We start from the raw sequence: 56338 nt of genomic DNA, 5'->3' as shown, positions 1-56338 counted from the left end.
GTAGGCCCCGCCCTCCCGAAGGAGAGCGGGGCCAATGGCTGAGGAGGCGTGGTTTCACAGTGGCCTTACGTCACTGTGACACGAGCGCTGATTCGAGGGAACCACTTCAACAGGGCGATCACCAGCGCTTGCGGTCGAAGACTGCGGCAGTCTGCGGTGTCTGCCCATCGGGGTCAGGCTGCGGGGCGCCGTCGCGGCGGCATACCAGCGCGTCGAGGGCCGAGGCCGGTGCCTGGAGGCTGTACCCCTCGGGGCAATTCGGGCCACGTTGTCCCTGGGGGCACGCTCCCCCCGGCGCGCCGGGGGCCCATCCCTGCCGTCTTTGCTGACGAGCCTTGAGGACCGGGTTCCGGTGCGGGTACCTCGGTCCCTGCGCACCACGGCCAAGTCCTGGTTCGTCCATCGGTTCCGCGTCTTGGCGCACACTCATCCACTGGGCGGTACGGATGCGCAGGCCGGGCCGGTCCGGAACGGCGAAGCCGCGGGCCGCCGGCAGCGGCCGGACCTCGCGGATCGCGCCGGAGACGGTGGAGCGGTCCCCCCCCGTACAGCTGGGCCAGGGCGCGTGCGGCAGGCCCAGGCGCAGGTGGACCAGGGTGACCAGGAGCCGGTCGGTGAACACCAGGCGCTGCTTGGGTACCGCTCCGGCGGCCCGTCGCCGCTTTCCGCCGCGCCGTTCACAGCGCAGACTCCCGGGCGGTTTCCCAGCACGGAGCGAGTTCTTCGAGCAACCCGCCGGGGGTGCGCGGGAGATGCCGGACAAGGCAGGATGGGAACAGGCCGCTCCGGCCCAGGCAAGCGTCACAACTCGCCCAACCTGTGTGGCCCCTCTCACGTCAAGGGCCGACCGCGACCGCCGCTATCGCCCCCCAGGTCGTAAGATCAATCCGGGGCTGCCGTGACATCCCAAACGTGAGCCACCTCGCAACCCTCATCAACAGGGACGTGATTCGCACCAACGCCCGCCCCTTCCAGCCGCCCTCATGCCCCGCATGCTGAGCCTCTTCTGCCTGCCCACCGATCGGTGACACACCTCTGCTTCTGTGCAGTTCAAGGAGGTCGTCGCCGGAACGCGGACCCTCAAGCTGAAGACGCTCACTCACCCGGAACGGGCTCCAGAACACCTCGCCGAAGAAACCGTCACCGAACACCTCAGCCGATCCATAGCGACAACTCGCCCCCGTCCACGTCACTTTGCAGGCGCCGGAACGAGAACCCCGCTCATGCCGCGTCACCTCCCAGCTGCGGCTCTCACCCCCGGCCACGACTGGGGGAACGCCTCGACGGCGAGTTCGGGTTCGACACACCCGGACGCCCCCGATAAGACGACGTCACGGAATCCCCGCCGCTCCGGGAAGCCGCCCCTGACGGCAGATGCTCCGCAGCGGCTCCAGGAGCGAATGCGGGCAGATGCGCCGCAGCCGCTCCAGGAGCGAATTCACGGGAAAACGAGGCCTTTACGTGGGCAGCCTCGAGCCGATCCTGCAAAACAGCATTCAAATCGCCGTTCCACTCCAGCACCTGGCTGGCAAGGTCCTCCGCATTCGAACACACCGCCTTCACGATGCCAAGATTCTCGTAATACGCCTCTTGATTAAGATAGGGGCGTCCGCTCCTGCGCTCAGCGCGGTAGCGCTCAGCGCCCACCCGCCATGCGTGTTGTGCTTCCGTACGCTCACGGGCCTCGTGTTCCATCCGGGCGTTATCCGCCACCAACGAGCCACCGCGATTTCTGGCCGCCATGGCCGCCCTCCATAGATGATGCAGGTGTTGATCATCCCCCCGAAGCGTAGGCGGCGTCTCCTGCATCAGCTTGTCCCAGGGACAGTCCTCTTCCAGCGCCATCCGCTGCACGGCAGAAAGCTCCTCAAGCCTCGTCGGGAAGCCGCTGACATGATCCGTCTCCGGCACAAGTTCCATCTCCTCAGGCAGGACGACACCTTCTGTCCACAAAAACGCGTCGCCTGCCCGAACGGTTCACAAGCGCCTTCACCGGCGCCGCCGCCCGCATCGCCGCCTCCGCGATCGCGAGGGCCTCGCCCGGCTTGTGCTTCAGCTCCAGGCGTTCACGTCCGGCGGAACGGTAGCGCTCCTCGCTCCGCTCGGAGTCCGCCTCCGGTACCGTCCCCGCAGCAAGCCCCGCCTGTTCGTGCACGTGGGCCACGACCACCACGGATATCTCCCCGAGCTTGGGTACACGGCCCAGCTGTGCCACGGACTTCAACATCACCAACGGCGCCAAGACCCAGCCCGGGCGGTCATGCGTACGCTCCCGTGCCCACGCCACCTCCTCCGCCGACGGCGTGAAGAACTCCCGCACTCCCGTTCCGAGATCACCCTCCTGAACCTCGGATACGCCGTCCGCTCCAGCGACGCCACACCAACTGCCCCACGCCCGACCGCCTGACAGCGGCCACCATGGACAGCGACGATCCCGGTAGCGGGGCCAGGGCCAGAGCACGGAGCGTACGGGCACTCACCGTACGCGACCGTCACGCTCTGCAAAGTGGCGGCGTATCTCCTCCGCCCATCCACTGGAGGCGACAGCAAGACGATCGGAGTGAGTACTCACTCTCCCTTGGCGGAGTGAGGACTCACTCCGTAGGTTGGCGGCATGGTGAAGACGCAACCCGCCCGGCGCCGGGCGCCGGGGATGAATCCTGAGCAGCGGCGCGAGATGATCGTCAAGGCGGCTATTCCGCTGATCGGCGAGTACGGGGCCGCTGTGACCACCAGCAAGATCGCGCAGGCCGCGGGGATTGGTGAGGCCACGATTTTCCGGGTCTTCGCGGACAAGGAAGAGCTGCTGGATGCCTGTATGGCCGAGGCCATACGGCCGGATCACGCAGTCCGCGAGCTGTCCTCCATCGCCCTCGATCAGCCGCTGGCCGACCGGTTGTGCGAGGCGGCCGAGGCTCTGCAGGCTCACCTGGCCCGCATGGGTGCGGTTGCCGGATCACTGCACGCTTCAGGGCACCGTCGCCGCGACGGGGCAACCGGCGAATCGGCCAGGGGCATGGGTCGCGAGGAGTCGATGGCCAGCATCCGCGGTGCGGTGGCCGAACTGCTGGAGCCCGACAAGGAAGCCCTTCGACTGCCTGCCGAGCAGATCGCGGCAGTTTTCCTGGGGCTGCTCTTCGCACAGCCACGTGTGGACGACGAACCGACAATTGCCGTACGGGAATTGGTGGACGTCTTTCTGAATGGTGCGCTCGCCACTTCGGCGGAGCCGTCATGACGGCTCCGGTTCAATTGCCGGCACACTCCGGTTCCAGGGCTCGCCGTATTCGCCGGAGCGGAATCGTTGGTGCCGCGGTATTCGCCGCCCTGGTCGTCTGGTTGATCGCCGGCCCCGTGCTGGGCCAGGAACTGCGCATCACCGAGGAAGGGGGTTCCGGCGAACGCGTCCTGGAAATCGGGCTGTTTCCGGTGATCGTGGTGTCCCTCTTCGCCGCGTTGGCCGGGTGGGCTCTGCTGGCAGTGCTGGAGCGATTCACCCGGCGGGCGCTTCCGGTCTGGATTGTTGCCACTTTTGCGGTTCTTGCCGTCTCGTTCCTCCCCTTGACCGGGTCGGGAATGACCGGGGGGACCCGTACATCGCTGGCTGTGATGCACCTCGCAGTGGCCGCCGTTCTCATTCCGGGCCTGACCGGTTCCGGAAGGCGGGCCAAGCCGTGAAGCGTCACTCGTCGAACGCTCCCAGCCGGTGTGCGATGGCCGCCGCCTCTCCTCGGCCTGAAGCTCCCAGCTTGGCCAGGATGTTGGAGACATGCACGCTCGCCGTCTTCGGTGAGATGAACAGCTCCTCCGCGATCTGCCGGTTGCTCCGCCCGGCGGCGACCAGGCGCAGTACGTCCCGCTCCCGGGCGGTCAGGCCCAGCGCCGCCGCCGGGGGGGTGGCGGGGCCGGCTCCGCGTCGGACTGCTCCAGCGGGATCCGGGCGCGGCCGGCCAGCGTGGTGATCTCCGTTTCGAGCGGTGTCGCGCCCAGCTCGCGCGCCACCGCCTCGGCCTGCCGCAGCAGCTCACCGGCCGCTTCGCGGGACCCCGTGCCGCCCTGGGTGATCAGGGTCTCCGCGAGCCGCAGCCGGGCGACGGCAAGCAGCACCGGGGCCTCCAGTTGCTCGGTGGCGGCGACGGCCTCCGTCCAGCGGGCTGTGGCGTCCCGGCCCTCGGCGGTGAGCAGTTCGGCCTCGGTCATCAGGGCCTGCGCGGCCCACAGCGGTACGAACGTCGGCTGGTCCCGCATCGCCTGACGGATCCGTTCCACCGCCGCCTCGCGTCCCGGTTCGGCCACCGCGACTCTGCGGGCCCGCGCCTCCGCCGCCGCGGCCTCGTACAGCAGCGGCCAGCCGTAGCGCTGGTGGCCGGGGGCGATGGCCTCGCCGACTTCCGTCTCCAGCAGGGAGCGGACGTCGAGGATCCGGCCGTCGGCGGCCGCCAGCGCGATGGCGAGCCGAGCCCCGGTCAAGGTGTGCTGCGGCTCCGGGTAGGGGCCGGTGGTGGAGCTGCCGGTCTCCTCCAGCCATCGCCGGGCTTCGTCGTACGCACCGCGGGCCAGAGCCAGTTCGGCCCGCTGCTCGGCGATCTGCCCCCGGATGCGGACGCTCACCCCGCGACGGGCTTCGGCCCGTTCGAGCACTTGCTGGGCGTCGGCCCAGCGGCCGAGCTGGATGAGGGACTCGGCGAGGTTGGCGTCGATGAACGAGGCGGTGTCCGGCAGTCCGTGCCGCTCGGCCAGTCCGCTGCCCTTCTCGGCGGTCTCGACGGCCTCGGCGTAGCGGCCGATGCCGTGCAGCGCGGTGGACAGGTTGCCGTAGCCACGTAGCAGTACGTTGGCGTTGCCCGGCTCCAGGTCCCGGGCGCACACCGCGCGGGCCTGCTCCAGCCCGGCCTCGACGTCGCCCGAGTCGATCGTGAGCCAGGCGAGGGTGTGCTGCGCGATGAGGCCGCTGATCTCGGCGCCCGTCATCCGGCAGAGCTCCACCGCCTGTTTCGCGGTCTCGATCGCCGTCGGCCCCGGCTGGTGCACGGCGTACCAGTAGGCCGCGTGTGTCAGCACATCGGCGTGTACGACGGACGGCGGCAGGCCCTTCACCAGTTTCTGGGCGTGGGCGATCTCGTCCCAGCCGTCGGAGCGGGAGAGGTCCCGCATCAGCTGGTAGCGCTCGGTCCAGAACCAGGCCGCTCGCAGGGGGTCTCCGCCTCCCGAGCGGGGTCCAGGGCCCGGGTCGCCCTCCAGCTGGCGCAGCGCCCGCTTGCAGAGGGCGAGCGCCCGCTCCCGCTCTCCCGTGAGGCGCGCGGCGACGGTGAGCGCGGCGAGCAGGTCCACGAAGTCCCCGTGCGTATCCGTGGAGATGGCCGGGCACAGGCCGTCGTCGACGGCTTGCCGCATCGTCCGGCGGCGCAGCTCCTCGGGGGTGTCGTCCCACAGCTCCAGCGCCCGCTCCAGCAGCAGATACTGCTCGGCGAACGCGTGCCGGCCGCGGGCCGCACCCGCCGCGGCGAGCACGGCGGGCAGTGCCCGGGCGGGGTCGCGGGCTTCGAACCAGTAGCCGGCCAGCCGCCCGGCCCGCTCCTCGGACCGTACGAGCGTGGGGTCGGCCTCCAGCGCCTCGGCGTAGCGGCGACTGAGCCGGGAGCGCTCGCCGGGCAGCAGGTCGCCGACCACGGCCTCGCGCATCAGCGCGTGCCGGAAGCGGAAGGACTCGCCCTCCTCGGAGGGCAGCAGGACGGCGGCGCCGACAGCGGTACGCAGGGTCTCGATCAGCTGGTCCTCGGCGAGCCCGGTGACGGTGGCCAGCAGCCGGAACTCCACCTCCGAGCCGCCCCCGGCGGCGATCCGCACCACGCGCTGCACCTCGTCCGGCAGTGCCTCGACCCGGACCAGCAGGAGGTCGCGCAGCGAGTCGCTGATGCCGCCAGGGGAGCCCTCGCGGATGCTGCATTCCAGCTCCTCGACGAAGAACGCGTTGCCCTCGGAGTGTTCGAAGACCCGGTCCAGCACCTGCTCGGGCGGGGCCTCGCCGCGGATGGCGGCGAGCTGGCGGCGGACCTCGGCGCGGTCGAAGCGGGGCAGTTCGAGGCGGGTGACGGTGTGCAGCCGCTCGTACTCGGCGAGGGCCGGGCGGAGGGGGTGGCGGCGGTGCAGGTCGTCCGTGCGGTAGGTGGCGACGATGAGCAGGCGGCCGTGGGTGAGGGCGCGCAGCAGATAGCTGAGCAGCTCGCGGGTGGAGCGGTCGGCCCAGTGCAGGTCCTCCAGGGCCAGGACGAGGGTCCGGTCAGCGGCGAGGCGTTCGAGGAGGCGGACGGTGAGCTCGAAGAGCCGGGTGCGACCGTCGGTTTCGGGGCGGCCCCGGTCCATCTCGCCGAGCTCGGGCAGCAACCGGGCGAGCTCGCCCTCCTGGCCCTCGACGGCGGTGTGCAGCTCCGCGCCGAGCTGGCGGCGCAGTGAGCGCAGGGCGGTCGAGACGGGGTGGTACGGCAGAGCATCGGCGCCGGATTCGACGCAGCCGCCGAGGGCGACGACGGCCCCGTCCGCGGCGGCCCTGCCGAGGAACTCCTGAAGCAGCCGGGTCTTGCCGACTCCGGCCTCGCCGCCCATGAACAGGGCGCGAGGCCCTCCGGCGTCCGCCCGGGACAGGGCCTCGCCCAGGGCGGTCAGTTCGGCGCTGCGACCTACGAAGACGGGGCTTATGTGACTGCTGTGCACGGGGCTGAGCATCGCACGTCGTAAGAGGTGGGGGACAGCGGAATCGGCGCCGCCGGTGACCGCCGCAACCGGGTCCCCGGACCGGCGACGCCCTTGCTCCGGCACGCCGTCACGCCGCGCGGAGGTAGTGCTTACGGCGGTCGGCGGCAGCACGGGCCGCCGCCTTCGCGGCCTGCTCGGCCTCGCGGACGAGGCGGCGCTGCGCTGCGCGGGCGAGGAAGTCGGCCTGCCGGGCGGCCTGGAGCTCGCGGTGCATCATGACGTTCTCCCTGGTCGAGCTGGTTTCTGGCTGTGTTCCAGCTTCGTTTCCCAGGTGGGGTCGCCACATCGGGAGGCTTCCGCATCTTGCCGCGCGGGGGGTGCCTTAGGGGTGAGGGCGGCGGATGCCTAGGTCGGTCTCGGTGCGGCGGTCGGGTAAGCCGGCGGCGAAGTGGGGGCGGCGGGCGGCGTCGGCCGGCTGGGAGGTGCTGTCTGCTGGCCGTATGCGGTCGAAGGGGGCTGTCCGTGCGTGTCCGGCGGCGGACAGACACGGAGAAAGCGGGTATAAGCCATAAGCTCGTCTTCAGGCGAGCGAGAGTGTGACGACATGAGAGCTGCCCTTGCGCGGGGTGGATGGCGGCTGGCCGGGCAGATGCTGCTGTTGCAGATCGGGGTTCTGGTGCTCGTGGTCGGCATCGGGGCCGTGGTGAGCATCGGGTTCTCACTGCGGGCGGCCAACGCCGAGAGCCGCGACAAGATGCTCGCGATCAGCCGGACGCTCGCCCGGTCGCCCGGCGTGATCGGCGCCGTCCAGTCCTCTGATCCCACCCGGGCGCTGCTGCCCGTGGCGAGGGCCGTACAGCGGGACACCGGGACCAGTTTCGTGGTGTTCATGAGTCCTGCCGGGATCCGCTATACGCATCCGAACCCGGCCCAGATCGGACGGCACTTCGTCGGCACCATCGGGCCGGCCCAGCGCGGCAGGGCGTTCACCGAGACCTTCCGCGGCACGCTGGGCGAGTCCGTGCGGGCCGTGGCGCCGATCAAGGACGGCGGCCGGGTGGTGGGTCTGGTCGCGGTGGGCGTGCTGCTCCAGAAGATCAGTACGGAGGCGGAACGTCAGATTCCATTCCTGGTGGGGCTGGCGGTGCTGGCGCTGGCCATCGGCACCGTCGGCTCGGCCCTGCTGGCGCGCCGGGTGCGCCGCCAGACGCTGGGCCTGGACCCGGCCGAGATCGCCCGTCAGTACCAGCACCACGACGCGGTCCTGCACGCCGTTCGCGAAGGTGTCCTGCTCGTGGACGACGACCGGCGGCTGACGCTGGCCAACGACGAGGCCCGGCGGCTGCTGGAACTGCCGCCGGACGCCGAGGGCCGGGGTGTGGACCAGCTGGGCCTGCCCCAGCGGAGCGCCGCGCTGCTGACCTCGGGGCGCGAGGCCACCGACGAGATGATCACGGTCGGCGACCGGTTGCTGGCCGTCAACCAGCGGCGCACGGACGCGTACGGCGTACGGGGCGGCACCGTGACGACCCTGCGCGACTCGACCGAGCTCCAGGCGCTGACGGGCAAGGCCGAGTCCGCCCGTAAACGGCTGAAGCTGCTCTACGACGCCGCCGCGGACATCGCCACCACCCTGGACGTGACCCGGACGGCGGAGGAACTGGTGCGCGTGGTGGTGCCGCGGCTCGCCGACTTCGCCAGCGTCGATCTGGCGGAGCCGGTGCTGCGGGGGGAGGAGCCGGGCCTGGTGCACGGGCTGGTGCCGGTGCGCCGGGCCGCGATCCACGGCATCCGCGACGATCACCCGCTGTTCCGGGCCGGGACCGAACTCTCCCTGCCCCCGACCACGCCGCAGGCCGCGGTGCTCGGCGGGGCGCCCGGCGTGCTCATGGCGGATCTGCGTACCACCTCGCAGTCCTGGATGGCGGTGGACGAGGAGCAGGCGCAGCGCGTCATCGACTACGGGATCCACTCGCTGATCCTCGTCCCGCTGCGGGCCCGCGGGGTGTTGATGGGGATGGTCAACTTCTGGCGGGCCGGCGACTCCGAACCGTTCGGCGATGAGGACCTCTTCCTCGCCCAGGAAGTCGTCGCGCGGGCGGCCCTGGGTGTGGACAACGCCCGCCGCTACACGCGTGAGCACGCCACGGCGGTGACGCTCCAGGAGAATCTGCTCCCCGGAGTGCATGCCACCCACAACGCCGTGGAGGTGGCGCACCGTTATCTGCCGGCCCAGGCCCTGGTCGGCGGGGACTGGTTCGATGTGCTCCCGCTGACGGGTTTCCGGGTCGCGCTGGTGGTGGGCGACGTCGTGGGCCACGGCCTCCAGGCGACAGCCACCATGGGCCGCCTGCGCGCGGCCATCCACACCCTCTCCGATCTGGACCTGCCGCCTGATGAACTCCTCGCCCGGGTCGACGAGTTGGTCAGCCGTATCGACCAGGAGGAGGCGGCACCCGAGCGGACCCCCGTCACCGGGGCCACCTGTCTGTACGCGGTCTACGATCCGGTCGGCGGACACTGCACGCTGGCCCGCGCCGGGCATCTGCCGCCCGCGCTGGTCACCCCGGACGGGACCGTGGAGTTCATGGACCTGCCGCCCGGCCCGCCGCTCGGAGTGGGGGGTCTGCGGTTCCAGGCGGCCGAGCGGCAGCTTCCCGAGGGCAGCCGGCTGGTCCTGTACACCAACGGTCTCGTCGAGGACCGGCGGCGGGACATCGACGCCGGGATCGAACTTCTGCGCGGGGCCCTCGCCGGCAGTGGTCCGACACCGGAGCAGACCTGCACCGAGGTCCTCAGATCGGTGCTGCCCACGCGCCCGACCGACGACGTCGCGCTGCTGGTGGCCCGCACCCGGATGTTCCGTTCCGACCAGGTCGCGCAGTGGGACGTCGAGCCCGATCCGACGGCGGTGGGACAGATGCGCACCGCGGCCGCCGAGCAGCTCGCGGAGTGGGGGCTGGAGGAGACCGCGTTCACCACCGAACTGCTGCTCAGCGAACTGGTCACGAACGCCGTCCGCTACGGCACGCCGCCCATCCGGGTCAGGATGATCCGCGACCACAGCCTGTTCTGCGAGGTCTACGACGCCAGTAGCACCTCCCCCCATCTGCGGTACGCGGCCGAGACGGACGAGGGCGGGCGTGGCATCTTCCTCGTCGCCCAGCTGGCCGAGCGGTGGGGGACGCGCTACACGCCCACCGGCAAGGTCATCTGGGCGGAGCAGGTCCTCTCCTGAGCCCCCCGCCGGGCCCTGATGACGCCCGGCTCGCCGCTCGGGCCGAACAGGTAGCGTGACGGCGTGCGATGGTTGCGATGCGGCGTCTTCGCCGACGACGAGGGCCTGGAGTTCGTCCGGGACGTCATCCGCCGCGAGGTGGCCGCCCGGAGTGCCACGCTGGTGGGCCCGCTGGAGGTGCGTGGCGAACTCGGCGGCGGCGTCTCGGCGGAGGAGATGTACGGCGATCTGCGGGAGCAGTGGGAGATCGAGCATCCGGGGCAGGACCCCGGGGCGCGGCGGCCGGTGGAGGTCGCGGTGCGGGTGCGGTGTTCGCTGCGGGTCTGGCGGGCGCTGCGCAAGGGCGTCCTCCGCGGCCTGTGCCCGGAAGGCGACGCACCACATGTCTGCCGGGTGCCCTGGGCGGCGCGATAGGAGGGCCGGCGGATCGTGCGTACCCCGCAATGGGGGCTGCGCTTGCCAGCCCTGCGCCCTGGGGTACCCCCTGCTCGAAGAGCTTGGGGGAGCAGACCTCCCAAGCACAGAGGGGGACGCGCCCCGTAAGGGGCGTTCTGCTCAGTGGTCCGGCAGTGCCGACCCGCTCAGCCAGGCGGGGAGGGGCCGGTAGACCGTCAGCGCGGTGTCGGGTTTGTCGATGAGGAGAGCCGGTGCGGAGGGCGCCGTCTCCCCGTCGTACGAGCACACAGTGCCCTCGGGTATCCCGGCCAGATGCAGTCGGCGGCCCCGGGCGGCGGCGTGCACCGGTGAGCGGTGCAGTACGCCGGCGAGGGCTGAGGCCACCAGGCGGGTGCGGGCCCAGCGGCCGGCCCGGACGAGATGGATGTCCAGCATGCCGTCGGAGAGGTTGAAGCGCCGCGCGCCACCGGGACCGCCACCGACCGTGTGGTACGAGCAGTTGCCGACGAACAGCAGCCACAGCGACTGCAGCCGCCCGTTCACCCGCACCTCGAACGGGCGGGAGTGGCGCAGTACGTGCACCGCGGCGACCAGCCCGGCCGCCCACGGTCCGATCCGGTCGCGCCAGCGGTCCCGTACCTCGACCAGATCGCCGTACGCGCCCAGGCTGAACGTGTTGACGAAATAGCCCTGTTCGGGGGAAGCGGCAACTGTCGGCTGCTGGGTGCGTCCCTGCCCGCTGGGTGGGCCGAAGCGCGCCACGTCCACGGCGATGGCGTGCCCGGAGGCGAGCGCCTCGGTCAGCTCGGCGGAGCGGCTGATGCCCAGGTCGAGGGCGAGATGGTTGTGGGTGCCGCCGGGCAGCACCGCGAGCGGCACCCCGTGGACCAGTGCGGCACGCGCGGCCGCGCCGACCGTGCCGTCGCCGCCGAAGACGCCCAGCGCACCACCCTCTTCGGCCGCGCGCCGCGCCTCCTGGCCGAGCAGCTCGGCCAGCGATCCCGCGTCCGGGTCCCAGTGCACGATCCGGGCGGCGGGCAGCGCCTCGCCGATCTCGCGGGCGGCCGAGGCCGACCCCGAACCCGGGTTGACCACCACCGACAGACCGCGCCCGGCGGGCAGCTCCGGGGCCTGCACCAGCGGTTGCGCGGGCGGTATCTGGCGCCGTGCGTCCAGTACGGCGCGGACGCCGAAGGCGGCGGCGGTGCCGAGCGCGGAGCCCACCAGGACATCGCTCGGGTAGTGGACGCCGGTGTAGACGCGGGAGAACGCGACCGACGCGGCCACCGGCAGCACCGCCGCGCCCCAACCGCGCGATTCGAGTGCCATCGCGGTGGCGAAGGCGGCAGCCGAGGCCGAGTGCCCGGAGGGGAAGGAGGTGCTGGTCGGCAGCCGCTTGAGCCGCCGGATCACCGGTACGTCGTCCAGCACCGGGCGGGTGCGGCCGAAGGCGCCCTTGCCGACGGTGTTGACCACCGCCGAGGTCACCGCGACCGAGGCCAGCCCGCGCAGCGCGCCCCGCCGGGCCCGGGCCCCGCCCGCTCCGGAGAGCACGATGGCGGCAGCGGTGCCCATCCACAGCTTGCTGTGGTCAGCGGTACGGCTCAGCCGCGGCAGCACGCCCTCGCCACGCGGCCAGTGGCGCAGGGCGACGGTGCGGAAGAGGGCACGGTCCCAGGTGCTGAGGGTCCGGACGACGGCTGCGCGTACGCCCTCGGCACCGGCGCTCACGCTCCCGCTCGCTCCCCGGTGTGTCTGCATCGGTGGTGCCCCCTCGCTTCCGTCGCGTCCGTCGTACGTCACGGGCGGAGTGCCCAATGCCGGACGGGACACACCGGACTCAGCGCGAGAGGCGGCGGGAGCGGCGCGTATCGACCAGTACGTACAGCAGGACGACCAGCGGCGGGACGGCCGCGCCGAGGGCCAGGCCCGCGAGTACGTCGGTGGGCCAGTGCACGCCGAGATAGACCCGGCTGGCCCCGGCCAGCACACACAGCACCGCCGTACCCGTCCACAGCAGGATCCGCGCCGCCCGGGAGGCCGTCCTCACGGCGAACACATAGGCCAGGGCGAGCAGTACGGCGGTGGCGATCACCGTGTGCCGGGAGGGGTAGCAGAAGCCGTCCTCCTGCACCTCCCACAGCTTCGCGGGCGGCCGGCTGCGGTCCGCCAGGTGCTTGGCGACCGTCGCCACCGCGACGGCCAGCACGGCGGTGGCGCCGACCAGCACCAACGGCCGCCAGGACCGGTCCCGCCAGGCGGGCCACAGCGCCACCAGCACCCCTCCGACGAGCAGCGGGGTCTGCGAGACATCAGTGAGGTACCTCATCGGCCCGTTCAGCACATCCTGCCGGTGCCCCACCACTTTGGTCAGCACCGTCCAGTCGAGGAGGCCCGTACCCCTTCCGAGCACCAGGTACGTGGTGGCCGCGAACAGCAGCAGACCGGCCAGCAGTCCGGCCCCCGGCGGCAGCAGCCGGGCCCGCCGGGAGGGCTCGTCGTACCGGGGGAGCCGCCGGGCCGTGCTCCCCGCGGGAACCGGCACCTTGACCGGGGCCAGGTGCTTGAGCAGCCCGCGGGGGTCGACGGTGTCGGGGGTCTCGCCGATCGCGGTGGCTTCGGACGACTTCGTGGAAAACTGCCCGCTCATCGGGGGCTCCTCCTTGTGGGCCGCTGAGGGCACGTAGCCCTCAGTAGAACGACAGGTGGCCACAGGTGCGAGCGGGGCGCCGCCGGGCGGGTGGTCCCTCAGGGTTTGACGGCGTGCAGTACGCGCATACCGCGCGGGCCGGTCTCGTGGTGGCGGACCCGCAGACCGACCTCGGCGCACTGCTCGTCCAGCCACCCGGCCGTCAGTCGGAGCTTGGGATAGGCGCTGGTCTCCAGCCGCCAGCCGGCACCGTCGCGGGTGTGCAGCAGATCGTGGACGAGCACGGTGTCCTCGTCCACGTACTCCAGGAAGCAGGTGAGGATCCGGTCCTCCGTGCCGCGTACGGAGAAAAAGCGGTCCGTGCCCCGCGCCACCTTCTCCTGCTCGCGGTAGGTGGCCACGAAGCTGCCGCCCCGGGTGAGCATGCCGGAGACCTCGACCAGCAGTGCCAGTACGTCCGAGCGGTGGGGCAGATGCGGGAGGGTGTCGCCCAGGCACAGGACGACCTCGGCGGATCCGGACGCGACGGTGCGGGGGTAGGCGCGGATGTCGTCGCGTACCGGCCGTATCGCCTCCGCCGCCGGGGTGTTCGCGGCGTGCCGGAGGAGTTCGTCGAGCAGCTCCTGGCTGGTGTCGACAGCCGCCACCTCGGTGAAGCCGAGCCGCGCCAGCGCGAGCGCGCCGGGACCGGGACCGCTGCCGAGGTCGATCGCGAAGGACCCCGCGCCCGGCTCCTCCCGCGGCAGGCCGAGTCCACGCAACAGGTCGAGCTGCGCGGTGACCGCGGCCTCCAGATCCCCGCCGAGCATCCAGGTGTAGTGCGCGGCGAGGAGGGACGCGTAGTGCGCCTCGTACGGGGCTTCGCCGTCGGTCCTGCCGGGCGTGGGGGCTGCGCCGTCGGTCCTGCCGGGCGTGGCTGCGGCTGTCATGGGCGGTCCTCTCCTGCTGCGGAATTTGCGGACTCGGGGGCGGTGGCTGCGGACTCGGGTGCTGCGGACTCGGCTGCGGTGGGTGCTGCGGACTCGGCGGTGGCTGGTGCGGGACTGGCTGCGGATTCCGCTGTCGCTGAGTGCCGCGCAGGGCGGGCACCCGCCACCGCGGACTGCCCGGTGCGGACCCACGCGGCGAGGTCGGCGAGGTAGACGTTGCCCAGTGATGCCTCCAGCGCGCGGCCGAGGGCGGCCCGGTAGGTCGGGGTGGTGTCGGCGTACCACTGGCGTCCCAGCGGGGTGATCCGCGCGGCGACGGCTCGTCCGTCACCGCGCGCGGCGGCGCGCTCCGCCAGCCCGCGCCCCTCCAGCCGGGCGACGAGCCGCGTCACGCTGCTGTCCTTCAGCCCGATCCGGTCGGCCAACTCCCCCATACGCAGGGCTGTCGCCTGCTCGCCGACACCTCCGCCCTCGCTGCCGGCTTCGGCGTCGGCGCGGCTGAGCGCGCACAGCGCCCGGTACTCGGACAGCGGGAGACCGTGGCCGCGCGAGAGGGTCTCGTCCAGCTCGCGCTCGACCCGCCCCAGCAGCCGTACGGCCATGCACCAGCGGTCGTCCTCGGCGTCGTCCGCCGGACGGGGCGGCTCCTGCGGGGCTTCCGCTCCCTCTCGTTCCTCTGGCGATGGCTCTGGTTCTTCTGCTTCCTCTGGCTTGATCGGCACACGAGGAGCATAGGTCGAACAATCTGCTTGTACAAGCAAGTAAATTCGACCGCGCCTCGGCCCTCATCCGGTCGTGGGGAACGCCGCCCTCAGCAGAAAGCCGCCGTCCCCGTCCTGCTCCGCACAGCATGTGCCGCCGAGCAGCAGCGCCCGCTCGCGCAGACCGAGCAGCCCGTGACCGCTCTCCGGGTACGCCTGCGGCTCGGGCGGGGCGGCGGCCGGGCCGTTGCGCACCTCAACGGCCAGCCGCTCGTCGGCCGTCCCCGCTTCACGCATCCGTACCGTGACGCGGACGTGGGCGCCGGGCGCGTGCTTGCGGACGTTGGTCAGCGCCTCCTGGACCGTGCGGTACGCGGCACGTTCGACCGCCTCCGGCAGCGGGGCGCTGCCCGAGCGCAGGGCGGCGGGGAGGTCCAGCGCCACATCCAGCCCGCTCTCCCGCACCAGTGCGGGCAGGTCGGCGACCCGGGGCTGCGGGGTCAGCCCGGTGCCGGTACCGCTGCCGGAACGCAGCGTGCCGACCATGTGCCGCAGCTCCGCCAGCGTCTTGACGGCGAGTTCGCGCACGGTCAGCGCCAGGTCCCGGCAGGTGGCGTCCCGGCACGTCATCTGGAGGGCGCCCGCCTGCACGCTGATCAGGCTCACCTGGTGTGCGACCACGTCGTGCATCTCCCGTGCCAGCTGCGCCCGTTCGCGGGTCACCGCCCGCTCGGCCAGCAGCTCCGCCTCCCGGTGCCGGCTGGCGGTGAGCTCCTGTACGCGCTCGTGCAGCTGCCGCCGCGTACGCGTCCAGCGCCCGGACACCGCGGGGGCAGCGCCCTGGACGCAGGCGTCCACCATGTCGAGGAGGTCGTGCCGGTCGGCCGACGGCGTGAAGCCGTCCAGGGGGTACGGGACGTACTGCGCGAGCGCCAGCGCCACGGCTCCCGCCACCGCGAGCGCGTTGCTGGAGCGCCGGGACGTGACCGTATAGAGGGCGATCATCGGCGCGAACCAGATGTAGCCGACATACATCCCCAGCAGCGTCACCACGAGCACGGCGACCGGCAGTCGCCGCCGCACCAGCAGCGCGAGCGCCGCCGCCACCGAGACCCCCAGCTCCGGGCCGAGGTCGGCGCCGTTGACGAGGAAGGCGTCGTTGAGGCCGAGCGCCACCGGAAGGGCGAGGCCGAGTATCTGCCGGCGGGCGGGCGCCGGAGGCATTGCAGGGTTCACGGTGCGGGGTCGCTGTCGGGGTTCATGGGGCGGGGGGCGGGTGGGGGTCACGGTGCGGGGCGCTCACGGGTTCATGGCGCAGGGTCACTGACGGGTTCACGATGCGGGATGGTTCACGGTGCGGTGTCGGGGGAAGGGCCGGGTCCCACCAGTCCGGCCCGGTCGGCGAGTACGGCCGCCTGGACCCGGTTGAGGCCGCCCAGCTTTGCCAGCAGCGCGCTGACGTGGTCCTTGACCGTGCCGTGCGCCAGGTGCAGCCGCTGCGCGATCTCGCCGTTGGACAGCCCCTCGCCGACCAGCGCCAGCACCTGCCGTTCGCGGTCGGTGAGCGAGGCCACGCGGCGCTCGGCGTCCCCGTCCGTCCTGCCGCCCAGGTAGCCGCCGATCACGGTGGGCGTCACGCCGGGCGCGAGCACCCGGCCGCCGTCCGCCAGCACCCGCACGGCGTGCACCAGTTGTTCGGGCGCCGTGTCCTTGAGGAGGAAACCCGCGGCGCCCGCGTGCAGCGCGGCGCCCAGGTACTCCTCCGCGTCGAACGTGGTCAGCATCGCGGTACGCGGCGCGTCCGGCAGGGCGTGCAGCTCGCGCAGCACGGTCAGCCCGTCCACGTCCGGCATCCGGATGTCCAGGAGCAGCACGTCAGGACGGTGGGCCAGCACCGTGGCGACCGCCGCGCCACCGCCGCAGTCGCCCACGACCTCGATGTCCGGGGCCGTACCCAGGATCAGCCGCAGCCCGGAGCGCACCAGCTCCTCGTCGTCCACGACCACGACCCGGATCACCGTCGCGCTCCTTGTGTCCTGTGCCTGCTCCCTCCCCGGTCCACTCCTCCCCGCCCTGTGGAGAGGCTACGGCAGCACGCCGGGCAGCCGGGTGCGACCTGGAGACGAGATACCGGTTTCCCCGCCCCCGCCGGTCGGCGGGGGGCGGGTGGTCGGGTCAGTCGCGGACGTTGATGACTTCGAGGATGTCGATCACGGACAGGAGGGTCGCGTCGGGCGGGATCCTGTCTCCCGCGCCTTTGTCGCCGTAGGCGAGCTTGGGCGGGATCGAGACCTCCACGCGGGAGCCCGCGCGCTGGCCGAGTACGGCCTGCTCCCAGCCTTTGATGACCTGGCCGGTGCCGATCTGGATGAGGAACGCCTCGCCGCGGTCGTAGGAGTTGTCCACGGTTTCGGCCTTGGTCCACTCCTGGATGAGGTAGTGGCACTTGACGTGGTCGGACTTGGTCACCTTGCGGCCCGAGCCCCGGATCAGCGTACGGACGACGAGCTCCTCCGGCGCTGCGCCGCGCTCCTTCTCCACCGTCGGCCGCCGGCCCAGCTTCTTGCCCGCGATGATCTGCGGCAGCGGCCCGCTGCCCTCGCCCCGGTTGCCGGGCCCGTCGTCGGCGGCCTCGCCACCCGGCGCGGCGGACCGCTGCGCACGGCCGCCGCCCTTGCCGCCGTCTCCGCCCTCGCCCTCGTTCATCACCTCGAGGGCGGCGAGCGTCCCGCCGGTCCCGACCGCGGCGACCCCGCCCGCGGTCAGCGCCAGCAGCGCGCGGCGGCTGAGGCGGCGCCGCGGGGGAGCGCCGGGTGTGCCGGTGCCGGGGATGGCGGCCGTCTGCGGGGTGGGGGGCGTGCCGTGTCCCGGGTGCGCCAGGCCGTACGGGGACGCGGCGGGGCCCGGTGACGGTGGGGTGTTCGGCGACGGTGGTTGGCCGGCGGTGCTTGGCGATGGTGGTTGGTCGGCCGTGCTCGGCGATGGTGGTTGGCTGGCCGCGCTCGGGGACGGCGGTTGGGCGGCCGCGTTCGGCGACGGCGGTTGGGCGGCCGTGCTCGGGGACGGCGGTTGGGCGGCCGCGTTCGGCGACGGTCGTTGGCCGGCCGTGCTCGGCGATGGTGATTGGTCGGCCGCGTTCGGCGACGGCGGTTGGGCGGCCGCGTTCGGCGACGGCGGCCCACCGGCCGTGCTCGGCGGCGGTCCGTAGTCGCCGCGGGGCACCGCGAGGGCCTGCCGTGGGTCGTCGGGCTGCCGCCGGGGACCGCCGCGCTGCGGATCGTCGAGCCGCTGCGGCTCCAGCTGTTCCGGCAGCTCCACCAGCGTGGAGACCTGCGGCGGCAGCCAGCGCCGCTCGCCCACCGTCTGCGGGACGGCGAACTCCGCGCGGAGTGCGGCAACCGTCGGCCGCTGCTCAGGGTCCTTGGCCAGACAGCGTGCGAGGGCGTCGCGCAGTCCGTCCGGCACCCCGTCCAGCTGCGGCTCGTCCTCCAGCACGCGGTACATCAGCGACATCGGTTCGCCGACCCCGAACGGGCCCTTGCCGGTGGCGGCGTACACCAGGGTCGCGCCGAGTGCGAACACATCCGTGTGCGGGCCGGGGGAGGTGCCCCGCAACTGTTCGGGTGCCATGTAGCCGGGGGTTCCGGGGGCCTGCCCGGTACGGGTGAGCTGGGAGTGTTCGCTGGAGTGCGAGATGCCGAAGTCGATGACGCGGGGACCGTCGTCGGCGAGCAGGACGTTGGCGGGCTTCAGGTCCCGGTGGGTGAGCCCGGCGGTGTGGATGGCCTCCAGCGCCGCGGCGATCCCGGCCAGCAGCGCGCGCAGCGAACTCTCCGGCAGCGCCCCGCTGGTGACGACGGCGTCCGCGAGGGAGGCCGCGGGTATGTACGCCGTGGCCAGCCAGGGGCGGCGGGCCTCCGGGTCGGCCCCGAGGACCGCGGCGGTGAACCGGCCGTCCACTTTCCGCGCGGCCTGCACCTCGCGGGTGAACCGCCGCCGGAACCCGGCGTCGTCCGCGAACTCGCCCCGCGCCACCTTGATCGCGGCCAGCCGGCCGTTCCGTCCCTGTCTGCCGAGGAACACCTCCCCCATGCCTCCGCTGCCGAGCCGCCCCAGCAACTCGTACGGGCCGATCACATAAGGATCGTCAGCCTCCAGCGGCTTCATCCCGTCCCGCCCCTCCCTGTCATCCGGCCACCCGATCGCACCGAGTGAGCGTACGACTTCCCCATCGGTGATGCCGGTGCAGGGGCGTACGCGGGCTGCGCACAACGGCGGCTGACGGGGCGTTGGCGAACAGGTTCGGCGCGGCTACGGCTTGGTCGCGGTGCCGAGGATGTGGGCCGTGCGGGGCAGGAACGGGGTGGGGGCGAAGCCGAAGCGGTCGAGCTGGTCCAGGGTGAAGCCGGCGGACCGGATGGCGGCCTCGGTGTCCCGGTTGGGATGGCAGCCGCCGCCCACCCGGCGCCACAGCGGGGTGATGGCGTCCTCCAGCAGGGCGCCGATCCGGTGCCGGGAGCGTACGTGCTCGTAGAAGCGCAGCTGCCCGCCGCTACGCAGCACCCGCGCCGCTTCCGCCAGCGCGGCATGCTGGTCGGCCACGCTGCACAGCACGAGCGAGAAGACGACGGCATCGAACTTTCCGTCCCCGCCCGGCAGTTGCCCTGCCTCCCCGGCAACGACGGTGACGGGCACGGGCGCCGCGGCGGCCGACCGCAGGGCGACGGTGCGCAGGGTGTCCTCGGGTTCGAGCGCGACGAGTTCGGTGACCGTGTCCGGATAGTGCGCGAAGTTGCGTCCCTGCCCCGCACCGACCTCCAGTACCCGGCCGCTCAGCCCCGCCAGCAGCCGCCGCCGGTGCGTGGCGCCGCCGCGGCGGTCCGACTCGGCCGCGATCTTGAGGTACTGACGCGCGAAACGCGGGTGCTGAAGGTCCGCCCGGCTGGGCGGGGTGGCGTCCGGCATCAACGGTGCTCCGTCTTCCCGAGTGCTTCTGTGCCGTCGGTACGCGGACAACTGCCCTCGGCCCACGTATTCGCTACGGCGACGTATTCGCTACGGCTACGTAGTGGAGCACCGGGCCCGGCCCCGGGCAAGAGACCACGAGTGGACCGGACACCGAAAGAGTGACGGCGTCCGCCGAGATCCGCGAGGTCCCGCCGCCCGTCCTATGGCTCTCCCCTCAACCTGGCGCAGCGGCGCCCGACTTGTGTGGGAAGCGTGGTTGATCCACAGTGTATTCCGTACCGTTACCGGAGCCACACGCAGCGTGATTGAGGTCGGAGGCGGGGGCCTCAGAGGGCTCCGGAAGATCCGCCGATCCCAGGAGAACTGTGTCCCTCCCCGGCAATCGCGCCACCTGGCAGGAGGCGGAGACCCGCGTCCAGGACGTCTTCCCCCAGGTGCGGCGCTACCTCACCGCACTCCTCGACGACTACTGCGGGCACCATGACTCGCTGCGGTCCGCCGTGCAGGCGCTGATCGCCGGCGGCCGGGAGACCCCGCACGAGTTCTCGCTGCCGCTGCTCGTCCATGCGGCGGTCAACGGCGAGCCCGAACCCGCTGTGCCCGTTGCCGGAGTGCACGCGCTGTGGTGGCGGTCCGCCAATGTGCTCGACGACTTCGTCGACGGTGACGTCGAGCAGCTTCCGCTGCGTGGGGTGGACCGGGGCGTCGCCATGATGGCTGCCCTGGAGGCTGGGTACGCCCTGCCGCTGCGCGCACTGGAGGCCGCACCGCTGCCTGTTCCGCTGCGCCGCCGGTTGACGGCCGACTATCTCGACGGCTGGACCCGCGCGACCGACGGACAGATCGGCGACATCCTCAACCGCCCGCAGGATGTCGGGACCGACGAGGTGCTGGAGGTGTACCGGAAGAAGAGCGCCTCGATCTACGAGATGGCGTGCCTCATGGCCGCCCGACTCGCCCACGGCACGCGTGGCGACCGGCCGTACGCCCACACTCCGCCCCGCTGTCAGGGGCGTGCGGAGCCGTACGCCGACGGAGCGCTCCTGGAGGGCACCGAGGAGCAGTCGATCGCGGCCTGGGGCGAGTTCGGGCACATCCTGGGGCTGCTCGCGCAGTTCCGCAACGACCACGACGACCTGTGCGGCGGTCCTGGTGAGGACTTGCGGAACGGGACGGCGACCTATCTGCTCGTCCATCTGCTGCGGACGGCCCCGGTCGCCGACCGGGAGCGGGCGCTGGCCCTGCTGGATCAGGCGGCCACCGTGGAGAGCAAGCGCCGGGAGCTGGCCGACATGATGCGCGCTCCCGAAGTCGTGCGCCCCTACAACCGGTTCCTCGCCGAGCTGAGCGGCCGTGCGTACACGCTGTTGGACACTCTCGCTCCCGCGTCGCCGTTCGCCGACTGCCTGCGTGCGCGGGTGGACGCGGAGACGATGCTGCTGGAGCCGACACGCCCGCCTGCCCTGGCCGGGCGGGCCGGATAGCCGGGCACCGAGAGTGGTCGTATGACTGCGTCGGCGGCCATGTCGGCGGGTGGTCCGGACGCCGGGCGTCGATGGGTGGCACTCGGCGTGCTGGTGTGCGGCGCGTTCCTGACCAATCTGGACGTGCTCATCGTGGTCGTGGCGATGCCCGCGCTGCGGCACGGCCTCGGCGCGGACCCGGGGGACCAGCAGTTGATCCTGGCGGGCTATCAACTGGTCTACGGAGCCGGGGTGATCGCGGGCGGACGGCTGGGGGACACCTTCGGTTCCTTCCGGGTCTTCGGTATCGGGATGACGCTGTTCACCGGGGCCTCGACGGTCTGCGGGCTCGCGCCGAGTGCCGGGGTGCTGGTGGTGGCACGCCTGTTCCAGGGCGCCGGGACGGCACTGATGGTGCCTCAGGTCTACCGGGCGGCACAGCTCCTCTTCTCGGCGGAGCGGGACCGGAGGATGGCCTTCGCGGTGATCGGGGCCGCGATGGGGGTGGGTGCCGTCAGCGGGCAACTGGTGGGCGGCTGGGTGCTGGCGGCGGATGTGGCCGGGCTGGGTTGGCGGGCGGTGTTCCTGGTGAACGTGCCGGTGGGGGCGGGAGCCCTGGCGCTGCTGCCGTGGGTTTCCGGCCCGCGCCGGCAGCGGCTGCCCTCCGCCGGGCAACCGGCAAGCGCCCGGAGCCGCCCCGATCTCGACCTGGCCGGCACGGCGGTGGCCGTGGGCACGCTGGGTCTGTGCACCGTGCCGTTGGTGGTGGGGCGGGACCTCGGCTACCCGTTGTGGTGCCGGCTGTGTCTGGTCGGCGCACTGCCGCTGGCGGCAGCCTTCGTACGGCACGAGCGCGAGGTGGAGCGGCGGGGCCGTACGCCGATGATTCCTCCGCGGTTGCTGCGCTCGACCGGCTTCCGCCGGGGGCTGGCGCTGCTGACGTTGATCAACAGTGGTGTGACGTCGTTCCTCCTGGTCCTCGGGCTGCTGTTGCAAGAGGGCCTGGAGTGGGGGCCGTTGGCGACGGGAGCAGGGCTGCTGCCCGCCGCGGGCTCTTTCGCTCTCGCCTCGTTGCTGGCCCCCGGGCTGGCCCGGCTGTTCTCCGACCGGCGGTTGCTGTGCCTGGCCGCAGCGGTGGCGTGCGCGGGGTACGCGATGTGCGCGGTCAGTGCCTGGTGCGGCGCGGTGCCGTGGCTGATGGCCGCACTGGGTGTGGCCGGCACCGGGATGGGGTGCTTCCTCGCCCCCGCCTTGGCGATGACGCTTCGTACGGTGGCACCTGCCGACTCCGGTGCGGCGTCGGGAGTGATCGCCTCCGTGCAGCAACTCGGGGCCGCACTGGGCGTATGCGTGTTCGGCGCGGTGTTCTTCTCGCTCACCGGCGCGGGCGTGCCCTGGCTGCGGGCCTTCGCCCTCACCACCTGCGCCGTCGCCCCCACCACGGTCGCCAGCGGCGTCCTCGCGGCGCTGTGGCCGGTGACTTCCCGCGCCGCGCCCGACAGTTCGGGCCGTACCCATGGTCGCGGCGACACGGTTCCGGCCGACGGTATGTGAGGGCATGTGAGGGCATGTGACGGTCTGGGTCGACCTGTCACGGCATGTGGCGCCGATGGTGGCGCTACCACCCCTCCCTAGGGGGTGCCAGCCGCATGGGCGACGGCATCCGTTGCGGAGATGGTGTGTTCGGGGATTCCGCTACCGGGCGGCCACGGCCTCGGCCACGGCCCACAACGAACATGTGGGGAACAGATGAAGCAACCCATGGAGCACGTTCTCGCACGCCGTGCACTGCTCACCGGCGCGGCAGCGGCCGGTGCGGGAGTCGTATGGGGAACCGCGGGGCAAGCCGTCGCCGCCGGGCGGGGCCGGCCGGTACCGCAGGCGGCCGTCGACGCCGAGGTGGCGCGCGTGGAGCGCCGGCTGATCGAGCTGCGGCGGGACCTCCACCAGCACCCCGAGGCGCCGGGCGAGGAGTGGCGTACCGCCGGAGTGGTGGCCAGGGAACTGCGGGCGGCCGGGCTGAAGGTCACCACCGGGGTGGGCGGTCATGGGGTCGTCGGCGTCCTCCGGGGCTCCCGTCCGGGCCGTACCGTCGCCTACCGGGCGGACATGGACGCGGTGCCGCCGGGAGGCATCGTCGGGGGCGGTACGGCGCCCGCGCATGTGTGCGGGCACGACATCCACACCACGGTGGGCCTGGGCGTCGCGCGTGTCCTGGCGCGGCTGCGGCGGCAGTTGAGCGGGACGGTGGTATTCGTCTTCCAGCCTGCCGAGGAGGCGCTGGCCGGTGCCCGCGCGGTGATCGACACGGGTGTGCTGGAGCGTACTGGCGACGCGGAGATCCACGCGCTGCATTGCGGTCCGTTTCCGGTGGGCCGGTTCGCCGTGACCCCGGGCTACGGGCTGCCGGGCCAGGACCGCGCGGAGGTGACCCTCTCCGGTCCGGAAGCGCCCGATGCCGCACGGCGCCTGGCCACCGAGATCGGCGCGCTCGCCACGGTGACGCCCCCGCAGACGGCCGCTGACCTGGAGCGGATGGTCGCCGACGTCCAGACGCCCGACGGGCCGCTGGCCAGGTTCGTCGCCGTCCGTGCGGCAGCACAGGACGCCAAGGTGAGCGTCTCCTACCGCTGCTGGCCCGAGGAGCGATACACGGAAGTACGCGCCGACATCCGCCGACTGGCCACGTCCTACGCGGGCGCCACGGTGACCTTCCCCACCGAGCCGTTCCCCGCCATGGTCTGCCCGGAACAGGACGCCCGCGTACTCGCCGACCACCTCCGCCGCACTCTCGGCCGCAGCGCGGTCACCGAACTGCACGCCGCCTTCCCCTTCAACGGCGAGGACTACGCCCTCTACCTCGACCGCCTCCCCGGCACCTACACCTTCCTCGGCGTCCACCCCCCGAACACCCCCATCACCACCGCCTACCCCCACTACCCCGACTTCGCCCCCGCCGAGCAAGCCATCCCCACCGGCGTCCGCGCCATGTCCGGCTGGCTTTCCCAACGCACCGCCGGCAACTGAGCACGAACGAGGCGGCGTACGCCGACGGTTGTCGGCGTACGCCGCCTTTGGGTGGGGCGCGTGGCGGGAGGGGGTCCTCCGGCATGGCCGTTACTTGGGGTCGCGGTTGAACTTCGCGGCGGACCAGAAGTAGCCGAGGACCGCGAGGCCGAGGCACCAGGCGGCGGCGATCCAGCCGTTGTGGCCGATTTCGGTGCCGAGCAGCAGGCCGCGCAGGGTCTCGATGGCGGGTGTGAACGGCTGGTACTCGGCGATCGGCTGGAACCAGCCCGGCATCGCGTCGAGCGGGACGAAGGTGCTGGACAGGAGCGGCAGCAGAATCAGGGGCATGGCGTTGTTGCCGGCGGCCTCGGCGTTCGGGCTGATCAGGCCCATGCCGACCGCGACCCAGGTGAGTGCCATGGCGAAGAGCACGAGCAGTCCGAACGCTGCCAGCCACTCCACGACGGTGGCGTCCGTGGACCGGAAGCCGATGGCCACGGCGATGGCGCCGACGAGGACCACGCTGGCGATCGATTGCAGCACGCTGCCGATGACATGTCCGACGAGCACCGAGCCGCGGTGGATCGCCATCGTACGGAAGCGGGCGATGATGCCCTCGGTCATGTCGTTGGAGACGGAGACCGCGGTGCCGATCGTGGTGCTGCCGATGGTCATCAGCAGGAGGCCGGGTACGAGGTAGGCGATGTACTCGGCGCGGTCCGCACCGCCGCCGCCGATGCCTCTGCTCATGGTGTCGCCGAAGATGTAGACGAAGAGCAGCAACAGCATGATCGGCGTGAGCAGCAGATTCAGGGTGAGGGACGGGTAGCGCCGGGCGTGCAGGAGGTTGCGGCGCAGCATCGTGGACGAGTCGCGCACCGCGAGGGAGATCCGGGTCGGGCGGGCGGGAGCCAGGGGGGCGCTCATCGGACAGTCTCCTTGGGCTGGTTGGGGACGCCGCCGCCGGTCAGGGCGAAGAAGACGTCGTCGAGGTCGGGGGTGTGCACGGTCAGCTCGTCGGCCTCGATGCCGGCCGAGTCCAGCCAGTCGAGGAGGGAGCGCAGCTCGCGCTGGCTGCCGTCGCTGGGTATCTGGAGGGCGAGGGACTCGTCGTCCCTGGCGACCTCGCGCAGCGCGGAGGCGGCGCTCTGGTACGCGGCCGGGTCGGTGAAGCGGAGTCGGACATGTCCGCCGGGGATCAGCCGCTTGAGCTCCTCCGCGCTCCCCTCGGCGGCGATCCTGCCGTCGTTGAGCACGGCGATACGGTCGGCGAGTTCGTCGGCCTCCTCCAGATACTGGGTGGTGAGGAAGACGGTGACGCCGTCGGCGACGAGCTCGCGGATGATCTGCCACATGTTGTGGCGGGAGCGCGGGTCGAGGCCGGTGGTCGGCTCGTCGAGGAAGATGATCCGCGGATTGCCGACCAGGGTCATGGCGATGTCCAGACGGCGCTTCATACCGCCGGAGTAGGTGGATGCGGGCTTCTGCGCGGCCTCCACCAGGTCGAAGCGCTCCAGCAACTCGGCCGCGGTGCGCCGCCCCTCGTTGCGGGAGAGGTGGTGCAGGTCCGCCATGAGGAGCATGTTCTCCTCGCCGGTGATCAGGGCGTCGACGGCGGAGAACTGACCGGTGACGCCGATCGCGGCGCGTACCGCCTGGGGCTCGGTGGCCAGGTTGTGGCCGCCGATGTGGATGTCGCCGGTGCCCGGGTCGGCGGAGATCAGGGTGGAGAGGATCTTCACGGCGGTGGTCTTGCCGGCGCCGTTCGGGCCGAGCAGGGAGAAGATCGTTCCTTCGGGGGCGGCCAGGTCGACGCCGTCGAGGACGGTCTTGTCGCCGTACGACTTGCGCAGCCCGTTCGCCGCGATGGCCAAGCTGGTCATGGTGGATGCTCCTTTGGAGGCCGCAGGCGGTTTCAGAGGCTGCGGGCGGTGATGTCGCCGTGCTGGGTGGTCGCGTGGATGGTCAGGCCGGCCCCGGCGCCGTCGGTGTTCTTCAGGGCGTTGTGAATCCGGCCGTAGCCGGTTCCGGCGTCCAGGGAGGCGGAGACCCCGGCCGCGGCACCGACCGACACGCTGCCCATCTGGGCGCTCAGCGCGAGGGAACCGGCCAGGGCCTCGTCGATGGTGATGTCGCCCTTCTGGGTGCTGATCTCCGCGGGGCCGCCCAGCCGGCCGACCAGGACGTCGCCGTCGAGGACGGTGAGGCGGGCGCTCGCGGCCTCGTCGATCTTGACCGAGCGGTGGCCGTCCGCGCAGACGACGTCGCCGAGCCGTCCGACGCCGCGGAACTCGGCGGCGGCCGACTTCGCCTCGACGTGGGAGCCGGCGGGCAGCTGGACGGTCACCTCGACGGACCCGGTGTGGCCGAGGATCCGGTTCTTCGCCTCCGGGGCCTGGATCCGCAGGACGCCGTCGCCGTAGGCGACCTCGATCTGCTCCGCCGCCTTCACGTCACGGCTCTTCGAGGGGTCGGCGGGCAGGACCTCGACCGTGGTGTCGGACCGGTCGGCGGCGATGAGCTGGATGCGTCCCGCGGGGATGTCGATGACGGTGGAGATCGCGGCGGGGGTGTCGAACTTCTGCATGGTGTGCTCCTTGGCTGCTTGCTGGCTCCTTGTTTCTGACAACGGAAAAGCTACGTTGCGTTCAAGAATCCGGCAACAGACTCGTTGCGTTCCTTCTGCATAAGTGCAGGTCAGAGTCATTAATTTGTTGCAATGGGTCGGAAGCTAACGCAACAAAACCTGCCCGCTCGTTGCAATGGATTGGAGGTGAACGCTATGGTGGAGGCACTCGAGGAGCACGAAGGAGACCGCGATGCCCGGAGGCAGGCTCACCCAGCAAGAACGTCAGCAGATCGCGCTGGGGCTGGCCGACGGCCTCGCCTACGCGGAGATCGCCCGACGTCTCGACCGTCCGACCTCGACGATCACCCGCGAGGTCATGCGCAACGGCGGCCCCACCGCCTACCGCGCCGACCTGGCCCACCGCGCCACCGAACGCCGCGCCCACCGGCGCCGGCAGGCCGCGCCCCGGGGCGCGGAGGCGCCCGCGCCTGCCTACGGGCGCGACGCCGAGGCGGTCCGCGCGTACGAGGAGACGTTCACCACCGTCATGATGCAGTCGGGCATGCCGAAGATGATGGCGCGGGTCCTGGCCTCCCTCATCCTCACCGACACCGGAAGCCTCACCGCGTCGGAACTCGTCCAGCGCCTGGACGTCAGCGCGGCGTCCGTCTCCAAAGCGATCGCGTTCCTCGACGGCCAGGGCATGGTCCGCCGGGAGCGCGACGAACGCCGCCGCGAGCGATACGTCGTCGACGACGACATCATGTACCAGTCGATGATGGCCAGCGCCCGGTCCATGGCCCAGGTCGTTGAGACCGCACGGCAGGGCGTCGGCATCCTCGGCCCCCACACCCCGGCCGGTGTCCGCTTCGAGAGCATCGCCCGTTTCCTCGACTTCGTCTCCGAGAGCACCGTCCGCGCCGCGGAGCAGGCCCGCGACATCCTCCACACGAAACCCGGAACGCCCTCGGACGGCGCCGCTGAGCCGAGCCCGGACCGCGGATAGCCGAAAGCCGGAAAACGAAACGTCCAGGCCGGCCCGCACGCGGCGGGCCGGCCTGGACGTCAGGTCAGACTCGGATCAGACCGTGATCAGGCCAGATCGAACCGGTCGAGGTTCATCACCTTGTCCCACGCGGCCACGAAGTCGTTCACGAACTTCTCCTTCGCGTCGTCGCTCGCGTAGACCTCCGCGAGGGCGCGCAGCTCGGAGTTGGATCCGAAGACGAGATCGGCGCGGCTGCCGGTCCACTTGACCTCGCCGGTGGTGGCGTCGCGGCCCTCGAACGTGTTCGCGTCCTCGGACGTCGCCTTCCACGAGGTGCCCATGTCGAGCAGGTTGACGAAGAAGTCGTTGGTGAGCTTGCCCGGGGTCTCGGTGAGGATGCCGAGCTTCGACTGATCGTAGTTCGCGCCCAGCGCCCGCAGACCGCCGACCAGCACCGTCATCTCGGGGGCGCTCAGCGTGAGCAGGTTGGCCCTGTCGAGCAGCAGGTACTCGCCCGGCAGCCGGTTGTCCTTGCCGAGGTAGTTGCGGAAACCGTCGGCGGTCGGCTCCAGCGCCGCGAACGACTCCGCGTCGGTGTGCTCCTCCGTCGCGTCGACCCGGCCCGGGGTGAACGGGACCTCGATGTCGTATCCGGCGTCCTTGGCGGCCTTCTCGACGGCAGCGCAGCCGCCGAGCACGATCAGATCGGCCAGGGAGACCTTCTTGGCACCGGAGTTGAACTCCCGCTGGACGGACTCCAGGACGCGCAGCACCGTCGCGAGCTCGTCGGGGTTGTTGACCTCCCAGCCCCGCTGCGGCTCCAGCCGGATACGGGCACCGTTGGCGCCGCCGCGCTTGTCGCTGCCGCGGAACGTCGAGGCCGACGCCCACGCGGTGGTGACCAGCTGGGAGACGGACAGCCCCGAGTCGAGGAGCTTGGCCTTGAGGGCCGTGACGTCCGCGGCGTCGATGGCCTCGCCCTCCGCCTCCGGCAGCGGGTCCTGCCACAGCAGGGTCTCCTCCGGGACCTCCGGGCCGAGGTACAGCGACTTCGGGCCCATGTCACGGTGGGTGAGCTTGTACCAGGCCCGGGCGAAGGCGTCGGCGAACTCCGCTGGGTTCTCGTAGAAACGCCGGGAGATCGGCTCGTAGACCGGGTCGAAGCGCAGCGCCAGGTCCGTGGTGAGCATCGTCGGGCGGTGCTTCTTCGACGGGTCGTGCGCGTCGGGGACGATCTCCTCGGCGTTCTTCGCGACCCACTGGTGGGCGCCGGCCGGGCTCTTGGTGAGCTCGTACTCGTACTCGAAGAGGTTCTTGAAGAACCCGTTGCTCCACCGGGTCGGGGTGGTCGTCCAGGTCACTTCGAGGCCGCTGGTGATGGCGTCCTTGCCCACGCCCGTGCCGTGCGTGCTCTGCCAGCCGAGACCCAGCTGCTCCATCGGCGCGGCCTCCGGGTCCGGGCCGACGTTGTCCGCGGGGCCGGCGCCGTGGGTCTTGCCGAACGTGTGGCCACCGGCGATGAGGGCGACGGTCTCCTCGTCGTTCATCGCCATGCGGCGGAACGTCTCCCGGATGTCGCGGGCCGCGGCGATCGGGTCCGGATTGCCGTTGGGGCCCTCCGGGTTGACGTAGATGAGGCCCATCTGGACGGCGCCGAGCGGGTTCTCCAGCTCGCGGTCGCCGGTGTAGCGGGCGTCGCCGAGCCACTCGGTCTCGGGGCCCCAGTACACGTCCTCCTCGGGCTCCCATACGTCCTCACGGCCACCGGCGAAGCCGAACGTCTTGAAGCCCATCGTCTCCAGGGCGACGTTGCCGGTGAGGATCATGAGGTCGGCCCAGGAGATGTTCTGGCCGTACTTCTTCTTGACCGGCCACAGCAGCCGGCGGGCCTTGTCGAGGCTGGCGTTGTCCGGCCAGCTGTTGAGCGGGGCGAAGCGCTGCTGACCGGCACCGGCGCCACCCCGGCCGTCGCTGATCCGGTACGTACCGGCGCTGTGCCAGGCCATCCGGATCATCAGCGGGCCGTAGTGGCCGAAGTCGGCCGGCCACCAGTCCTGCGAGGTGGTGAGCACCTCCGCGATATCCCGCTTCACCGCTTGGAGATCGAGGCTCTGGAACGCCTCCGCGTAGTCGAACTCCTCACCGAGCGGATTGGCCACGGCGGGGTTCTTCGCGAGGATCTTCAGGTTCAGCCGCTCGGGCCACCACTGACGGTTTCCGCCGCCCTGGGTCGGGTGCGGGGCGCGCGTGTGCGCGACCGGGCAGCCGCCTGTGTCCTCCGTCTTCGCGTCTACGACGATCGCTTCATGGTTCTCAGACATGTTCTCGGACATGGGAATCCTCCCGGACTCGGCTGACCACGGTCCAGGAACTACCCAACGGTGGATTTTTCCTGCGGTGTCCTGCCCGTGTCCTGCCCCTTGGCTGTCGCTGGACTCGATCCTACGATGGACGAAATCCAAGTCAATACGACAACCACCCCCGTCATCTCCTTGTCAGACGGTTGTCGGACGATGGTTAGGCTGGTGGCCATGAGTGACCTGCTGGAACGGCTGCGCGGACGTGGCTGGCGGATGACCGCCCAGCGCCGGGTTGTCGCCGAGGTACTCGACGGCGAGCACGTCCATCTCACCGCGGACGAGGTGCTGGCACGCGCGGCCGACCGGCTGCCGGAGATCTCCCGCGCGACCGTCTACAACACCCTCGGCGAACTGGTGCTGCTCGGCGAGGTGCTCGAAGTGGCCACCGACGGCCGTGCCAAGCGCTACGACCCGAACGCCCACCGCCCCCACCACCACCTGGTCTGCTCCGACTGCGGCACCATCCGTGACGTACATCCGGACGGCGACCCGCTGGCCGATCTGCCCGCCTCCGAGCGGTTCGGCTTCACCGTCTCCGACGTCGAGATGACGTACCGGGGGTTGTGCCCCGACTGCGCCCGCGCCTGAACTCGGCTCCTCACAGCTTGCCCCAGACCAGGGCAGTGCGATGGCTCCCCAGCGCGTGCGCGAAGCGGTCGAGGAAGCGGGCGCTGAATTCCGGCCAGTTCCAGAACTCGAAGCCCAGATAGCCGAAAGCGTAGAAATCGCCGTCCCAGGTCCACTTGGTCACATCACCGGTCCGACCGCAGTCCGGGCAGCCGACGGCGGCCCGGCCCGTTTCGTACCACGTCTCCATGGCCTTCCCGAACGGCTCCCAGCTGCCCTCGATCTCCTCCAACTCCTCGGTGTAGAAGTCCACATGAGCGCCGCAGTGCGGACAGCCCGCGTACGTGGGGTCGCCCTGGCCGCCGTTGAAGACGGTGCGCCCTGTATCGATCTTGAGCCCGTCGCCGGGCCCCCAGTCCTCCTCGTCCACGGCCTCCGCCCAGCGCGGCCCTGGCGGGTGCCCCAGGGGAGCGCCGAGAACGCAGTCGGTGCGCTCGGCGAGGACGATGCCTTCCCCGACGAGCCAGTCGAGGCCACGGGCGGCGAGGGCCGGCGCGTCGAGCGGAGTGGCATCCAGGTCGACGACGGTTTGGAAGTGGCTTCCCATGCCGGACGACGTTAGAAGACGCCACTGACAGAGGCCGAGGGCCCCTCGACCCGAAAGATGCGCCGGCCCGACCGCATCACCGACCCCACCGCATCACCGGCCCCACCGCATCACCCGCTCCAGGCAGGCGCGCGTTCCAGGTGCAGGGCGTGCCCCGCGGTCAGCGCCTCCGCCGCGCGTTCCGCAGTGACACCGCTCAGTCCCGCCCCGCGCAGCGCGCGCAGCACGAGGACCTGCGCGGCCATCATGGCGATCACGGGGTTGCCGGAAGTGAGATACGGCGCGCAGCCGGGATCGGCCAGATCGTCGGGCCCCGGACCGCGCCCGCCGCGTACCGTCTCGATGAGCTCCTCGATGCGCGTACGCAGGGGAGCGGACGCCTCACTCGCCGCCCACCGCAGATACGGCAGCTCGCGCGCGCCCATGGCGATCACGACGGTCTCCGCCATCCGCCGTACGACCGGATCGGGGTTCAGCAGCTCGTGTGCCTGGCAGACGGGGATGCAGGTGCAGACCTTGTTGCAGGTGCAGACGGTGCCTCCGCCGCCCGTGCTTCCGCTCGTCGTGCTGCCGGTCGTCATCCCTCCAGTGGTGCCGTACGTCGGATCCGGATCGGGGTAGGTGGGTGAGGTCTCCGTCGGATACGTCGGCACGTCGGTCGGCGGATCGGTCGTGGGGGTGTCCGACTCGGTGGGCGACGGGGTGTAGGAGTCGGTGCCGGTCGGATAGGGCGTTCCGCTGTCGGTGTCGGTGGGAGAGGGCGACGACGGGGACTTGGAGTCGTCGTCGCCGCAGCCGCTGAGCAGCAGGGCCGCCGCGACCGACGAGGCGATGCCCGCGCCGAGGAAGCCGCGCCGCCCGGACTTCGCCGCCCAGGGCGGCCGGGTGATGGGCAGGACCTCGACGGGCCCGGTGGAGCCGTCGGCGTTCACCCGCTGAATCTCGTAGTGCGGAGCGGGCTCGCCCTTCCCGCTCCCACCCTTGTCCTTCCCGCCGTTGTCCTTCCCTGGGCGTCTCGGCTCCGGCCAGGGCAGCATGACGTCATTCATTCCGGTCTCCCCCGTCTCCATGCACGGCGCAGGGCTCGCCGTCGCGGCCGTCGCGCCAGATGAGGCCGCCCGAATCCGCGATGCGGCTGAGGAGCTGGTCCTTCACCAGCTCCCGGGTGATGTGGCAGCGCTGCGAACCGGCGAATTCTCCCCGTCCGTTCGCCGCCAGGGACTTGTGGTAACAGTCGCCCGCGCAGTTCCACTTGGCGAAGCACCCGTCGCAGAAGGACCGCTGCTCGACGCCCAGCCCGCGCAGCTTCTCCAGCGCGTCCATGTCGAACGTATAGCCGCCGGGCCCTGGTCCCGACGAACCGTAGAAGAAGACGTCCGCGAACTCGTTGTCCTCGGAGAACGCCTCGAAGCACGCCGACACATTGCCCGAGGGGCTCAGACAGAAGTTGTCCTGGGTAACGCCGCAGAAGTGGTTGGTGAGCGTCCCGACCCGGGCCGCGCTGTAGATCAGTTCATGACCGAACCGGGCAGCACGGGCCTGTGCCTCGCGGTAGGCGGCGATGAAGTCCTCGGTCTCGGCGTCGGGTTTCCCCTCGTGCCGCCCCAACTGATAGGCGGGCTCCACCTGTACGCGTTTCGGCGTGAAGTTCGACAGGATGAACTCGACGGAGTCCGGCAGCAGCGGTATCTGCTCGGCCGTGACGGTCAGCCGCACCGCGTAGGGGAAGTCCGCTTCGGTGAAGCGTCGCATGGTGCGCATGACGCGCGGGCTCGACCCCTTGCCCTGCGCGGTCGGCCGGTGCTTGTCGTGCACTTCGGGCAGACCGTCGAACGACAGGCTCATACCGCCGTTGAGATTGGCGATCATCCAGTCGATCTGGCGGTCCGTGAACACGCCGTTCCCCGCGGACGCCGCGATGACCTCGAGGTCGCCGGCCCGCTCACGGGCGTACGCCAACGACTCGGTCATCAGCTTCCAGTGGACGCTCGGCTCCCCGCCACCGTGGTAGTTCACCCCGGCGAACGGCGCCCCTTCGCGCCTGGCGTTGTCGATGACGAAGTCGATCCCCCGCTTGGCGACGTCCATCGTCATGAACGTCGCGGGGGCGTCACCCGCCGAGGCGTAGCAGTAGGTGCAGCGCAGATTGCACGCCGTCGTCAGAAAGAGCGTCACCTCGGTCGGCGAGGGATCGCCCCGGCGGTGTGTGACGGGTGAGGGCGGCGTTCTCAGCAGCCCGGCCTCGCGGGCGAACGCGACCACACTGTCCTCGCCTTCCCCCTCGGTCAGGACGCCCGGAAGCGCCCCCACCAGGCCCTTCGTAGCGGCGAAGGCCACTCCGTGCAGCGGCGCGTACACGAGGTACGCCTCGTCCTCCAGTGGGATCGCGAAAATGTCCTGGGCTTCGTTCAAAGAATCGCTCCAGCCGCTCGTCGCCGCCCTGCCGATACGCAACAGATCGGATCACGGCGCGACGTATACGTCCGCCGAATCACGGATTGCCCACAGCAGCACCGGCGTTCCCCCATACTCTGCCCCCGCAGCGGCGGGACCCCTCCCGGACCGATCGGCCGGCACCCCGGGCAGGTCGTTCCCCCAGCGGGCCTCGGCTCCTTCCCCCCGGAACAGCACGTGACCGCGCGTACGACGGCGTACACAGAAGCCGCCCCACGGCTGACTCCGCCGACCCGCGCGGGCCGGCGAGCCCGACCAAGAAGTCTAGAGCCGCCGCGCGGGTCTGCGCCGGTCGCGAACGAGAGGTTGTGGGCTTCGTGTGCGGGCCGTATGAGAAGGCGTGTGCGGGCCGTACGAGAAGGGCGGGCGCGGGGCGGCCACCCGGGCTCATCCAGGAGATCCAAAAAAGCATCCGCCTGGATGTCGAGAACCCGCCACCGGCTCCGTCACCGTAGTGAACGCGACCACAATGGGCCGCACCACACCGAGGAGAACACGATGGCCAAGTACCTGCTGCTCAAGCACTACCGCGGCGCCCCGGCTCCGGTGAACGACGTGCCCATGGACCGGTGGACGCCGGAGGAGATCTCGGCCCACGTGCAGTACATGAACGACTTCGCGGCCCGGCTCGAGAAGACCGGTGAGTTCGTCGACGGCCAGGCGCTCGCCCCCGAGGGGACATGGGTCCGGTACGACGGCGAGGGGCGCCCGCCGGTCACCGACGGCCCGTTCGCCGAGACCAAGGACCTCATCGCCGGCTGGATGGTGATCGACGTCGACACGTACGAGCGCGCTGTCGAGCTGGCCGGGGAACTGTCGGCCGCACCTGGCGCGGGCGGGGAGCCGATCCACGAGTGGCTCGAATTGCGCCCGTTCCTGACCGAGCCGCCCACCATCACGGAGTGACCTCACCGATGGCTTCATCGTGGGCCTCATCGGGGGCGTCATCGGAGGCTTCATCGAGTGCTTCCTCGATCGCCTCACCGATGGACGAGGCCCTGCTGAGGAGCCTCACGCCGAGCGTGCTCGGCATCCTCGTCCGCCGCGGAGCAGACTTCGCGGCGGCCGAGGACGCCGTGCAGGACGCGCTGGTCGAGGCGGTCCGCGTCTGGCCGGCCGACCAGCCGCGGGACCCCAAGGGCTGGCTGATCACCGTGGCTTGGCGCCGGTTCCTCGACGCGACCCGGGCGGACACCGCCCGTCGCCGACGTGAGGACCTCGTCGACGAGGAGCCGACACCCGGGCCCACACCTGCGGTGGACGACACGCTCCAGCTCTACTTCCTGTGCGCCCACCCGTCGCTGACGCCGTCATCCGCGGTGGCCCTCACCCTGCGCGCCGTCGGCGGACTGACCACCCGCCAGATCGCCGAGGCGTACCTGGTGCCCGAGGCGACCATGGCGCAGAGGATCAGCCGCGCCAAACGCACGGTCTCCGGGGTGCGGTTCGACCAGCCCGGCGATGTCGCCACCGTGCTGCGCGTTCTCTACCTCGTCTTCAACGAGGGCTACTCCGGCGACGTCGACCTCGCCGCCGAGGCCATCCGCCTCACCCGGCAGCTCGCCGCCGCGATCGACCACCCCGAGGTGGCGGGGCTCCTCGCCCTCATGCTGCTCCACCATGCCCGGCGCGCCGCCCGGACCGCGCCCGACGGCAGCCTCGTACCGCTCGCCGAACAGGACCGTGGCCGGTGGGACACGGGGATGATCGCCGAGGGCGTCCAGATCCTTCAGTCGGCCCTCGCCCGCGACCGGCTGGGCGAGTTCCAGGCCCAGGCCGCCATCGCCGCACTCCACGCCGATGCGCCCACCGCCGAGGAGACCGACTGGGTGCAGATCGTCGAGTGGTACGACGAACTCCTGCGCCTGACCGACAACCCGGTCGTACGCCTCAACCGCGCGGTAGCCGTAGGCGAAGCCGACGGCCCCCGCGCCGGCCTGGCAGCCCTCGCGGCGCTGGACCCCTCCCTGCCCCGCCACACCGCGGCAGCCGCCTACCTCCACGAACGCGCCGGCAACCTGGCCACGGCCGCCCGCCTCTACGCCGAAGCCGCCCCCAAGGCCCCCAACCTCCCCGAACGCAACCACCTAACCCGCCAAGCCGCCCGCCTCAACACCCACCTGCGCGGCTGACACCTCGGGCGCCGGCACAACCGCGACGGCCTCCGTATCGCCGGAAACGTCGCGGATCTCCCCCAGAGTCCACCCTGCCGACAGCTGCCCGCCCGCCATCACATGGTGATGACAGCTACCGCCGCAGCCCTCATCTCATCTGTCTCAGAGCACTGCTTCAGGAGTTTGTCTCAGAGCACTGCTTCAGGAGTTCCATCGGGTGCCTCAATGGTCACCCGCTGCCGATCCTGCACCGATGCCTACGGCTGCCCAAGAACGCGGGCGTCCGCCGACGTTGATGTCAGTCGTAGATGTCTCGCGACGCGCCGCTGCTGCGCACCGGGCGCTTACCGGCCACGCCACAAGGTGGCGCGTCAGGCGCCCGGTGCCCGGTACTCCACCTTCTTGCGGGCCGCCTCGTCGATCTCCTCGGTCGTCAGCAGCACAACCGTGCTCGTGCGAACCCCACCAGCCGCCGAGGTGACGAGACCCATGGCCGCGGCGGCGGTGTTGCCCGGCAGGTCCGCCGTGACGTAGACGTCTTCCTCGCCGAACGCCCAGTACATTGATTCGAGTCGGCCTCCCAGGCTCTGGACCATGCGTTCGACAACTTCGCGGCGCGCAGTGCCGCCGTCTTTGAGCAGGCCCTTCAGTCCATCCACGGTCAACTTGACCCTGAAGAGGTACTTCGCCATGGGTATCCACCTCTCGCGTGCGTCCCGGTAGCCCCCAGCGCTCTATCCGAATCCTCCTCCTGCTCCGCGCCCCCGTCGTGCGCACCGACGCCAAACGGCTGACGCCCCGGCAGAGGCAGGGCGCGCTGAGACGAACCCGCGCTGAGCTTGGGAATCATGGATTGGTTAGCCGGGAATGCGGCGCTGACCTGCTGCAACGGCCCCTGGTGCGGTTCGGCTGCCGCTTCCCCTGGTGCCGCTGTTCCCTGTGGTTCTCCGCCCCATCTGGCATGTTGTGACCCGGCCGGGAGCCTGCCCCGCGGTGGACGGAGCGGTTGAGACGGAACTCAGATGTCGGTGATGGGGTCGAGCCCGCTGACCGTTCGAAGGCTCACTAGAGTCAAGGGCCTTGGCGAAGCAGGGGAGCATCGTGACCTTGGCTGTGGGCATCTTCGATCTGTTCACCTATGGGATACCTGGAGCACTGCATCTGTCCTTGACCATTTACGTGCTCGCACGATTGAACATCGTCGATCTCGCAAGTCTGGCCTCGGCACCGTCAGTGCTACAGGTGGTCGGAGCCGCTGTTGCCAGTTACCTGCTGGGGCATCTCGCCTATCCCCTGAGCGCCCTCTTGGAAAAGATGGCACCGCGTTGGAACTGGAGTGTCGATCACGCTCGCCTTGAATTTGTTGCCAGAGTGCCCGAATCCCGGGACCGAGCCTTTGTGCACGCTGATACGTCTGTGCTGTTGGCTGCGGTCGAACTCCACGACAAGGAGGCAGCGGGCGAGATCACTCGGCTGCAAGGCGTCGCGTTGATGCTGCGGAACTCGGCCCTCGCCCTGATGTTCGCGCTCGTCGTCGCGGTGATCGAGCTCGTCGTAGGACCCGCTCGTGTGCTGGCAGGAGGCTGTGCGGCACTGCTACTCGTAAGCCTGATTGCCGCAATCAGACATGGGCGCCGTGTGCGGCACTGGGACCGCCTGAAAACCTTGGAAATCTGCTTCTGGATCCCAGACATCGACGCCAGATTCGACTCCAGCCATCGATGAGAACAGCTGCGCACTCGTGCCCCTGACACGTCAGGACCCCACGACTGTTTGGTCGGTCAGCCACGACGGCGGGACAGATCGCCCAAGTCCGCCAAGTCCCGTGCTGGGCGGCGCGCGGTCGGTCTGCCTGACCTGTTGATCAAGCTGCTCCGTCAGCGCCAGGAACAGCAGGAGAGGGAGCCGGAGCCCGAACACCGACCAGCACGTGTGGAAGCGGTTTCTGCGGTGTCGGAATGCCGGGGTGCGGGATGGTCGGTTCCATGACGCATGCCACACCTGCGGCGACCGTTCTCCTCCTGCTCGACGTCCCCGACGCGATCATCGACGCGATCACGGGATGGGAGCCGGGCGGTGCGGCGCGGATGCGGGCTCGCAACACGCACGTGGCCGGTCCCATGCTGCGGAAGGGCGCCGGGTAGGTCGGCGAAGCGATCTGGCAGCAGCCTCCGGGAGCCGAATCGTCCGACTGAGACGGAAACTGAGACGGAGAACCACGTATTGGCAGGCGCTCTTCCCGGTCGGCCGAGTGTTGCTCAGACTGTTTCGGAGGCGATGGCAAGGGGGCGTGGATGGCTGCTCGGCGACAGGGTCGGCGATCGGTTGGGCGGAAACGGCGTGCGGCACGACTGAAAGCAGCCGTGACCGGAGGGGGCCTGTCGTTAGTTCTCCTGGTGGCCTTCTGGTCGACGATCTGGCCATACCTCGTGGGAGTTGCGCTCGTGGGTGGGGTTGGTGCCGCTGGCTGGTGGATGTGGCGCAAGGATCGCGCCGCACGGGCCAGTGACCGTCGCTGGCGTGTGGAGGAGGCGGTGAAGGCGGGTCATCGGACTCTCGCCGAGGTGGATGCGATGACAGGTACGCAGTTCGAGGAGCTGGTTGCCGACCTGTGCCGCAGGGACGGGTGCACAGCAGTGCGCCGCGTTGGCGGCTCTCACGACAATGGCGCTGATGTCGTGGGGTGTCTGCCGGACGGCCGGGCCATGGTGATCCAGTGCAAGCGCTACGCCCCGAGCAGCGCGATCGCCAGCCGGGAGATGAGGGACCTGTTGGGCGCCAAGGTGCACTTCAAGGCGGACGTGGCCATCTTCGCGACGACAACCCGCTTCAGCCGCCCCTCCGAGGCATTCGCTCTGGAGCACGGCATTCTCGCCGTTCACCGCGACCATCTCGGGATGTGGAACAACGGTGCTTCACTGGAATCGCTGATCAACGTCAACGGGCGGGGACAGGGCGATCAACGGCACCGGGCTCGGTGGAAGAAGACTTACCGGGCATAACGCCTATCGTCAAAAACCTGGAAGTGTTGTGGAAGAAACTACCGAATAGTGCTCGGCCATGCTGTTGCCCACGCAGTTGAAGGTGGCGTCCATACCGTCCGCCAGTGCGGAGCGACCTAGGGTGCGTATCGGGTGGTGATCAATGAGCGGGTTCTCCCCTCGCGTTGATCTCGATCCGATAGGTCGTCTTGCATGACGCGTGTGCAACTGACCGATGTGGAGTGGTAGTTCATCGGGCCGTACCTGCCGATCGGTGAGTGCGGTCCGTACCCGGTGCGACTGCGAGCAGCAGTTCGAAGGGGTGCTGTGGCGGTTTCGGGCGGGCGGGCAATGGCGGGAAATGCGCGCCGAGTTCGGTGCCTGGTCGACTGTCCACAACCGTTTCCGGCAGTGGTGAGACACCGGTGTCTTCGAGGCCCTGCTGGAGGGGCTGATAGCGCATCCAGCAAAGCGTGGCGAGATGGACCTGTCGCTGGTCAGCGTCGACTCCACCACGCGGCAGTCGCATTCCCGGATGTCGGGAATTCGGTGGCCCGCTGCCGCCCGGGGAGGGGATGCGCCACCAGCGTGGTGTCGGTCCGCGGGCTCAGGCGAGAGCGGCGACCAGCAGGGTGAAGGCGGCGATGATGACGGCGACGCGGACGTAGTGGAAGCGGTCCCAGCGGTTCATCTGCTCCTTCCAGTCCTCGGGCCGGTTCTCGGTGGTCCACGTCTTGCCCCGGTTGTTGATCGGGACGAGCAGCAGGACCGACATGATCACGCTGAGGATCAGCAGCGCGCCGGCGGTGATGACGAGGCCGGTGCCTTGGTGGTGCCATCCGGCGATGGCCCAGACCGCGACGAGGATGAGCGAGCCGATGTACCAGAACGGCATCACGGCGCCGAGCATCCGGCCCCCGTGGCTTCGGCCGCGTTGGCTGCTGTCGTCGGGGAGGGCGTTGAGGATCGGGTTGATGACGAAGGCGACGGAGAACTCAACCCCCACCATTACGCCGACGACCACGGTGGTGACGATCTCAAGAGCGTTGAGCATGACGACCTCTCCTGAATGCTAGCGCCGCTAGGTGATGAGGCGACGATAGTATTGCTCCTGCTCGGTTGTCTAGCGGCGCTAGGAAGGAACCATGTCGGTACACGAACGCAAGGAGCGCGAACGGGCCGGCCGCGAGCGCCTCATCGTGGCGACGGCCCGTGAACTCGCCGAGCAGCACGGCTGGGACGCGGTCACCATCCGCCGGCTCGCCGAACGCATCGAATACAGCCAGCCCGTTCTCTACAGCCACTTCCGCGGCAAACGCGAGATCATCGGCGCCGTCGCCCTCGAGGGTGCCGCCGAGATGGCCGCTGCGCTGCGGGCCGCGGCCGCTACCGCGGACGGCCCGCACGCGCGGGTCACCGCCCTTGCCCGCGCCTACCTCGACTTCGCCGAACACAACTCGGCCGTCTACGACGCCATGTTCCAGCTCGACGGCGGCCTGGCTTTCGCCAAGGAGGACACCCCGGAGCCTCTGAAGGACGCCTTCGCCGCCCTGCTGGAGAGCCTCGGCGAGGTCGCCGGGGACGGCGTCCACCCGGCGCTGTTCACCGAGGTGTTCTGGGCGGCCCTGCACGGCCTTGCGACCCTGACCCGGGCGGGACGACTGCCGCCGGAGGACGCCGAGCGGAGGACGGAGCTGCTGGTGGACCGGCTCGCCATGGCCTGACTCACCGTCCCGGCGGGCAGGCAGCCGGGGTCCTCGGGCCCGGCTGCCGACCTGCGGCATCGCTACCGGTCACTCGCGCCCATACGGCGCAGCCGCAGATCGCCGGGCCCCGTACCCCCGACGGGGCACCCGCTTCGGAAGCTGCGGTGCCCATTGATCACGACCCGGACAACACACCTAGGGCCTGTCCAGCGGATTTTGCGGCCGTGTCCTGCGCCCGGCGCAGGCGCCCCCGGTCCGGGGGCAGCGCACGCCGGGGCCGCCTTCAGGCCGTGCGGGTGTCGTACTTCCCGCGATTGACGAGCACCTCGTCCATGTGCCCTTCGGCCCACTTCTTGGCGTCACGCATCACGTACTGCGGGGACAGGCCGAGCTCGGTCAGCTCGTACGTCACCGTGACCGGAACGGCCGGTGGCACGGTGCGCGTGTTCAGGCCGTCGCGTTCGAGGGAGCGCAGGGTCTGGGTGAGCATCTTCTCCGGGTCCATCCGCGGCTTCTCCACGGTTCATCCGCGGCGGCGCAGACGGTCGGCGAGGCAGTCCAGCGCGGGGCCGTGCCACTTCTGATCGACGGCATTCCGGGCCCGTGTGGCCTGCTCGGGCAGCCGTGTCGAGTCGCGGTCGCCGCAGTGCGGTTTTACGGTGGCGACGCGGCAGGACGCGAGAAGTGCGACGGGGAAGCAGGCGCGATGCCTCCCGATTCCGCCGCATCGCGGCGCGGGCAGCCGCGCCAGGACTGCGACCGGACGAGTGTCTGGGAGGACCACATGGCCGTCGAGATCCAGCCCTTGCTGAAGCCCTCCCGGCTCAAGCGCCGCGGAGGCTTGTGGGGTGAATGCCTGTCGGAGTTCCTGGGAACGTTCGTCCTCATCTCCTTCGGCTGCGGCGTGGTGGCGATGGCGGTCGCGGCGCTGCCAGGTTCGGGGCGTACCTCGGAGCCCACAACCTTCTTCCTCGGTGCCGGGGACTGGCTGCTGATCACCTGGGGATGGGCCTTGGCCGTTGCCCTCGCCATCTACGTGGCCGGCGGTGTCAGCGGGGCCCACATCAACCCGGCGGTGACGCTGGGCTTCGCCGTTCGCCGTAAATTCCCCTGGGCCAAGGTCGTCCCCTACTGGGCGTCGCAAGTGCTCGGTGCTTTGGCCGGGGCGGCATTGGTCTACGCCGTGTACCACGACGCCATCGACACCTTCGACGACGCCATGAAGGGCCCCAAGACGGGCGGGCACACACTCGCCTCGTTCTCCATCTTCGGCACGTTCCCGGCGCCGTACTTCCACGGCGGGATCTGGGGGCCCCTGATCGACCAGATCGTCGGCACCGCATTCCTGGTCATGCTGGTGGTGGCAATCATCGACCTGCGCAACACGGCCGTGAAGGCGAACCTCGGCCCGCTGATGATCGGGTTCGCGGTCGCTGCCATCGGCATGTCCTTCGGCGCCAACGCGGGATACGCCATCAACCCGGCACGCGACTTCGGCCCGCGCCTGTTCACCTGGCTGGCGGGTTGGAAAGACCTGGCGTTTCCGGGCAGCTTGTCCGGTGCGTTCAGCGACTACTGGTGGATTCCCATCGTCGGGCCGCTGGTCGGAGGGGTGATCGGGGTGCTGGTGTACGACCTGTTCATCGGAGACGTCCTGCACGTCCGCGCCCAGAAGGCCGAACCACCAGAGCCCGGCCGGACACGCCCCACCACCGCCGCCGAGGAGTAGCTCGACGCGGACACGGGCACGGCCTTCCGCCGCCGACGGGTCAGCGCTCGCACGAGCGGGCCCGTGCACACCAAGGCGCGAGGTGTGCACGGGCCCGCTCAGGAGTCGGGCCGCAGCTGCGGTCAGACGGTGGTCTTCACCGACTCCTGGTCATCTTCGTCCTCGACGATCTCACCGGCCTTGCGGGCGCGGACGAACTCCAGGAAGGAGTTCAGCTCGCGCTTGACGACCGGTGCGAGGAGGTAGAGGCCGATGATGTTGATGACGGCCAGCATGAAGAGCACGGCGTCTGCCATGGCGATGAGCGTCTGCAGGGTCAGCAGGGAGCCTGCGACAGCGAACAGGGTGTAGACGACCTTGTAGGTGAGCTCGCTGGTCCTGCTGCGGCCGAAGAGGTACGACCATGCCTTGAGGCCGTAGTAGCCCCAGGTCAGCACGGTGGAGATGGCGAAGAGCAGCACCGCGACAGTCAGGACATAGGGGAACCAGGGCAAGACGGTCTCGAAGGCGTCGGAGGTGATGGTGACGCCCTCGGCCTCCTCGTTGCCGACCTTCCAGCTGTCGGGGCTTGCGATGACGATGGTCAGCGCGGTCATCGTGCAGATGATGACGGTGTCGATGAACGGCTCCAGCAGGGCGACCAGGCCCTCGCTCGCGGGGTGCTTGGTCTTGACCGCGGAGTGGGCGATGGGGGCGGAGCCGAGTCCGGCCTCGTTGGAGAAGGCGGCCCGCTTGAAGCCGATGATCAGTGCGCCGAGGACACCGCCCGCGACGCCCTCGGCGTTGAAGGCACCCTCGACGATGGTGACGATCGCGTCGGGCACGGCGGACACGTGGACCAGGATCACGGTCAGGCAGGCCACGATGTAGATGCCGGCCATGGCAGGCACGAGCTTGCTGGTCACGTTGGCGATCGAGCGGATACCGCCGAGCAGCACGATGCCGACGAGTGCGGCGACCAGGATGCCGAAGAACAGGGCGCCGGCGGACGAGCCCAGGGCGCCGCTCTCGCCGCCGGTGACGGAGACGAGCTGGGCGTAGGACTGGTTGACCTGGAAGAGGTTGCCGCCGAAGAGGCCGAAGAACAGGACCATGAAGGAGGCGAGAACCGCGAGGACCTTGCCGAGGATCTTGCCGTTCTTGCCGAAGCGGTCGGCCAGGCCCTTGGGCAGGTAGTGCATCGGGCCGCCGGAGACGGTGCCGTCGGCGTGCACCTCGCGATATCTCACGCCCAGGGTGACCTCGACGAACTTGGTGGCCATGCCCAGCAGACCGCAGAGGATCATCCAGAAGGTGGCGCCGGCGCCACCGATGGACACGGCGACCGCCACGCCTGCGATGTTGCCCAGCCCGACGGTTCCGGACACGGCGGCGGTCAGTGCCTGGAAGTGGTTGACCTCACCGGCCGACCCCTTCTCGTCGTACTTCCCGCGCACCACGTCGACGGCGAGCTTGAATCTGCGTATCTGTACCAGCCCGAACCAGGCGGTGAAGACCAGACCCGCGACGACGAGCCAGGCGACGATGAGGGGCAGCTCCGTACCGGCGACGGGGACGGAGTAGAAGACGACCTCCCCGAGCCAGGTGGCTATGGGCTCGAAGAATCCGCTGACGGCTTTGTCAACGGACGTGGTCATGGAGTCGAGAGACACGGTGGTTACCTCGATGGCGCAGTGCTGCCACAGGGGAGGTGGCGCGGGGAAGATGTGCGGTCTATGAGTAGACGCCGTTGTCCGATCGGCGGCCATGGGTTCGCGCTCCGCGGACTCGGAGCGTGATCTCTTGGTCGTACTGCCGGTACGCGCCGGCCGCTCCACGCTGTGGCGAGGGGTGGTGCCACCTGTGGAGTTGCGCAGTTCTACCACGCCCTTTGCGAGTTTTTTAGTGATGTGAATCACATGAACCGAGCAAGTAAGCGAAAACCGCAGCGAGCGAAGCCAGACCGTTATCGGGGAAAGGGGATCCGTTCACCGGACACCTATGTCCGTATGCTGGACGAGCCCGCGGATCCCCGTGCGGTCGATGAAGGTCGCCAGCAGGTACGACACCCGCCGCGGAGCCCCGGGCCACCTGCTGAGCGGCGGGGGAGGTACGTGCCCGGAGATGATCGGAAAGGCGTCGGAGCCTTCCTGTCGTCACCCGGCGGACTTCGGGTTAGGGTGCACGAACATCATCAATAAAGCGTTAATGGGGTGCCGGGAAGTCTGGTCGGCGTAGTCGTTCGCGATCCTTCACACCCGCCGGAGCGCCTCCCGTGATCAACTCCCCCGAGCCCGACACCTCCTCGTCGCGCAAGCTGTTCGCCCTCCCGTCCGCCAAGGAGCGCCGGTTCCTGGCGGACGCGCTGCGCACCGAGACGGTCGGCGGGATGGTGCTTCTGCTGGCGGCCGTCATCGCCCTGATATGCGCCAACGCGCCGACGCTCAGTGGCTGGTACGAGTCCGTGAGGTCCTTCCATTTCGGGATATCCGCCCTCGGCCTCGACCTGTCGGTCGAGCACTGGGCCTCCGACGGCATCCTGACGGTGTTCTTCTTCGTGGCCGGCATCGAGCTCAAGCGCGAACTGGTAGCCGGCGAACTGCGCAACCCGGCCACGGCGGCGCTGCCGATAGTGGCCGCCCTTTGCGGCATGGCCGTTCCCGCGGCGGTCTATCTCATCCCCAACCTGCTGGCCGGAGGCCAACTCCAGGGATGGGCCGTGCCAATGGCCACAGACATCGCCTTCGCCCTGGGCGTGCTCGCTGTGATCGGCACCAACCTCCCGTCCGCACTACGGGCCTTCCTGCTGACCCTGGCGATCGTCGACGACCTGGGCGGCATCCTGGTCATCGCCGTCTTCTACACCTCCGGACTCAACTGGTGGGCACTGGCGGGCGCGGTCGCCGGGCTCATCCTCTTCCGCGTACTCCACATCGATCTGCGAGTGCGGGGCTGGTACGTCTACGTGCCACTCGGCCTGGCCATCTGGGCCCTGATGTACAACAGCGGCGTCCACGCGACCATCTCCGGAGTCGCGATGGGCATGCTGCTGCGAGTGCTGCCGGACACCGAGCGCGGCGAGAGCGAGGAGACCCCTTCGGTCGCCGAGCGCGTCGAGCATCTGGTCCGCCCGCTCTCCGCAGGCTTCGCGGTACCCCTCTTCGCTCTGTTCGCCGCAGGGGTCTCCCTCTCAGGCCCGGCGCTGTCTGCCGCCTTCCGGCAGCCCGAAGCCCTCGGCGTCGTCCTCGGCTTGTTCGCGGGCAAGATTGTCGGCGTGTTCGGCGGCACCTACCTGGCCGCCCGCTTCACCCGCGCCCAACTCAGCGACGACCTGACCTGGCCTGACGTGGCCGGGGTAGCGATGCTCGCCGGTATCGGCTTCACCGTCTCGCTCCTGATGTCCGAGCTGGCCTTCACCGACGCCGGGACGACAGAACACGTCAAGGCGGCGATCCTCATCGGGTCCCTGCTCTCCGCCGTAGTCGCGTGCATCATGCTGAAGGTGCGGGACAGCAAGTACCGCGCCCTGTGGGAGATCGAATCCCGCGACGAGGACGGGGACTCGGTGCCCGATATAGACCAGGAGACCGACCCGGTCCGCCGCCCCACCGAGGCTGCCCGACGACAGGGCAGGTAGGGGCAGACGAGTCGTCCGGGCGCCCCGTCCGGGTCCGGTTCGCCGGTCCGCCGCGAAGACGGTCGACATGCGATTGGTGAAGGTGTCGGCACCGGGAGGGTCAGGCGGGCCGGTGAAGCTGGGTCAACTGGGGGAAACGAGCCAGCTCTTGACGCGCCCAGGCTATGTCGATGCTTCTCAGCCCATCATCCACGCCCCATCTGACAGCCGGTCCGGTCCTGCGCGGCGCGGGTCAGATGATCGCGGGGCTGCGGCGTTCGATGAGGACGACGTCGCGCCAGCGGCCGTGGTGCCGGCCGATGCGCTCGCGGGTGCCGATGATGCGGAACCCGGCGCGCTGGTGGACGGCGAGGCTGGCGGTGTTCTCCGGGAAGACGCCCGACTGGATGGTCCAGATCCCGGCGGCCTCGGTGGAGTCGATCAGTGCTTTGAGCAGTACGGAGGCGACGCCCCGGCCGCGGGCGCCAGGGTGGACGTAGACGGAGTGCTCGACCACTCCGGCGTATGCACAGCGGTCGGAGACCTTGGTGGCCGCGATCCAGCCGAGGACCGTTCCGTTTGCGTCGAGGGCGGCGAAGCGGTGGTCGGGCAGCTTGGCCGCGTCGAAAGCGTCCCAGGTGGGGGCGGTGGTCTCGAAGGTGGCGTTGCCCTCGTCGATGCCTGCCTGGTAGATCGCCAGTACGTCTTCGGCGTGCTCACGGACCAGTGGGAGGACGCGGGTGCTCGACGGGTCGGGGCGGCTCATCGTCAGGCGGCTGCCGGGGCGGTCGTCAGGATCTGGCCCATCGCGGCGAGCACGGAGGGGGCGACGCTGTAGTAGACCCAGGTGCCGCGCCGCTCGGAGAGCAGCAGCCCGGCCTCCTTCAGTTTCTTCAGGTGGTGGGAGACGGTCGGCTGAGAAACACCGACGTCGGAGATGTCGCACACGCACGCCTCGCCACCCGCGTGGGAGGCGACCGCGGAGAACAGCCGCAGCCGCACCGGATCGCCGAGCGCCTTGAACATCCGCGCGGCGGTCTCGGCCTCCTCCGCGGTCATGGGGCGCTCGGTCACCGGCGGGCAGCACGGCACCACCTCGGCCAGCGGCAGACTCGTCTTCGACATACCTCTATTTTGACACGGGTCGAAACAGTAATCCAGGGGCGCGGAACGTCACCGATTGGCAGCCCCTGGTGCCGCACCCCTGAACTCGCGTCCCCCTGCTTACAGGCCGACAGTGGCGGGGGCCTTGCGGACGTGGGCGACAAGCGGCGGAATCACGTGCTCGGCGTCCCGGGTCACGCCGCGCAGCGTGTTGGAGGCGAAGGAGCGCTGGAACTCCAGGCCGAGATGGACCAGCCCGGGGTGAGCCAGGGACAGGCCGTCGCTGTGCAGCGGCATGCCGCTCTCGTCGAGGGCGCCAAGCGAGTGCAGGTAGGGCAGGTCGGGCCGGTATCCGGTGGCCAGCAGGACCACATCGGCACGCTCGCGTTCCCCGTCGGGCCAGACGATGTGCTCGCCGTCCAGGGCGGTGAACATCTCCCGCCGCTTGAGCAGACCCTCCTCCAGCGCGCGGCGGTACTCGCCGGTGTCCATGACGAGCGTGCCGGGCACGGCCCGGGCGAGCCAGGCGGGCGGCAGTTGGTCGAAGCCGCTGGTGGTCGTCCAGTGGTGGATGTCCTTGCCGTTCCTGGTCTGCGGCAGGAACCGGATCGGGGTGCGGGTGGCGAGGGTGACCTCAGCGATCTGGGCGAGCTCGTAGCCGACCTGGACGGCGGAGTTGCCGCCGCCCACCACGACCACATGCTTGCCCGCGTATGGCTTGGGCTCGCGGTTGTCGGCTACATGCAGCAGCTCACCGGAGAAGCTGTCCTGGCCGGGAAGCTTGGGCCGGTGCGGGTTGCCGAACGAGCCGCTGGCCGCCACCACGCCGGCCGCGCGCAGCACGTCTCCTTGCTCGGTGCGCACCAGGAAGCCGCCGTCACCACTCGCCGTGACGCTCTCCACGCGCGTGCCGAACCGGATCTCCGTGCCCAGGCCGGCGGCCAGCCCCGTCAGGTAGTCGGTCACCTCGTCCCGATGCGGGTAGTGATCTCCCTCCCCCGGGAACGGCGTGCCGGGTATCGCGCTGAAGCGGGCCGGCGAGAAAAGCGTGAGGCTGTCGTAGTACCGAGGCCAGGAACCGGCCGCCCGGTCGGACGCCTCCAGTACGAGAGGGCGGAGTCCCTCCGCGGTCAGTGCCTGTGCTGCGACCAGTCCGGACTGGCCTCCGCCGATCACCGCAACGTCTACATGCTCCATGAACAAACCGCCTGGATTCGACGAACGTCTATGTTGACGCACATCGAATCAAGTGCCAGGCTGACAGCACAAGCCATAGACACACATCGAAACAGGAGATCGACATGGCCGCCGCTCTGCGCACCGTCGTGACCGCCTACCGGGCCCGCCGGGAAGCCCGCCACCTGGCCGGAGTCGAGTTCTGCGACAGCTGTACGCAGGTGTGCGACGCCGGCTGCCGCGCCCGGAGTCGGCGCCGGAACACGCAGGCGGCCGTCCTTGAGGCCCTCCCGTTCCGCTGATCAACAGCCATCCCGCCCCTGCGCCGCTTCCACTCGCCTACGCCCCGGAGGAATCCCCGTCATGAGCACCCAGCAGCCTCCCGTCGTGGTGATCGGGGCGGGTCCGGTCGGCCTGGCCGCCGCCGCGCACCTGATCGAGCAGGACATCGAGCCCCTCGTCCTGGAGGCCGGTCCGGTCGCCGGGGCAGCCGTACGCGAGTGGTCCCACGTCAAGCTGTTCTCTCCCTGGGGAGAGGTGACCGACCCTGCGGCCGAGAAGCTGCTGGCCCCTACCGGCTGGGTCAAGCCCGACGCGGCCACCTATCCCTCGGGTGGTGACTGGGCGGAGCAGTACCTCCAGCCGCTCGCCGACGCACTCGGAGAGCGGGTCCGCTGCAACGCCACGGTCACCGGCGTCTCCCGCGTCGGACGCGACCGCGTCGTGGACGCCGACCGCGAGGCACAGCCCTACGTCGTCCACGTCCAGTACGCCGACGGACGCGAGGAACGCGTCACCGCCCGTGCCGTGATCGACGCCTCCGGCACCTGGAGCACCCCCGGCCCTGCAGGCGGCAGCGGCCTGCCCGCCCTCGGCGAGAAGACGGCGGCCGACCGCATCACTTACCGCGTCCCCGACCTCAACGACCCTGCCGTACGGGCTCGTTACGCGGGCAAGCGCACCGCCGTCATCGGCTCGGGCGCCTCCGCCTTCACCGCCCTCGCCTACCTGGCCGACCTCGCCAAGACGAACGAAGGCGCCGGTACGAAGGCGGTGTGGATCCGGCGCCGGGGCATCTCCGGCTCCACCTTCGGCGGCGGCGAAGCCGACCAACTCCCCGCCCGCGGCGCCCTCGGCCTCGCGGCGAAGGCCGCCGTGGACGGCGGTTACGCCGACGCGGTCACCGGGTTCCGCACCGAGGCGATCGAGCAGGACACCGACGGCCGCCTGGTGCTGGTCTCCGAGAACGGACAGCGCCTGGAACCGGTGGACGAGGTGATCGTGCTCACCGGCTTCCGCCCGGACCTGTCCTTCCTCTCCGCCGAGGACGGCTGCTGCGCTCCAGCACCCGAACTGGTTCACCTCGGCGCCCCGGCCCCGCCCCCGTCACCGGCTGCCGTTACGGGAGCGCCGACTGCTGTTGCGGCAGCACCGTCAGGCGGATGCTGCGGTTCGTGACCGACGCCGGAATCCGTGGGGCCGCGACCGGAGCCGGGGAGCGGCCCTGGAACCGGCCCGCTCAGGTGGAGGTGGTCAGCTCAGGTGGCCAACTGCCACCAAAACTGGAGCCACGAACTACGTAGGGCCCCACCGCCGAAGCGGTGGGGCCCTACGTTCAGCCCGGTGAGAGCTGGGCGGAGGATACGAGATTCGAACTCGTGAGGGGTTGCCCCCAACACGCTTTCCAAGCGTGCGCCCTAGGCCACTAGGCGAATCCTCCGCCGCAAACTGTACAAGACCTCGGGGAGTGCTCGCGAACTCGTATCCGGGGTGGGGATGGGGGTGGGGAGGGAGGTCGAAGGGGGTGTGGGGGATCGGGTAGGCTGGCGGCAGCCCCTCACGTGGCGCTAACTGACCGAACTCCCCCAGGGCCGGAAGGCAGCAAGGGTAGGTCGGCTCTGGCGGGTGCGTGAGGGGCGTTTGCGTTGCCGGGTGGCCGGATGATGGGGCCCGGCCGTGGGGTGGGCCACTTGTCGGTGGTGGCCTATATCGTCGGGGGTGTGTCGTCCCTCGCCCTGTACCGCCGCTACCGCCCCGAGACCTTCGCGGAGGTCATCGGGCAACAGCATGTGACCGACCCGCTCCAGCAGGCTCTGCGGAACAACCGGGTCAACCACGCGTACCTCTTCAGTGGCCCGCGCGGCTGTGGGAAGACGACCAGCGCGCGCATCCTGGCCCGGTGTCTCAACTGCGAGCAGGGGCCCACGCCGACGCCCTGCGGGGAGTGCCAGTCGTGCCGTGATCTGGCGCGGAACGGGCCCGGTTCGATCGACGTCATCGAGATCGACGCCGCCTCGCACGGGGGTGTGGACGACGCCCGTGAGCTGCGGGAGAAGGCGTTCTTCGGGCCCGCTTCGAGCCGGTACAAGATCTATATCGTCGACGAGGCGCACATGGTGACCCCCGCGGGGTTCAACGCGCTGCTGAAGGTCGTCGAGGAGCCGCCCGAGCACCTGAAGTTCATCTTCGCGACGACGGAGCCCGAGAAGGTCATCGGGACCATTCGTTCGCGTACGCACCACTATCCGTTCCGGCTCGTTCCGCCAGGCACGTTGCGTGACTATCTGGCCGAGGTGTGTGAGCGGGAGCAGATCCCCGTCGATGACGCGGTGCTGCCGCTGGCCGTACGGGCCGGAGCCGGCTCGGTACGGGACTCGATGTCGGTGATGGACCAGTTGCTCGCCGGGGCCGGTGAGGACGGTGTGACATATGCCATGGCGACCTCGCTGCTCGGCTACACCGACAGCGCGTTGCTGGACGACATCGTGGACGCCTTCGCCGCGGGGGACGGGGCGCGTGCGTTCGAGATCGTCGACCGCGTCATCGAGGGCGGGCACGACCCGCGGCGGTTCGTCACCGATCTCCTGGAGCGGCTGCGGGACTTGGTGATCTTGGCCGCTGTGCCGGACGCCGTCGAGAAGACGCTGATCGACGCGCCGGGTGATGTGGTCGAGCGGATGCAGGCCCAGGCGTCGGTTTTCGGAGCCGCTGAGCTGAGCCGTGCCGCCGACATCGTCAATACGGGCCTGACGGAGATGCGGGGGGCCACCGCGCCCCGGTTGCAGCTGGAGTTGATCTGCGCGCGGGTACTGCTGCCCGCCGCGTACGGGGACGAGCGCTCCGTGCAGGCCCGGCTGGACCGGTTGGAGCGGGGCGCCGCGGGTGCCGCGTTGGGTGCTCCTGGTGGCGGGGCGCCGGGTGTTGGAGCTTCGGGTGTCGGGGCTCCGGGCGGTGGGGTTCCTGGCGTTGGGGCTCCGGGCATTGGGGCCCCCGGTGGTGGAGCTCCGGGCGGTGGGGCTCGGGGCGGTGGGGCTCCCGGCGTTGGTGGGGGTGTGCCTGGTGGGGCGGGTGCTTCGGGGAGTGTTTCCGGGGCGCCGGCCGCTGCCGCCTCAGGCGAGGGGGACGGTGGTCCGGGTGGGCAGCCCGCCGCCGAGTCGGTGCCCGCGCCCGCACAACCGGCCCCAGCTCCTTCTTCATCTCCGGCTCCGTCCGCGCCTGCTGGCGCGGAGTCGGCACGACGGCCTGGGGCCTGGCCGGGCGGTGGCGGTGGAGCTGGTGCGGGGGACGCCGGGCGGCGACCCGGTGCCTGGCCCGGTACGGCCGGACCGTCGGCCGGCAGTGGACCCGCCACCCCTCCCGCCGCCCCGGCCCCGTCCGGGCCGCCGGCGGACGAGGGGCCTGCGGCTGCCCCCACGGGCGGTGGCGGCGACCCGGCGCAGGTCCGGCAGATGTGGCCGCAGATCCTGGAGGCCGTCAAGAACCGGCGGCGCTTCACCTGGATCCTGCTCAGCCAGAACGCGCAGATCGTCGGCTTCGACGGCAAGACGCTCCAGATCGGGTTCCCCAACGCGGGGGCGCGCGACAGCTTCGCCAACGGCGGCAGTGACGAGGTGCTGCGGCAGGCGCTCGCTGACGCGCTGGGAGTGCAGTGGCAGGTCGAGGCCATCGTCGACCCGTCGGGCGGCGGCGGTAACGGCGGCGGCGGTGGTGCCGGGGGCCCTAGCGGGCCGGGCTCCGGGTACGGCGCGGGGTCCGGCGCCATGGGAGGCGGCGCGGCCGGTGCGCGGAGTGCGGTAGCGGCGCCCGCTCCCGCACAGGCGCCGCCGCAGCAGTGGTCGGCGCCCGCGCCCACGCCGGGAGCGCCCTCCACCGCGCCGGGGGCGCCCGGTGGGACGGGGCAGCCCGCGGGAGCCGAATCCGCGCCGGTTCCGCCCCAGGCACCAGCACCACCACCCGCGCCCGCCCCGGAGCCCGCTCGCTCGGCACCCCCGCCCTCGAGCTTCGGCCCGGACGACGACATGCCCGCCGAGGACGACCCCGACCTCGACGAGTCCGCCCTCTCCGGCCACGACCTCATCGTCCGCGAACTCGGCGCGACGGTGCTGGAAGAGTTCCAACACGACTGACCCCCCCGACGCGGCCCACCCGCTCGTCGGCGCCCGGGCCCCGGCTCGGCCATGGCCCGCGCCGGGCAGGCGACCGCTCTTGGCTTGTGCGGCCGTCTGCATGTAGGGGTTGTGCCTTGGCTGCGCCGTCGCCGCGACGGCGCAGCCACGGACGTGGGCCCGCACCCACCCGCGCCCTCGCGCTCCCCGCGCCCGTTGCCGCGCACCCCCGCGCCCCCTCCGTTCCCGTACGCCCTCAGCCCTGCCCGCCCAGCCAGGGGCCGGCGGCAAAGGGGGTTCGGGGAGGGGGCCGCCCTGGAGGGGGTGAGCACGTAGGCTCGGGGCGGTGAAGAGGCGTCTAGTGAGCCAGGAGCAATCGTGATTCCCGGTGGTGGGCAGCCTGATATGCAGCAGTTGCTGCAACAGGCGCAGAAGATGCAGCAGGATCTGGCCGCGGCGCAGCAGGAGCTGGCCGAGGCATCCGTCGAGGGCACGTCGGGCGGTGGTCTGGTGAAGGCGACCGTCAACGGTTCCGGTGAGCTTCAGGGGCTGGTCATCGACCCCAAGGCCGTGGACCCGGAGGACACCGAGACCCTCGCGGACATGGTGCTCGCGGCGGTCCGCGACGCGAACAGCGCGGCTGCCGAGCTCCAGCAGCAGAAGCTCGGCCCCCTCGCGCAGGGCATGGGCGGAATGCCCGGCCTTCCGTTCTGACCGGCGCCGTCCCGCCCCCGGCCCTGCGCGCCAGGCGCCTTGCGCGCCAGGCGCCCCGCGAAGCAACGCGGCACGCGGCACGGCAGGGCCGGGAAGCGGCGGCTGCCCGGCGGCGGTCGGTGGTGGTCGGGGGCCGGCCGGCGGCTAGTGGTGGCTCGTACGGGCCACTAACGTACTCAGAGACGAACAGAGAGCAGGCGGGAGCCATCCGTGTACGAAGGCGTGGTCCAGGACCTCATCGACGAGTTGGGCAGGCTGCCCGGCGTCGGTCCCAAGAGCGCGCAGCGGATCGCTTTCCACATCCTGCAGGCCGAGCCCGTCGACGTACGCCGGCTCGCCAGTGCGCTGACCGAGGTCAAGGAGAAGGTCAGGTTCTGCGCGGTGTGCGGCAATGTCGCACAGGAGGAGCAGTGCCGGGTCTGTCTCGATCCGCGTCGTGACCCGTCGGTCATCTGCGTGGTCGAGGAACCCAAGGACGTCGTCGCGATCGAACGGACCCGCGAGTTCCGGGGCCGGTACCACGTGCTGGGCGGGGCGATCAGCCCCATCGAGGGCGTCGGCCCCGACGACCTGCGGATAAGGGAACTGCTCTCCCGCCTCGCCGACGGGACGGTCACCGAGCTGATCCTCGCCACGGACCCCAACCTGGAGGGCGAGGCGACGGCCACGTACCTCGCGCGGATGGTCTCCGCGATGGGGCTGAAGGTGACGCGGCTGGCGAGCGGGCTTCCCGTGGGGGGAGACCTGGAGTACGCGGACGAGGTCACTCTGGGGCGGGCCTTCGAGGGAAGGCGGCTCCTTGATGTGTGAGCCCGTGATGTACGAGCCCGTGCGAGCCTGTGCGAGCCAGGGGCCGCAAGAGCCCACAGGGGAGAGGTTGCCCGATGTCTGATGCGACGCTGAACTCCATCAAGAACAACCCTGACGACTTCGCCGTCCAGATCAGCGACCAGATCGAGAGCTTCATCGTCTCGGTCACCGAGGTCGCCAAGGGCGACGACCCGGACAGCGCCGTTCCCTACCTCCTGCTGGAGGTCTCGCAGCTCCTCCTCGCGGGCGGCCGGCTGGGCGCGCACGAGGACATCGTCCCGGACGAGCGGTACGAGCCGGACGTGGGCCCCGAGCCGGACGTGGACGAGCTTCGCGAGCGGCTCGCCGCGCTGCTGGACCCGGTCGACGTCTACTCGGAGGTCTTCGACCCGTACGTACCGCGCTCGGCGCCCGTCGCCTGCCGGATCTCCGACGATCTCTCGGATGTGCTGACCGACCTGCGGCACGGTATGGCCCACTACCGCGCGGGCCGGGTGAGCGAAGCCCTGTGGTGGTGGCAGTTCTCCTACCTCTCCAACTGGGGCCCGACCGCCTCGGCGGCGCTGCGCGCACTCCAGTCGCTGGTGGCGCACGTCCGGCTGGACAAGCCGCTGGACGAGCTCGACGGCCTGGACACCGACAGCAACGCGGTGGACGAGGACGGCTCCCTGGAGGCCGAGGCGGGCGCCGTCATGGCCGCCGAGATCGCCGAGCCGCTGGGTCTCAAGAACGCCTGAGCTTGAGCCTGAGCAGCCCGGCTTCCGGCCCGGTTTCCCGCCCGGCTCCTCAGCGTTCTCAGTGTTCTCAGCGCAGAATGCCCGCCTCTCGTGCGGCGGTGAGCCAGGAGGGGAACTCGCGCAGCAGGCTCCGGTAGAGGGCGTCGTCGGAGAGGGCGAGGGGCGTGGGGCCCGCCGGGAAGAAGCCGGCGTTGTCCACCACGCGCTTGGCCGGGACCGGGAGTTCGTCGAGCTTGCGCAGGAAGTCGAACTGCTTGCTGTCCGGGTCGCCGAAGCCGACGAACTGCCAGAACAGCGGCAGTCGCGCGGCCGTGCACAGTACGTGCTCGGCCGCGGCCCGCAAGGTGGGGGCGCCGTCCGTCTGGAAGATCACCAGGCCCGGCTCCGTGGCACCGGAGGCGGTGTAGTGGTCGATGACCGCCTGCATGGCGAGGTGGTAGTTGGTCCTGCCCATGTGCCCGAGGCTCTCGTGCAGCACGCCGATACGGTTCTCGTACGCGTCCAGGCTGACCTCGGCCGTGCCGTCCACCTCGGTGGAGAAGAAGACGACGGGGACGGTGCCGTCGTCGTCGAGGTTCGCGGAGAGCCCCAGCGTCTGCTCCGCGAGGCGCTGGACCGTGCCGTCCTTGTAGTACGGGCGCATGCTTCCCGAGCGGTCCAGGACCAGATAGACCGCGGCTCGCCGGCCCTCCAGCCCGGCGCTCTCCAGCGACTGGCGGGCGGTCTTGTACAGGTCAACCAGGCCGGGCGCCCGGGCGGCGAGCTTCCGCAGGTCGACCGCCGGACCTCCGGCAGCTGGGAGTGCTTCCTCCCCGGGCCGGCCTGGCGCGCGTTTCACGTAGTCGATGGCCATGCGGGCCTTCCCCTCCTCGGTCGCGGGCCCGCTCAGGCGAGAGACCCGGCGCGCGGTGTGACTCTGCGCGATGTCACGGTGCGCAGTGTCCTGCTGCCCGTGCCCGTGCCCGGCGCATCGTGAACAGAGTCACGTTTCCGTGTCATTTCGGCCCTGGTGGGCAGGGGCTTTCGCGGACGGGACCGGGTTCCGTCCGGTCGTTACACTGAGCCGACCAGTGGATCCCATCATTCCGGGCAGCGTCGCACGGAGCGCCGGGGTCCCGGGAATTGATTCGAGGAGCGAGCACACGTGGGCCTTGTCGTGCAGAAGTACGGCGGCTCCTCCGTTGCCGATGCCGAAGGCATCAAGCGCGTTGCCAAGCGGATCGTCGAAGCCAAGAAGAACGGCAACCAGGTTGTCGTCGTGGTCTCGGCGATGGGTGACACGACGGACGAGCTGATCGATCTTGCCTCAGAGGTGTCTCCGGTCGCCTCCGGCCGCGAGTTCGACATGCTGCTGACCGCAGGAGAGCGGATCTCCATGGCCCTGCTGGCGATGGCGATCAAATCCCTCGGCCACGAGGCGCAGTCGTTCACCGGCAGCCAGGCTGGGCTGATCACCGACTCCGCGCACAACAAGGCGCGGATCATCGACGTCACCCCCGGCCGGATCCAGGACTCGGTCGACGAGGGCAACATCGCGATCGTCGCCGGCTTCCAGGGCGTCTCCCAGGACAGCAAGGACATCACCACCCTGGGCCGGGGCGGTTCCGACACCACGGCCGTCGCGCTGGCCGCGGCGCTGAACGCCGAGGTCTGCGAGATCTACACCGACGTCGACGGTGTCTTCACCGCCGACCC

47 protein-coding genes, 1 tRNA gene, 1 other RNA gene and 5 pseudogenes (1 of these 54 running past the window's edge) are annotated in these 56338 nt (G+C 70.6%); 26 read left to right on the top strand and 28 right to left on the bottom strand.

What is annotated here, in order from left to right:
- Positions 1-1251: 1251 nt before the first annotated feature.
- Entirely contained in the window at positions 1252-1911 is a 660-nt protein-coding gene (locus ACQEU8_RS16715; RefSeq protein WP_433101333.1) for a hypothetical protein, read from the bottom strand.
- Between the two features lie 13 nt (positions 1912-1924).
- Positions 1925-2320, bottom strand: a complete 396-nt coding sequence (locus ACQEU8_RS16710) for a DUF4158 domain-containing protein (RefSeq protein WP_433101331.1) — start codon at positions 2318-2320, stop codon at positions 1925-1927.
- A 357-nt stretch (positions 2321-2677) separates the two neighbouring features.
- Here ACQEU8_RS16710 and ACQEU8_RS16705 point away from each other — a divergent pair, with 357 nt between their 5' ends.
- Together ACQEU8_RS16705 and ACQEU8_RS16700 are read left to right on the top strand one after the other, a co-directional pair.
- A complete protein-coding gene (locus tag ACQEU8_RS16705) occupies positions 2678-3238 on the top strand; it encodes a TetR/AcrR family transcriptional regulator (RefSeq protein WP_433102449.1) in 561 nt (186 codons plus the stop codon).
- Positions 3235-3678, top strand: coding sequence for a DUF6069 family protein (locus tag ACQEU8_RS16700; protein ID WP_433101329.1), 444 nt, complete (start codon positions 3235-3237; stop codon positions 3676-3678). Before ACQEU8_RS16705 ends, ACQEU8_RS16700 begins: the two co-directional genes overlap by 4 nt.
- 4 nt (positions 3679-3682) lie before the next feature.
- On the opposite strand, the pseudogene ACQEU8_RS16695 reads toward ACQEU8_RS16700, so the two are convergent.
- Together ACQEU8_RS16695 and ACQEU8_RS16690 are read right to left on the bottom strand one after the other, a co-directional pair.
- Positions 3683-6723: pseudogene (locus ACQEU8_RS16695) on the bottom strand (helix-turn-helix transcriptional regulator).
- 97 nt (positions 6724-6820) lie between these two features.
- Entirely contained in the window at positions 6821-6970 is a 150-nt protein-coding gene (locus ACQEU8_RS16690) for a hypothetical protein (RefSeq protein WP_433101327.1), read from the bottom strand.
- A 327-nt stretch (positions 6971-7297) separates the two neighbouring features.
- On the opposite strand from ACQEU8_RS16690, the gene ACQEU8_RS16685 reads away from it, so the two are divergent.
- Complete coding sequence (locus tag ACQEU8_RS16685; RefSeq protein WP_433101325.1) at positions 7298-9931, top strand: SpoIIE family protein phosphatase; 2634 nt, start codon at positions 7298-7300, stop codon at positions 9929-9931.
- 63 nt (positions 9932-9994) lie between these two features.
- Complete coding sequence (locus ACQEU8_RS16680; protein ID WP_433101323.1) at positions 9995-10345, top strand: hypothetical protein; 351 nt, start codon at positions 9995-9997, stop codon at positions 10343-10345.
- 141 nt (positions 10346-10486) lie between these two features.
- Here the strand turns inward: ACQEU8_RS16680 and ACQEU8_RS16675 are convergent, their stop codons facing one another.
- The 8 genes from ACQEU8_RS16675 to ACQEU8_RS16640 all read right to left on the bottom strand — a co-directional run bounded on the left by ACQEU8_RS16675 (position 10487) and on the right by ACQEU8_RS16640 (position 19572).
- The gene (locus ACQEU8_RS16675) at positions 10487-12058 is read right to left on the bottom strand and encodes a bifunctional phosphatase PAP2/diacylglycerol kinase family protein (RefSeq protein ID WP_433101321.1); all 1572 of its coding nucleotides are present in this window, start codon (positions 12056-12058) and stop codon (positions 10487-10489) included.
- Positions 12059-12167: 109 nt separating this feature from the next.
- Positions 12168-12977 (bottom strand): phosphatase PAP2 family protein, encoded by an 810-nt coding sequence (locus ACQEU8_RS16670; protein ID WP_433101319.1) that lies wholly within the window; start codon positions 12975-12977, stop codon positions 12168-12170.
- Positions 12978-13075: 98 nt separating this feature from the next.
- Positions 13076-13906, bottom strand: a complete 831-nt coding sequence (locus ACQEU8_RS16665; RefSeq protein ID WP_433101317.1) for a methyltransferase domain-containing protein — start codon at positions 13904-13906, stop codon at positions 13076-13078.
- Positions 13903-14628, bottom strand: a complete 726-nt coding sequence (locus ACQEU8_RS16660) for a MarR family winged helix-turn-helix transcriptional regulator (protein WP_433101315.1) — start codon at positions 14626-14628, stop codon at positions 13903-13905. Before ACQEU8_RS16660 ends, ACQEU8_RS16665 begins: the two co-directional genes overlap by 4 nt.
- 63 nt (positions 14629-14691) lie before the next feature.
- A complete protein-coding gene (locus ACQEU8_RS16655) occupies positions 14692-15831 on the bottom strand; it encodes a sensor histidine kinase (protein WP_433101313.1) in 1140 nt (379 codons plus the stop codon).
- A gap of 125 nt (positions 15832-15956) precedes the next feature.
- Positions 15957-16625 (bottom strand): response regulator, encoded by a 669-nt coding sequence (locus tag ACQEU8_RS16650; RefSeq protein WP_433101311.1) that lies wholly within the window; start codon positions 16623-16625, stop codon positions 15957-15959.
- Positions 16626-16782: 157 nt separating this feature from the next.
- Entirely contained in the window at positions 16783-18774 is a 1992-nt protein-coding gene (locus ACQEU8_RS16645; protein ID WP_433101309.1) for a protein kinase domain-containing protein, read from the bottom strand.
- A gap of 144 nt (positions 18775-18918) precedes the next feature.
- Entirely contained in the window at positions 18919-19572 is a 654-nt protein-coding gene (locus ACQEU8_RS16640; protein ID WP_433101307.1) for a class I SAM-dependent methyltransferase, read from the bottom strand.
- A 368-nt stretch (positions 19573-19940) separates the two neighbouring features.
- On the opposite strand from ACQEU8_RS16640, the gene ACQEU8_RS16635 reads away from it, so the two are divergent.
- The 3 genes from ACQEU8_RS16635 to ACQEU8_RS16625 all read left to right on the top strand — a co-directional run bounded on the left by ACQEU8_RS16635 (position 19941) and on the right by ACQEU8_RS16625 (position 24065).
- Positions 19941-21059, top strand: a complete 1119-nt coding sequence (locus ACQEU8_RS16635; protein ID WP_433101305.1) for a polyprenyl synthetase family protein — start codon at positions 19941-19943, stop codon at positions 21057-21059.
- A gap of 21 nt (positions 21060-21080) precedes the next feature.
- Positions 21081-22592 (top strand): MFS transporter, encoded by a 1512-nt coding sequence (locus tag ACQEU8_RS16630; RefSeq protein ID WP_433101303.1) that lies wholly within the window; start codon positions 21081-21083, stop codon positions 22590-22592.
- A 207-nt stretch (positions 22593-22799) separates the two neighbouring features.
- Positions 22800-24065 (top strand): M20 metallopeptidase family protein, encoded by a 1266-nt coding sequence (locus ACQEU8_RS16625; RefSeq protein WP_433101301.1) that lies wholly within the window; start codon positions 22800-22802, stop codon positions 24063-24065.
- A 90-nt stretch (positions 24066-24155) separates the two neighbouring features.
- Here ACQEU8_RS16625 and ACQEU8_RS16620 read toward each other — a convergent pair whose 3' ends face one another.
- From ACQEU8_RS16620 to ACQEU8_RS16610, 3 genes are read right to left on the bottom strand one after another with little or no spacing between them, the layout of a single operon-like run.
- On the bottom strand, positions 24156-24974 hold the full coding sequence (locus tag ACQEU8_RS16620) for an ABC transporter permease (RefSeq protein ID WP_433101299.1): 819 nt from the start codon (positions 24972-24974) through the stop codon (positions 24156-24158).
- Complete coding sequence (locus ACQEU8_RS16615; protein WP_433101297.1) at positions 24971-25930, bottom strand: ATP-binding cassette domain-containing protein; 960 nt, start codon at positions 25928-25930, stop codon at positions 24971-24973. Before ACQEU8_RS16615 ends, ACQEU8_RS16620 begins: the two co-directional genes overlap by 4 nt.
- Positions 25931-25962: 32 nt before the next feature.
- The gene (locus ACQEU8_RS16610) at positions 25963-26634 is read right to left on the bottom strand and encodes a DUF4097 family beta strand repeat-containing protein (RefSeq protein WP_433101295.1); all 672 of its coding nucleotides are present in this window, start codon (positions 26632-26634) and stop codon (positions 25963-25965) included.
- A gap of 232 nt (positions 26635-26866) precedes the next feature.
- On the opposite strand from ACQEU8_RS16610, the gene ACQEU8_RS16605 reads away from it, so the two are divergent.
- Complete coding sequence (locus tag ACQEU8_RS16605) at positions 26867-27622, top strand: helix-turn-helix domain-containing protein (RefSeq protein WP_433101293.1); 756 nt, start codon at positions 26867-26869, stop codon at positions 27620-27622.
- Positions 27623-27708: 86 nt separating this feature from the next.
- On the opposite strand, the gene katG is transcribed toward ACQEU8_RS16605, so the two are convergent.
- Positions 27709-29925 (bottom strand): catalase/peroxidase HPI, encoded by a 2217-nt coding sequence (katG, locus tag ACQEU8_RS16600; RefSeq protein ID WP_433102447.1) that lies wholly within the window; start codon positions 29923-29925, stop codon positions 27709-27711.
- A 210-nt stretch (positions 29926-30135) separates the two neighbouring features.
- On the opposite strand from katG, the gene ACQEU8_RS16595 reads away from it, so the two are divergent.
- Positions 30136-30552: a Fur family transcriptional regulator gene (locus ACQEU8_RS16595; protein ID WP_433101291.1), complete on the top strand. Its 417-nt coding sequence runs from the start codon at positions 30136-30138 to the stop codon at positions 30550-30552.
- Positions 30553-30562: 10 nt separating this feature from the next.
- Here the strand turns inward: ACQEU8_RS16595 and ACQEU8_RS16590 are convergent, their stop codons facing one another.
- From ACQEU8_RS16590 to ACQEU8_RS16580, 3 genes are all read right to left on the bottom strand, one after another.
- The gene (locus ACQEU8_RS16590) at positions 30563-31138 is read right to left on the bottom strand and encodes a hypothetical protein (protein WP_433101289.1); all 576 of its coding nucleotides are present in this window, start codon (positions 31136-31138) and stop codon (positions 30563-30565) included.
- A 110-nt stretch (positions 31139-31248) separates the two neighbouring features.
- Positions 31249-32187 carry a hypothetical protein gene (locus tag ACQEU8_RS16585; RefSeq protein WP_433101287.1) on the bottom strand — a complete coding sequence of 313 codons (939 nt, stop codon included), beginning with the start codon at positions 32185-32187 and terminating at the stop codon, positions 31249-31251.
- Positions 32180-33550, bottom strand: coding sequence for a radical SAM protein (locus tag ACQEU8_RS16580; protein ID WP_433101285.1), 1371 nt, complete (start codon positions 33548-33550; stop codon positions 32180-32182). Before ACQEU8_RS16580 ends, ACQEU8_RS16585 begins: the two co-directional genes overlap by 8 nt.
- Positions 33551-34090: 540 nt before the next feature.
- On the opposite strand from ACQEU8_RS16580, the gene ACQEU8_RS16575 reads away from it, so the two are divergent.
- Positions 34091-34498, top strand: a complete 408-nt coding sequence (locus ACQEU8_RS16575; protein WP_433101283.1) for a YciI family protein — start codon at positions 34091-34093, stop codon at positions 34496-34498.
- Between the two features lie 80 nt (positions 34499-34578).
- Positions 34579-35724: an RNA polymerase sigma factor gene (locus tag ACQEU8_RS16570; protein ID WP_433101281.1), complete on the top strand. Its 1146-nt coding sequence runs from the start codon at positions 34579-34581 to the stop codon at positions 35722-35724.
- Positions 35725-36077: 353 nt separating this feature from the next.
- Here the strand turns inward: ACQEU8_RS16570 and ACQEU8_RS16565 are convergent, their stop codons facing one another.
- Positions 36078-36398, bottom strand: a complete 321-nt coding sequence (locus ACQEU8_RS16565; protein WP_433101279.1) for a GYD domain-containing protein — start codon at positions 36396-36398, stop codon at positions 36078-36080.
- Positions 36399-36786: 388 nt separating this feature from the next.
- On the opposite strand from ACQEU8_RS16565, the gene ACQEU8_RS16560 reads away from it, so the two are divergent.
- The 4 genes and pseudogenes from ACQEU8_RS16560 to ACQEU8_RS16545 all read left to right on the top strand — a co-directional run.
- Entirely contained in the window at positions 36787-37431 is a 645-nt protein-coding gene (locus tag ACQEU8_RS16560) for a hypothetical protein (protein ID WP_433101277.1), read from the top strand.
- A gap of 75 nt (positions 37432-37506) precedes the next feature.
- Positions 37507-37844 (top strand): annotated as a pseudogene (locus tag ACQEU8_RS16555) (site-specific integrase); the annotation flags it as partial.
- 258 nt (positions 37845-38102) lie between these two features.
- Complete coding sequence (locus tag ACQEU8_RS16550) at positions 38103-38708, top strand: restriction endonuclease (protein ID WP_433101275.1); 606 nt, start codon at positions 38103-38105, stop codon at positions 38706-38708.
- Positions 38709-38939: 231 nt separating this feature from the next.
- Positions 38940-39237, top strand: a pseudogene (locus tag ACQEU8_RS16545) (transposase); the annotation flags it as partial.
- A 57-nt stretch (positions 39238-39294) separates the two neighbouring features.
- Here the strand turns inward: ACQEU8_RS16545 and ACQEU8_RS16540 are convergent.
- Positions 39295-39741: an anthrone oxygenase family protein gene (locus ACQEU8_RS16540; RefSeq protein ID WP_433101273.1), complete on the bottom strand. Its 447-nt coding sequence runs from the start codon at positions 39739-39741 to the stop codon at positions 39295-39297.
- 91 nt (positions 39742-39832) lie between these two features.
- Between ACQEU8_RS16540 and ACQEU8_RS16535 the strand changes: the two genes are divergently transcribed.
- Positions 39833-40411, top strand: a complete 579-nt coding sequence (locus tag ACQEU8_RS16535) for a TetR/AcrR family transcriptional regulator (RefSeq protein ID WP_433101271.1) — start codon at positions 39833-39835, stop codon at positions 40409-40411.
- 265 nt (positions 40412-40676) lie between these two features.
- On the opposite strand, the pseudogene ACQEU8_RS16530 reads toward ACQEU8_RS16535, so the two are convergent.
- Positions 40677-40889, bottom strand: a pseudogene (locus ACQEU8_RS16530) (winged helix-turn-helix transcriptional regulator); the annotation flags it as partial.
- 288 nt (positions 40890-41177) lie between these two features.
- On the opposite strand from ACQEU8_RS16530, the gene ACQEU8_RS16525 reads away from it, so the two are divergent.
- The gene (locus tag ACQEU8_RS16525) at positions 41178-42122 is read left to right on the top strand and encodes an MIP/aquaporin family protein (RefSeq protein ID WP_433102445.1); all 945 of its coding nucleotides are present in this window, start codon (positions 41178-41180) and stop codon (positions 42120-42122) included.
- 122 nt (positions 42123-42244) lie between these two features.
- Here the strand turns inward: ACQEU8_RS16525 and ACQEU8_RS16520 are convergent, their stop codons facing one another.
- Positions 42245-43774: an alanine/glycine:cation symporter family protein gene (locus ACQEU8_RS16520; RefSeq protein WP_433101269.1), complete on the bottom strand. Its 1530-nt coding sequence runs from the start codon at positions 43772-43774 to the stop codon at positions 42245-42247.
- A gap of 605 nt (positions 43775-44379) precedes the next feature.
- Between ACQEU8_RS16520 and nhaA the strand changes: the two genes are divergently transcribed.
- Positions 44380-45738, top strand: a complete 1359-nt coding sequence (nhaA, locus tag ACQEU8_RS16515) for a Na+/H+ antiporter NhaA (RefSeq protein ID WP_433102443.1) — start codon at positions 44380-44382, stop codon at positions 45736-45738.
- A 232-nt stretch (positions 45739-45970) separates the two neighbouring features.
- Here nhaA and ACQEU8_RS16510 read toward each other — a convergent pair whose 3' ends face one another.
- From ACQEU8_RS16510 to ACQEU8_RS16500, 3 genes are all read right to left on the bottom strand, one after another.
- Positions 45971-46483, bottom strand: coding sequence for an N-acetyltransferase family protein (locus tag ACQEU8_RS16510; protein WP_433101267.1), 513 nt, complete (start codon positions 46481-46483; stop codon positions 45971-45973).
- Positions 46484-46485: 2 nt separating this feature from the next.
- Positions 46486-46842 carry an ArsR/SmtB family transcription factor gene (locus ACQEU8_RS16505; protein ID WP_433101265.1) on the bottom strand — a complete coding sequence of 119 codons (357 nt, stop codon included), beginning with the start codon at positions 46840-46842 and terminating at the stop codon, positions 46486-46488.
- Positions 46843-46941: 99 nt separating this feature from the next.
- Positions 46942-48018, bottom strand: coding sequence for a flavin-containing monooxygenase (locus tag ACQEU8_RS16500; RefSeq protein WP_433101263.1), 1077 nt, complete (start codon positions 48016-48018; stop codon positions 46942-46944).
- Between the two features lie 104 nt (positions 48019-48122).
- On the opposite strand from ACQEU8_RS16500, the gene ACQEU8_RS16495 reads away from it, so the two are divergent.
- Together ACQEU8_RS16495 and ACQEU8_RS16490 are read left to right on the top strand one after the other, a co-directional pair.
- On the top strand, positions 48123-48299 hold the full coding sequence (locus tag ACQEU8_RS16495; protein ID WP_433101261.1) for a hypothetical protein: 177 nt from the start codon (positions 48123-48125) through the stop codon (positions 48297-48299).
- Positions 48300-48360: 61 nt separating this feature from the next.
- Positions 48361-49314: pseudogene (locus ACQEU8_RS16490) on the top strand (NAD(P)-binding domain-containing protein); the annotation flags it as partial.
- A gap of 318 nt (positions 49315-49632) precedes the next feature.
- Here ACQEU8_RS16490 and ACQEU8_RS16485 read toward each other — a convergent pair.
- Positions 49633-49717 (bottom strand) — tRNA-Ser (locus tag ACQEU8_RS16485).
- Between the two features lie 108 nt (positions 49718-49825).
- Here ACQEU8_RS16485 and ffs point away from each other — a divergent pair.
- The 5 genes from ffs to ACQEU8_RS16460 all read left to right on the top strand — a co-directional run bounded on the left by ffs (position 49826) and on the right by ACQEU8_RS16460 (position 54643).
- Positions 49826-49924, top strand: an RNA gene (ffs, locus tag ACQEU8_RS16480) — signal recognition particle sRNA small type.
- Between the two features lie 73 nt (positions 49925-49997).
- Positions 49998-52403 carry a DNA polymerase III subunit gamma and tau gene (locus tag ACQEU8_RS16475; RefSeq protein WP_433101259.1) on the top strand — a complete coding sequence of 802 codons (2406 nt, stop codon included), beginning with the start codon at positions 49998-50000 and terminating at the stop codon, positions 52401-52403.
- Between the two features lie 357 nt (positions 52404-52760).
- Complete coding sequence (locus ACQEU8_RS16470) at positions 52761-53096, top strand: YbaB/EbfC family nucleoid-associated protein (protein ID WP_433101257.1); 336 nt, start codon at positions 52761-52763, stop codon at positions 53094-53096.
- Positions 53097-53306: 210 nt separating this feature from the next.
- Positions 53307-53906 (top strand): recombination mediator RecR, encoded by a 600-nt coding sequence (gene recR / locus ACQEU8_RS16465; RefSeq protein ID WP_433101255.1) that lies wholly within the window; start codon positions 53307-53309, stop codon positions 53904-53906.
- Between the two features lie 74 nt (positions 53907-53980).
- The gene (locus tag ACQEU8_RS16460) at positions 53981-54643 is read left to right on the top strand and encodes a DUF5063 domain-containing protein (protein WP_433101253.1); all 663 of its coding nucleotides are present in this window, start codon (positions 53981-53983) and stop codon (positions 54641-54643) included.
- A 67-nt stretch (positions 54644-54710) separates the two neighbouring features.
- Here the strand turns inward: ACQEU8_RS16460 and ACQEU8_RS16455 are convergent, their stop codons facing one another.
- Entirely contained in the window at positions 54711-55496 is a 786-nt protein-coding gene (locus tag ACQEU8_RS16455) for a VWA domain-containing protein (protein WP_433101251.1), read from the bottom strand.
- A 291-nt stretch (positions 55497-55787) separates the two neighbouring features.
- Between ACQEU8_RS16455 and ACQEU8_RS16450 the strand changes: the two genes are divergently transcribed.
- A protein-coding gene (locus ACQEU8_RS16450) for an aspartate kinase (RefSeq protein WP_433101249.1) crosses the window boundary here: on the top strand, positions 55788-56338 show its start. The gene runs 730 nt beyond the window's last position; 551 of the gene's 1281 nt are visible here — the first part of the coding sequence; it begins with the start codon at positions 55788-55790; its stop codon lies beyond the right edge, outside the window.

Origin of the sequence: Streptomyces sp. CA-250714, from assembly GCF_050936705.1 — a bacterium.
In the GTDB taxonomy this organism is placed as follows: domain Bacteria; phylum Actinomycetota; class Actinomycetes; order Streptomycetales; family Streptomycetaceae; genus Streptomyces.
Note: the sequence above shows the minus strand (reverse complement) of the source record. Positions and strands in the feature narration are given on the sequence as shown.

What these genes read in the sequence shown, in the direction of transcription:
- ACQEU8_RS16620 (WP_433101299.1), bottom strand. Translation starts at nt 24,974, where the DNA reads ATGAGCGCCCCCCTGGCTCCCGCCCGCCCGACCCGGATCTCCCTCGCG.
- ACQEU8_RS16665 (WP_433101317.1), bottom strand. Translation starts at nt 13,906, where the DNA reads ATGACAGCCGCAGCCACGCCCGGCAGGACCGACGGCGCAGCCCCCACG.
- ACQEU8_RS16505 (WP_433101265.1), bottom strand. Translation starts at nt 46,842, where the DNA reads ATGTCGAAGACGAGTCTGCCGCTGGCCGAGGTGGTGCCGTGCTGCCCG.
- ACQEU8_RS16655 (WP_433101313.1), bottom strand. Translation starts at nt 15,831, where the DNA reads ATGCCTCCGGCGCCCGCCCGCCGGCAGATACTCGGCCTCGCCCTTCCG.
- ACQEU8_RS16625 (WP_433101301.1), top strand. Translation starts at nt 22,800, where the DNA reads ATGGAGCACGTTCTCGCACGCCGTGCACTGCTCACCGGCGCGGCAGCG.
- ACQEU8_RS16575 (WP_433101283.1), top strand. Translation starts at nt 34,091, where the DNA reads ATGGCCAAGTACCTGCTGCTCAAGCACTACCGCGGCGCCCCGGCTCCG.
- ACQEU8_RS16670 (WP_433101319.1), bottom strand. Translation starts at nt 12,977, where the DNA reads ATGAGCGGGCAGTTTTCCACGAAGTCGTCCGAAGCCACCGCGATCGGC.
- ACQEU8_RS16525 (WP_433102445.1), top strand. Translation starts at nt 41,178, where the DNA reads ATGGCCGTCGAGATCCAGCCCTTGCTGAAGCCCTCCCGGCTCAAGCGC.
- ACQEU8_RS16595 (WP_433101291.1), top strand. Translation starts at nt 30,136, where the DNA reads ATGAGTGACCTGCTGGAACGGCTGCGCGGACGTGGCTGGCGGATGACC.
- ACQEU8_RS16685 (WP_433101325.1), top strand. Translation starts at nt 7,298, where the DNA reads ATGAGAGCTGCCCTTGCGCGGGGTGGATGGCGGCTGGCCGGGCAGATG.
- ACQEU8_RS16615 (WP_433101297.1), bottom strand. Translation starts at nt 25,930, where the DNA reads ATGACCAGCTTGGCCATCGCGGCGAACGGGCTGCGCAAGTCGTACGGC.
- ACQEU8_RS16535 (WP_433101271.1), top strand. Translation starts at nt 39,833, where the DNA reads ATGTCGGTACACGAACGCAAGGAGCGCGAACGGGCCGGCCGCGAGCGC.
- ACQEU8_RS16540 (WP_433101273.1), bottom strand. Translation starts at nt 39,741, where the DNA reads ATGCTCAACGCTCTTGAGATCGTCACCACCGTGGTCGTCGGCGTAATG.
- ACQEU8_RS16570 (WP_433101281.1), top strand. Translation starts at nt 34,579, where the DNA reads ATGGACGAGGCCCTGCTGAGGAGCCTCACGCCGAGCGTGCTCGGCATC.
- ACQEU8_RS16700 (WP_433101329.1), top strand. Translation starts at nt 3,235, where the DNA reads ATGACGGCTCCGGTTCAATTGCCGGCACACTCCGGTTCCAGGGCTCGC.
- ACQEU8_RS16590 (WP_433101289.1), bottom strand. Translation starts at nt 31,138, where the DNA reads ATGGGAAGCCACTTCCAAACCGTCGTCGACCTGGATGCCACTCCGCTC.
- ACQEU8_RS16690 (WP_433101327.1), bottom strand. Translation starts at nt 6,970, where the DNA reads ATGATGCACCGCGAGCTCCAGGCCGCCCGGCAGGCCGACTTCCTCGCC.
- ACQEU8_RS16640 (WP_433101307.1), bottom strand. Translation starts at nt 19,572, where the DNA reads ATGCCGGACGCCACCCCGCCCAGCCGGGCGGACCTTCAGCACCCGCGT.
- ACQEU8_RS16495 (WP_433101261.1), top strand. Translation starts at nt 48,123, where the DNA reads ATGGCCGCCGCTCTGCGCACCGTCGTGACCGCCTACCGGGCCCGCCGG.
- ACQEU8_RS16610 (WP_433101295.1), bottom strand. Translation starts at nt 26,634, where the DNA reads ATGCAGAAGTTCGACACCCCCGCCGCGATCTCCACCGTCATCGACATC.
- ACQEU8_RS16645 (WP_433101309.1), bottom strand. Translation starts at nt 18,774, where the DNA reads ATGAAGCCGCTGGAGGCTGACGATCCTTATGTGATCGGCCCGTACGAG.
- katG (WP_433102447.1), bottom strand. Translation starts at nt 29,925, where the DNA reads ATGTCTGAGAACCATGAAGCGATCGTCGTAGACGCGAAGACGGAGGAC.
- ACQEU8_RS16500 (WP_433101263.1), bottom strand. Translation starts at nt 48,018, where the DNA reads ATGGAGCATGTAGACGTTGCGGTGATCGGCGGAGGCCAGTCCGGACTG.
- ACQEU8_RS16705 (WP_433102449.1), top strand. Translation starts at nt 2,678, where the DNA reads ATGATCGTCAAGGCGGCTATTCCGCTGATCGGCGAGTACGGGGCCGCT.
- ACQEU8_RS16605 (WP_433101293.1), top strand. Translation starts at nt 26,867, where the DNA reads ATGCCCGGAGGCAGGCTCACCCAGCAAGAACGTCAGCAGATCGCGCTG.
- ACQEU8_RS16510 (WP_433101267.1), bottom strand. Translation starts at nt 46,483, where the DNA reads ATGAGCCGCCCCGACCCGTCGAGCACCCGCGTCCTCCCACTGGTCCGT.
- ACQEU8_RS16565 (WP_433101279.1), bottom strand. Translation starts at nt 36,398, where the DNA reads ATGGCGAAGTACCTCTTCAGGGTCAAGTTGACCGTGGATGGACTGAAG.
- ACQEU8_RS16630 (WP_433101303.1), top strand. Translation starts at nt 21,081, where the DNA reads ATGACTGCGTCGGCGGCCATGTCGGCGGGTGGTCCGGACGCCGGGCGT.
- ACQEU8_RS16585 (WP_433101287.1), bottom strand. Translation starts at nt 32,187, where the DNA reads ATGAATGACGTCATGCTGCCCTGGCCGGAGCCGAGACGCCCAGGGAAG.
- ACQEU8_RS16460 (WP_433101253.1), top strand. Translation starts at nt 53,981, where the DNA reads ATGTCTGATGCGACGCTGAACTCCATCAAGAACAACCCTGACGACTTC.
- ACQEU8_RS16455 (WP_433101251.1), bottom strand. Translation starts at nt 55,496, where the DNA reads ATGGCCATCGACTACGTGAAACGCGCGCCAGGCCGGCCCGGGGAGGAA.